We start from the raw sequence: 51773 nt of genomic DNA on the forward strand, positions 1-51773 counted from the left end.
CTTCGTCGGTATCCGGAGAAAACCACGCCCTGTAAGGCACATCACACCGTTCTACTTCTGGAAAAATAAGGATTCAAATGCGTATCTCTTTGATTAGCGCAGCGGTTTGCTGCGCCCTTTTTTCGGCCTGGGGCGCGAGTGCAGCGCCTCTCACCATCGAACAACGGCTGGCGCAACTGGAAGCCCGGCTCAATCATGCGGAGCAAGAGGCGGGAGAAGCCAACCGCCGTGCGCAGCAGGCGGAACAACGCACCAGCGCCGCAGAACAGCGCGCGGCGGCAGCCGAAAAACAGGTACAGACCCTCAGCCAGCGCACCGCTGCGACCGAGCAAAAGCAGCAGGCCACTGATAAACAGCTGGCGAAAACCAGCCTCGCCGACGGCTTTGAGTTCAACGCCTACGCCCGCTCCGGGATGCTGGTCGATAGCCACGGCAAAGGCGCGCGCGGCGGTCCTGGGATCTCTCCGGCCAGTTCGCTCAACGGCGATGCCCACGTTGGCCGTCTCGGCAACGAGAAGGACAACTACGTTGAGCTGAGTTTCGGTAAGAAAATGACCTTTAACGACGGCTCCTGGGCGCACTTTAAAACCATGCTCGCCGACGGTGCGACCAACCCGGATCCGTGGGTGCAGGATAACGACAGCCACCATCTGAACGTACGCCAGTTGTACGTCGAGATGGGCAACTTCGCCGATTTCTCCGGGCCATTTAAAAACGCCTCCATCTGGGCGGGCAAGCGTTTCGACCGCGATAACTTCGATATCCACTTCACCGATAGCGACATTATGTTCCTCGGTGGTACCGGCGGCGGCATCAACGACGTGGCCTGGGGCAGCAATCTGCGCGGTGATTACTCGGTATACGCGCGTAACTTCGGCGACCTTGGCAGCGATAACTACGAAGACAACGATATTCAGAATCTGATGTTCACGGCGAACCACTTCTGGAACAACTGGCAGCTGATGACCACGGCGATGACGGCTCAGGGCAACGATGACCTGAAAGATAACACCTCAACCACCGGCAGCTACGCCTTGCGCAGCGATAATACGGCGAAGAGCGGTTATTACGCGATGCTGGCTTACCACGATAAGCAGCAGTTCTATGGCCTGGCGCCGGGGATATCCGAAAGCGCCTTACAGTACGGCGGCGGTCTCGGTGCCGAAGCACGTCAGCCCGGCAGCGATGGCGATCTCACCGAGAATGCAAAATCCTTGCGCTTTGCGTCATACGGAATTTTGCCGCTGGGGAAAAACTGGGAGCTGGCCCCATCGGTTATCGCCCAGCACAGCGAAGACCGCTACCGCGATGGCGACCGTTACGATTGGGCAACCTTCAACCTGCGGGTGTCTCAGGGGATCACCCGCAACTTCGCCCTGCTGTATGAGGCTTCCTGGCAATATATGGACCTCAATCCAAACGGACGAAGCTATCGCTACGACAACGGCGTGCATCAATACCAGGCGGTGAGCGGTGATTTTTATAAGCTGACTTTCGCCCCAACGTTCAAAGTGGGCGATGTGTTTGATATCAAAGCGCGGCCGGAGATTCGTTTTTTTGTGACGTGGATGAACTGGGATAAAGATCTGGATCGCTACGCGATTAACGACGATTTCGGCAGCAAAGGCTTTACCGCCGGCGGCAACTGGAACTTCGGCGTGCAGACGGAGATTTGGTTCTGATACAGCAACACGGTGCCGTCTCCCTCCCGGGGACGGCGCAAAGCGCCTGCCCGGGCTACGAGATCGCAGATGACTTAGGCAGGTAGCCCGGACAGATGCACAGCATCGCCTCCGGGAAGGCAGCGAAATTACATGCTGTAACCCGGTTTTTTAATCAACTGATCCATCTGCGGAGCGATTTCGCTATCCCAGACCCGCTGCCAGTCGCTCGGGTCAACCTGCTTGAGGGCCACGCTCACCGAGCTGTCTTTGCTGCCCAAATGGCGAACCAATACTTTGGTAATATCGGCAGCCAACGCCGTTTTTTGTTCATCGTTCAGGTCGCGGGGGAAACATTTAATATCTACGTGTGGCATTGCAGGCTCCTTATTGTCAGAATGATAAAGCTATCACAAACCCGGCATTTCGATTTTCTTTTTGTGCCTGAAATAGTGCCGCAATAACCCGCTCCTTTAACAACTCTACGCCGACTCCCGCACCACCAGATGAAAGCCGATATCAATAATCACTTCCCCTTCCCCATTACCTTCAATGCGGTCGGCAAGGAGGGTGGCCGCCTGCTCGCCGATGGCATGACGGTCAACGCTGACCGTGGTGATGGATGGGCGATTGCTGGCGGCGAAATCCAGATCGCCAAAACCGATCACCGCAAGATCCTCCGGTACGCGCAGGCCGCGGCTTTCGGCTTCCATAATCGCTCCCTGCGCCAGGGTGTCAGAGCTGCAGACAATAACGTCAAACACGTCAGAATCCAGCAACTCAGCCAGGCCGCGGCGCCCGAGCGCCAGCGACGCCGGAAGCGGCACTTCGACCTGCGGCGCATCGTCAATCCCATTTTTAGCCAGCCGGGCGCACAGCCCCTGCTTACGCAACGTTGCGCGAGAATCTCCGGCCCATAACAGCCCCGGACGGCGATAGCCTTTTTCCAGCAGATACTCACCAATGGTTTCGCCAACTTTTTCATGAGAAAAGCCCACCAGCATATCCAGCGGCGTCGGGGTCAGATCCCATATTTCCACCACCGGCGTGGCGGCATTAAGAATAGTTTTCTTTAGCGCCGGTGCGTGCTGAATGCCGGTTAACACCACGCCATCCGGGCGCCGCGAAAGTAAAGTTGATACCAGCTCGGCTTCGGTCTCCCGGCTATAGCCAGCCACGCACAGCAGCATATGGTAGCCGCGCGCCGCCAGGGTGTCGCTCAGCGACTGGATGGTATCAACAAACATATTGTTGTTGATTTGCGGTACCACCACGGCGACCAGTTTGCTGCGTCTGGACGCCAGCCCGCCGGCCAACGCGTTGGGAATGTAGCCCGTGGCCTGCACCGCCTGCATCACTTTTTCTACCGTTTTCGGTCGTACCAGCTGCGGCGTATTCAGCGCCCGACTCACCGTCATCGACGACAACCCGGCGCTGCGGGCCACATCATCCAGCGTTGGCGCACGCGTCGGTTTTATGCTTTTCACGGCTAAGCCCCTGTATTGAGTCGTTTCATGTGGGCATTATTGATGATGGCCCACGCAATTGCCAGCATTCCTCCGTACATCCCCAATAGAATCAACGACCTGAAAAATAGAATGTTATCGCTATCATTATGCATTGTGAATTTTCACAAACCTCTTTGGATTGTGATGCTCACAGCATAATTTTACCCTTTATAACCGCTAATTGTGATCGTTTGTACAAATTAAAATCACTAATGTAGCGTAAAAACAAAACCAGGATTAAAAATGTTAGCGCAAACATTTTATAACCCACAAGGAAATGAATATGACCTCTAGCGCGAATTCCGAGTCCGTGACCTACGCCAAAGCTTCCGGCGTAAAAACCGCCGCAGAAACCGGCGATCGCATTGAGCACGTCAAACTGTCGCTGGCCTTTCTGCCGCTGGCGACCCCGGTCAGCGATGCAAAAGTCCTCACTGGTCGACAAAAACCACTCACCGAAGTAGCGATTATCATCGCGGAAATCCGCTCTCGCGACGGTTTTGAAGGGGTTGGCTTTAGTTATTCCAAGCGTGCAGGCGGCCAGGGCATTTACGCCCACGCCAAAGAGATTGCCGATAACCTGCTCGGCGAAGACCCGAATGATATAGACAAGATCTACACCAAACTGCTGTGGGCCGGTGCTTCGGTTGGTCGTAGCGGCATGGCGGTACAGGCTATCTCCCCTATCGATATTGCGCTGTGGGATATGAAAGCCAAGCGCGCCGGGCTGCCGCTGGCAAAACTGCTTGGCTCGCATCGCGATTCCGTGCAGTGCTACAACACCTCCGGCGGCTTCCTGCATACCCCGCTGGATCAGGTGCTGAAAAACGTGGCTATCTCACGTGAAAACGGGATCGGCGGCATCAAACTGAAAGTCGGTCAGCCGAACACGGCTGAAGATATCCGTCGCCTGACGGCAGTGCGCGAAGTGCTGGGCGATGATTTCCCGCTGATGGTGGACGCCAACCAACAGTGGGATCGCGAAACCGCCATTCGTATGGGACGCAAAATGGAGCAGTTTAATCTTATCTGGATTGAAGAGCCGCTGGATGCTTACGATGTCGAAGGTCACGCGCAGCTTGCCGCCGCGCTGGACACACCGATTGCGACCGGAGAGATGCTGACCAGCTTCCGCGAACATGAACAACTGATCCTCGGCAACGCCAGCGACTTCGTGCAGCCGGATGCCCCGCGCGTCGGCGGGATCTCTCCGTTCCTGAAAATTATGGATCTGGCGGCGAAGCACGGTCGCAAGCTGGCCCCGCACTTTGCGATGGAAGTCCATCTGCATCTTGCCGCCGCCTATCCGCTGGAGCCGTGGCTGGAGCACTTCGAGTGGCTGAACCCGCTGTTTAACGAACAGCTGGAGCTGCGCGACGGGCGGATGTGGGTTTCTGAGCGTCACGGTCTGGGCTTTACCCTGAGCGAACAGGCCCGCCGCTGGACCCAGCAAAGCTGCGAGTTTGGTAAACGCCCATAATCGATTTCCCCGAATGGCGGCGTAAACGCCTTGTGCGGGCTACAAGCCCGTAGCCCGGGCAAGGCGCGTCAAGCGCCGCCCCCCGGAGAAAACAACATTTTCCCAGAGGCGATGCTGCGCATCTGTCCGGGCTACCGGGCCACAGACGACTGAAAACCCGTCACCCTGCCGGGGAAAAACTTTTTTTGGCTGTACCCACAATACACAACCCTGCAAAGGAGTTGATTAAAATGCAACAGCAAATAAAACGCAGCAACGTGCGTTACGGTATATTATTATTTTTATTTCTGGCCACCGTATTTAATTATGCCGACCGGGCAACGCTGTCCGTCGTCGCGCCAATTATGAGCAAAGAGTTAGGTTTTGACCCGGAGGCGATGGGTCTGGCTTTTTCGGTATTTGGTATTTCCTACGTCATCATGCAAATCCCCGGCGGCTGGCTGCTGGATAAATATGGCTCGCGGCTGGTTTACGGCTGCGCGCTAATAGGCTGGTCGGTCGTAACCATGTTCCAGGGCACTATCTATATGTTCGCCAGCCCGCTGGTGGTACTGGTTATTCTGCGCCTGATGATGGGTGCCATCGAAGCCCCGGCCTTTCCCGCCAACAGTCGCTTAAGCGTACAGTGGTTCCCCAATAAAGAACGTGGATTCGTGACCTCGGTATATCAGGCCGCGCAGTATATATCACTGGGCATTATTACGCCGCTGATGACTATTATCTTGCATAATTTAAGCTGGCACTATGTCTTTTATTATATTGGCGCTATCGGCGTCGTGCTGGGGATATTCTGGCTGGCAAAAGTAAGAGATCCATCTCACCATCCTAAAATTAACCAGCAGGAGCTCGACTATATTCGTGAAGGCGGCGGCGAGCCGGAATTAGGCAGCAAAAAAACGCAACAAAAACTCACCCTCGCGCAGATTAAAAGCGTTTGCGTTAACCGCATGATGATCGGGGTTTATATCGGTCAGTTCTGCGTCACGTCGATTACCTGGTTTTTCCTCACCTGGTTCCCGACTTATCTCTACCAGGCGAAAGGTATGTCGATCCTGAAAGTCGGGTTCGTCGCCAGTATCCCGGCGATTGCCGGATTTATCGGCGGCCTGCTGGGCGGCGTGTTCTCGGACTGGCTACTGAAGCGCGGCTACAGCCTGACTACCGCGCGCAAGCTGCCGGTGATCTGCGGGATGCTGCTCTCCTGCGTGATTGTCGTCGCCAACTACACCTCTTCAGAAGTGGTGGTGATCGCCGCCATGAGCCTGGCGTTCTTTGCCAAAGGCTTTGGCAACCTTGGCTGGTGCGTACTGAGCGACACCTCGCCGAAAGAGATGCTGGGGATCGCAGGCGGCGTATTCAACATGTGCGGTAACCTGGCGAGCATTATCACTCCGCTGGTGATTGGAGTGATCCTCGCCAACACCCACTCGTTTGATTACGCCATCCTGTACGTCGGCTCCATGGGCGTGCTGGGCCTGTTCTCCTATCTGTTTATCGTCGGGCCACTGGATCGCCTGACCCTGACACCACGCACCGCTTGATTTAAAACTCTGGCGAGGATTCGCCTCCGCTGTTTCGCATCACACTCCTGCGAAACAGCGGTTTTTTAGTAAGTAATCCCCCGCGGATTGACCTCTGATTGCGATACCTCTTCGCCCTGCTCTCCCCAGCGCGCCAGCACCTTCTGGTACTCTCCGCGAGCAATAGCGCCATCCAGCGCAGCCTGAAGCGCAAAGACCAGTCCATTGCCTTTTTTGGTGGTAGTGGCGACGTACGCTTTTTTCGGCCCCAGCCCCACGACTTTAGTTTTGCCGCTTAACGCCGCTTTATAAGCCGCCACCGACTGAGGACCAAAGAACACATCGGCCCGCCCGGACTGAATATAAAGGTTGCCGGAAGCGTCATCGGTCAGATAAATGGGCAGAGCCGGTTTGCGCCCGGCGGCTTCGTTTTCGATATTCCAGCCAAGCAGAATCCGCTCTTGATTGGTCCCGGAACCAACAATCACCTTTTTGCCGGAAAGATCCGCCGGACCGTATACACGGGCGATATCGCTGGTGGATTTCACGGAAAACGCCAGCGAGTCGACGCGGTAGGTGGCGAAATCAAACTTCTCTTTACGCTGCTCGGTCACCGCAATATTGACCAGCGCCACATCATAGCGCCCGGAGGTAATCCCCAGCGGCCAGTCCTCCCAGGCCGTGGGAACCAGCTTCAGCTTTAGCCCAAGACTTCCGGCCAGTAGCCTGGCGATGTCCGGATCGCTACCGATACGCGTGCGATTATCGCTGGCCAGCAGCGCCAGAGGCGGCGAATTGAGCGCTGAAATAGCGACCGTCAACGTTCCAGGTTCAACGAACCGATAGTTTACCGGGATCTTCGCGATTGCCTGTTCATCGCGCGTCACCGGCAGCGGCTGCTCATTGGCGCGCAGGTCGATTGCCGCCTGCGTACCAGCAGACAGGGTGAATAGTGTCAGGGCAAAAAATCCATTTCTCATGCCGGTAGTACCCTCGATAAAAATTGCCGCGTGCGCTGATGCTGCGGATGGTTGAGCACCTCATCGCTGCTGCCCTGCTCGACAATCTTACCGTCGACCATAAACACCACCTGATCCGCCACTTCTTTGGCAAAGCCGATTTCATGGGTCACCACAACAAGAGTGGTACCGGAGCGCGCCAGTTTTTTAATCACATCCAGCACTTCGCCCACCAGCTCCGGGTCAAGCGCGGAGGTCGGTTCATCAAACAAAATGACTCGTGGGTTAAGCGCCAGCGCCCTGGCAATAGCAATGCGCTGCTGCTGACCGCCGGAAAGGTGCCGCGACCAGGCGTCGGCTTTATTACGCAGCCCAACGACATCAAGCAGTTCATAGGCGCGTTCAATGGCCTCTTTGCGGGTTACCTGTTTATGGGCGATGGGCGCTTCAATCAGGTTTTCCAGCACCGTCAGGTGCGGGAACAGATTGAAGTTCTGAAACACATAGCCGACGTTAACCCGCTGACGAAGGATATCTTTCTCTTTCAATTCATACAGCTTATCGCCTTTACGTCGGTAGCCAATATAGTCGCCATCAATCTGGATAAAGCCTTCATCAACGCGCTCGAGATGGTTAATTGCCCGCAGCAGCGTCGATTTTCCCGAACCGGATGGCCCAAGGATCACCGTGACCGTGCCGGGTTCAATTTCCAGCGACACGTCATCAAGCGCTTTATGGCGACCGAAATATTTGCTGACGCCGGTAATGGAAATATGACCATTATGAGAGTTGGGCATGAACGGGCTCCTGTGGTTGTGGGCGACGAACGAGTTCAACGCGACGACTGCTGCGTGCACTATTGACCGCCGAACGGCGTTCGCTGCGCGCCAGGCCGCGTTCGACTAGATACTGAATCAGCGACAGCACGCTGGTGATCACCAGATACCAGGCGGCCCCAACCATCAGCAGCGGGATCACTTCCTGAGTGCGGTTGTAGATCATCTGGATGGTGTAGAACAGCTCCGGCATCGCCAGCACGTAGACCATCGCCGTTCCTTTCGCGAGGCTGATAATTTCGTTAAAACCGGCCGGTAAAATAGTGCGCAACGCCTGTGGCAGAATAATGCGCAGGGTGCGACGGCTGGCCGGAAGCCCCAGCGCCGCCGCAGCTTCATACTGACCGTGATCGACGCCAAGGAAGCCACCGCGGATAATTTCGGCGGTGTAAGCGCTTTGTACCAGCGTGAGCCCAACCACGGCGGTAGAAAACTGCCCCAGTACGTTGATGGTTTCAAAGTTGGCCCAGCTAATGCCGGTGAATGGAATGCCAATCGACAGCGTGTCGTAGAGATAAGAGAAGTTGTAGAGAATAATCAGCACCACGATCAGCGGCAGCGAGCGGAACAGCCAGATATAACCCCAGGCGAGGCTGCTCAGCAGCCATGAACTGGAGAGTCGGGCCAGCGCCAGCAGTCCGCCTAAAATGACGCTCAGCACCGTACCGAGTAAAGTCAGCAGCAGCGTCTGCCCCAACCCTTCGAGGATCACCGGGTCAAAGAACCAGCGGGCAAAGACGCCCCACTCCCAGCGCGGGTTAAAAGCGACGGATTGAATCACTATCGCCAGCGCCAGCAACGCCAGCACCGCGCCAACCGCCCGCAGCGGATAGCGTGCGGGGACAACCTTAATCGTTTCCGGGGGATGCATATTGGCTCCTTAAGCGCTTTGGCTCAGTGCGCTGACCGCCAGCGCTTTCGTGAATCGCAGTCGACCATCGAACGGCGGCAGGCTGTACTCTTCCGGGTCGCGATTGAGGTCGAACTGCGCCTCATAGCCCTGGCTCAGGTACAGCCGTACCGCTTCCGGCTGACGAAAACCGGTGGTCAGGTAGATGTGGCTATAGCCTGCCAGCAGCGCCCGGCGCTCCAGCTCTTGCACAACTTTCCCCGCCAGTCCCTGCTGGCGCAGACCACGATGGGTCCAGATCCGTTTGATCTCTGCGGTACTGGCATCTTTTGGCTTATACGCGCCGGTAGCGATAATTTCTCCGTCGCGTTCCAGCACAATAAATAGTCCCTGCGGTGCCAGATACCATTCTGTCAGCTCGATTTCGGCATCACGGGAGAAATAGTCGCCGTATCGCGCAGCATACTCGCCAAACAGCCCCTCAATTATCGGCTGTAGCTCCGGCGTTTCTGGAGACACATCGCGGAAGATATCGCTCATAACGCCTCCTGTTAGTCGCCAAGTCCGGCCGGGTTAATTTCAGATTGTGGAATGCTCTCCACCCCTTCGCCCCAGCGGTTCAGCACTTTGGCGTATTCGCCGCTCTGAATTGCGCCGTTCAGCGCCGTCTGTACTGGCTCCACCAGGCCGCTGCCTTTTTTCACCGTTACCGCGATATGCGCCGCCTTCGGCCAGCCGCCGTCAACGCTGCCCACCAGTTTGGTTTTGCCGGTCAGCGCTGCTTTCCACGCGCCAATGACGTTCGGACCGAAGAACGCATCGGCTCGCCCGGATTGCAGCGCCAAAGTCTGGGCGGCATCATCTTTGGTATACACCGGAGTAAACGGCTTCAATCCCTTCTTGACGTTTTCCGCATTCCACGCCAGCAGGATCGCCTCCTGATTGGTGCCGGATCCGACGATGATCCGTAGTCCGGCAATATCCTCCGCTTTTTCAATTTTGTTCAGCGGGCTGGTGCTCTTGACGTAGAAACCCAGCGAATCTTTGCGATAGGTGGCAAAGTCGAACTTCTCTTTACGCTCTTTAGTCACGGTTATATTGCTGACCGCAGCGTCATACTTTCCGGAGGCGACGCCAAGCGGCCAGTCTTCCCATGAAGTCGGTATAACGTTCAGCTCCAGCCCGAGGCTATCGGCCACCAGGCGGGCGATATCCACCTCACTGCCGAGCAGGGTTTTGTTATCGTCGGAGAACACGGTCAACGGCGGCGAGTTCAGCGCCGCCACCGCGACGGTCAGTTTGCCCGGCACGGCAAGGTGAAGATCTTTCGGCAACTGCGCAATGGCCTGCGGATTTTTCGCCGTATGAATCGGCGTTTTATTGGCTTCCAGGCTCACACCGGTGCCGTTGATATTCACGTCTTGCGCCCAGGATGAGGCGCTGACGGCCAGGGCAAGCGCCAGTAGTAGCGATTTTCTCTGCGTTTTCTGCATAGCGACTGTTCTCTATTATTGTTTTTGGAATTGATTAGCGGGCTCTGCCAGCCCTAAGCTTTCGCGCAACGTTGTGCCGGGATAGTCGTGGCGAAATAATCCGCGCTGCTGAAGAATCGGTACCACCTGATCCACAAAGCGCGGGAAGGTATCCGGCGTGCCGCCCTGAATAATGAAGCCGTCCGCCGCACGTTGTTCAAACCACTGCTGCAAACCATCGGCCACCTCTTCGGCGGTCCCGGCGAAACGCGGGCGCGGGCTGGCTGCCTCCAGTGCGACCTGACGCAGCGTCAGGCTTCTTTCGCGGGCGTTGCGTTTAATCTCATCGGTCGTGCTGCGAAAGCTGTTCTGTCCGAGATCGCCAATATCCGGGAAGGGTTCATCCAGGGGATACTGAGCAAAATCGTGGTGCTCAAAATAGCGGCCGAGGTAATTCAGCGCATCGTCAATTGATACCAGCACGGCGGTGGCTTGATATTGCTGCTCGACATCTTCAGCGCTATCGCCGACGATCACGCTGACGCCCTGGAAAATATGTAGCGTATTATCATGACGACCATGAGCTGCGAGTTGGCTTTTCACATCACGATAAAAAGCCTGCGCTTCCGCCAGCGATTCCTGATGAGTAAATATTGCATCAGCATGGGTCGCTGCCAGCTTTTTACCGTCATCGGACGCACCCGCCTGAAATATAATCGGACGACCCTGTGGGGTGCGGGAAATATTCAGCGGCCCGGCGACTTTAAAGAAATCGCCGTGATGGTTAAGCGTGTGCAGTTTACTTTTATCAAAGAACTGTCCGCTCTGTTTATTGCGCACGAAAGCGTCCTGCTCCCAGGAGTCCCACAACCCTTTCACCACCTGTAAATATTCGTCGGCGATGCGATAACGTAGCGCGTGGTCCGGGTGCTGCGCGCGGGAGAAGTTTTTCGCCGAGCCTTCCAGCGGCGAGGTCACCACGTTCCAGCCCGCGCGACCGCCGCTCAGGTGGTCGAGACTGGCAAACTGGCGCGCGGTGGTAAAAGGCTCGCTGTAGGAGGTCGACAGAGTACCAACCAGGCCTAAATGCGAAGTCACCGCCGCCAGGGTGGATAATACCGTCAGCGGTTCGAAGCGATTTAAAAAATGTGGGATCGATTTTTCATTAATATATAAACCATCGGCAACAAAAATAAAGTCGAGCTTGCCCTCTTCCGCTTTTAGCGCCGTTTGCTTAACAAAATCGAAATTAATACTGGCGTCCGCTAGCGCAGCCGGATGACGCCAGGCCGACATATTTCCCGATGCGCCATGTAATATGGTGCCAATACGCAGTTGCCGTTGTTCAGACATCGCTAACCCTTCCCTTGTCAAAATCTACAGTTGTTGAAGTGCCTGTTCCGCCAGGCTGGCAAAATAGTGCGCCGCCGGGGCAATTAAACGCTCATCCGGATTAAACGCCGGATGGTGGAGACCAAATTCGCTGGCGCTGCCGATACTGACGAACGCGCCGGGAATATGCTGGAGATAAACGGCAAAATCCTCACCGCCGAGGTGTAAATCCGCATGGTGCGTGCGGTAGCCGGACTTATCGGCCACTTCGCTGGCAAAGGCAGCCCAGCGTTCATCGTTCACCAGAGCAGTCGGACCGGCATACCAGAACACATCGATCTGCGCGCCGAAGGCGCTGGCGAACCCGGCAGCAATTTCGCTAACCCGGGCTTTTACCCGCTGTTGAACTTCGCTGCTGTGGGTGCGTAGCGTTCCTTCCAGCTCGACGCTTTCCGGCAGAACGTTCCAGGTATTGCCACCCTGAATGCGCGTCACGCTAAGCACCACGGAATCAAGGGTATTCACTTCGCGGCTGGCGACGCTTTGCAACAGGGTTACCAGCTGACTGGCCAGCAGAATAGCGTCTTTACCCTCATGAGGCCGCGCGGCGTGCGCACCTTTACCGGTCACCTTAAAGACAAAACGATCGACGTTGGCGTAAAACGCGCCACCGCGAGTGGCGAACTCACCGACCGGCAGGCCCGGCTCATTATGCATACCGAAAATGGCGGAAACCCCCTCCAGCACGCCGGCGCGAATCAGGGTTTTGGCCCCGCCGAAACTCTCCTCCGCAGGCTGGAACAGAATACGTACCCGCCCCGCAAGCTGCGCTTCGCGTTGTTTAAGCAAAAGGGCTGCGCCAAGAATGACGCTGGTGTGAATATCATGTCCGCAGGCGTGCATCACCCCGGCATTTTGCGAGCGAAACGGTACGCTGGTTGTCTCTTCGATGGGCAGCGCGTCGATATCGGCTCGCAGGGCTATCACTTTATCACCGGAGCCGACTTCCGCCACCGCGCCGGTTTTCAGGTCATAAGGCAGTAAGCTAATGCCGCCGCTCTGCAACCAGTCACGAATACGCGCGGTGGTATCAACCTCCTGCAACGACAGTTCCGGGTACTGATGCAACTCGCGCCGCCAGCGAATTAACTGCTCGTCGAAACTCATGGCTGCACCTCCGCGCTCAAATGCGCCTGGGCCAGCAGGCGTAAGGAGTTAAGACGCGCCGCGCCGTCGCTAATGGGCGTATCGATAATAAATTCATCAATGCCCCAGGCTGACCGCAACGCATCCAGCTGCGCTTTGACCTGCTCTGGAGTGCCAAACAGCACCGCCGATTCCCGACGGGCAATATGCGTTGGCCTGCTGCCCGCCTGACGAGCAAACGCCGCCGCCTGCGACTCGCTACCGACGGTCACCCGCTGGCCGTTTTCCAGTTCAACGCCCCACACTTCCACTGTTTTTGCCAGCTCCGCCGCCGTCGCGGCATCTTCAGCCACGATGACCTGAACGGCGACAATCGCTTCACGGCGGCTGAGTTCACGCCAGCGGGTTAGCACGTCGCGCAGCAAATTTTTATCGCCGTTAAGATGCGCAGCGAAGACAAAGTTCCAGTCCAGATGGGCCGCCAACTGCGCGCTTTCAAGGCTCGCGCCGAGAAGAAAACCGTCGGCGCGACGCGGCGGGATCGGCGTGGCGCGCACGCTCTCCTCGCCGTCGGCTTCGGTCAGCGACAGCCAGTTATCAAGCTGCGCCAACTGGTCGGCAAAAGTCCCTTTCTCCTGCGGATTAAGCCCCTGTTGTAAAGCACGCGTAGAAAGCGGCAGGCCGCCGGGTGCTTTGCCGACGCCAAGGTCAACGCGCCCCGGCGCAATGGCGGCGAGCATATTGAAATTTTCCGCTACTTTGTACGGGCTGTAGTGTTGCAGCATGACGCCGCCGGAGCCGACGCGAATTTTACGGGTTTGTCCGAGGATCCAGGCGATCGCCAGCTCCGGCGACGGGCTCGCGAGCTGGTCGGTATTGTGGTGTTCGGCAATCCAGAAACGGTGATAGCCCCAGGCTTCCGCCTGTTGCGCAAGCGTTAATGTACGCGCCAGCGCCTGTGCTGCCGTTTCCCCGGCTGCCAGCGGGCTTTTATCCAGGATACTGATTCGATAAGACATTTCGCAGGCTCATGTGAATTAACATGTCTGCATTATTAGAAGCGAGCGCGGTCCGTGAGAAACAATTTATTTACATTTACTCTGCCGGAAATTAGATATGTGGGGGGTACGGAGTACCATTGGGAAAGGTCAAAAGCTCCCGGAGGCGGTGCTGGCGCACCTGTCCGGGCTACCGGTCCACAGACGGTTGTGAACCCGTAGCCCGACTGAACGCAGTGCGAGCCGGGGGTTTCTGGAGTTTAACGACGATCTTTCCAGACGGTTTGCACGTTGCAGAATTCGTGCAGGCCGAAGTGGGATAGCTCACGACCAAATCCGCTTTTCTTCACCCCGCCGAACGCTACGCGAGCATCGCTGGCGCAGTAGCCGTTGATAAACACTCCGCCGCACTCCAGCTCGCTGGCGAAACGCTGAGCCTGCTCCTCACTGGTGGTATAAACCGTCGCAGAGAGACCAAACTCGCTATCATTTGCCAGCGCCAGCGCATGGTCGGCGTCTCGTGCTTCGGTGATGGTCGCCACCGGGCCAAACAGCTCCTGGCGAAAACCGGTCATCCCGGAGGTGACGTTTCCCAGCACCGTCGGCGCATAGTAGTTGCCCGCGCCTTCGATTTTTTCCGCGCCCAGCAGCAGGGTTGCGCCTTCTTTTAAGGTTGCAAGCACCTGCTCATGCAGCTCATCACGCAGGTCGAAGCGCGCCATTGGCCCGACATAGTTCTGCTCATCGCGCGGATCGCCCATTTTCAGCGCGGCGACGGCGGCGACAAATTTCTGCGTAAAAGCGTCAGCAATCCCCGCTTCAACGATAAAGCGTTTTGCGGCGGCGCAGACCTGCCCGGTATTCTGATAACGACCAATCACCGCGGCCTTTACCGCCTCGTCGAGGTCGGCGTCGTTCAGCACGATAAACGGATCGGAGCCACCCAGCTCCAGCACGCATTTTTTCAACGCCGCGCCGGCCTGCGCGCCTATAGCCTTCCCGGCCCGCACGCTGCCGGTGACAGTCACGGCGGCAATACGCGGATCGTTGATAATCTGCGAAACGCCGTCGTTGGTAGCATTAACCCAACCAAACACACCTGCCGGGACGCCCGCTTGTGCGAAGATCTCACCGATTATCGCCGCGCTGCCCATCACGTTCGGCGCGTGCTTGAGCAGATAGCTGTTACCCGCCAGCAGAATCGGTACCGCACCGCGCAGCACCTGCCACACCGGGAAGTTCCACGGCATAATTGCGAGGATCGCGCCCATCGGGCGGTACTCAATCACCGCTTTATTGTCTTCAACGAGGGTCGCTTCGGTATTCAGCATCGCCGGACCATGCTCGGCATACCAGTCGCAAAGATTGGCTGATTTAGCGACTTCGCCGCGCGCCTGGGCAATCGGCTTGCCCATCTCAAGGCTAATCATTTGCGCCAGCTCTTCAGCGCGGACACGCATCGCGCTGCCGACGTTACGCAGCGCCGCCGCGCGGTTTGCCACGCTAACGTTGCGCCACTGGCGATAACCTTGCTCCGCAAGGGCCATGGCTGAATCAACTTGCTGTTCGGTCGCCCACGGCAGAGACGACACCATTTCACCTGTCGTCGGATTCACGGAAACCGCATGAGTTGCAGATAAATTCATCGTTTTTCTCTCTGTGTTGATTGCGAAATGACCTTATTCTGGCTTACCCTACCATTCATTAAAAATGAATAATATTAAGCAACATTTTCACGAAAAGAGAATAGAATGGATCTGACCCAACTCGAGATGTTCAACGCCGTCGCCATTACCGGCAGCATCACTCAGGCCGCGCAGAAGGTGCATCGCGTGCCGTCTAACCTGACGACCCGTATTCGCCAACTGGAAGCAGATCTTGGCGTCGAGTTATTTATCCGCGAAAACCAACGCCTGCGCCTGTCGCCCGCCGGGCATAGCTTTTTACGCTATAGTCAGCAAATTCTGGCTCTCGTTGATGAGGCTCGCATGGTGGTTGCCGGGGATGAACCCCAGGGGCTGTTTTCGCTCGGGTCGCTGGAAAGTACCGCCGCCGTGCGTATCCCTACTACGCTGGCGCACTTTAATCAGCGCTACCCAAAGATTCATCTTGCCCTCTCCACCGGCCCCTCCGGCACCATGATCGACGGCGTACTTGAAGGCAACCTTAGCGCGGCCTTTGTTGACGGTCCGGTGGTGCATCCGGGGCTTGAAGGGTTACCGGTGTTCCCGGAAGAGATGATGATCGTAGCACCAATGGGCCACCCGCCCATTGCTCGTGCCAGCGAAGTGAACGGAGCCAGCGTCTATGCTTTTCGCGCCAACTGTTCCTATCGACGTCATTTTGAAAGCTGGTTCCATGCCGATCGCGCCACGCCGGGTCGAATTCACGAAATGGAGTCCTATCACGGGATGCTGGCTTGCGTGATTACCGGGGCCGGACTGGCGCTGATCCCGCGCAGCATGCTGGAGAGCATGCCGGGCCATCAACAGGTCTCCGCCTGGCCGCTGGCCGAAGAGTGGCGCTGGCTAACGACCTGTCTGGTATGGCGTCGCGGGGCGAAAACCCGTCAACTTGAAGCGTTTATAGAGCTGCTGAACGAAGATCGACAAGCAGCAGTTTCTCCATAAAGATGCTTAACGGGTCCGGCTGATACGGCGCGAAGGCGCTGCGGGTCTGATAGCCATTACGGGTATATAACGCCACGGCCGCATGCTGATGGATGCCGGTCTCCAGACGCACGGTGTGGCACTCGCGCCGTAAAGCCTCTTCTTCCAGCGCCGCCAGCAGTTTCTCGCCAAGCTGCTGACCGCGATGGGTCGGGTCGATAAATACCCGCTTCATCTCACCAAAGCCCTCCTCCCCCAGCACAATTGCCCCACAGCCAACAGCCTGCTGTTGCGGGTCGCGGATCAGCAGCGCAATCACCGATTCAGGCGGCAGTGCACTAAGATCTATCAGATGGTTGCTTTCGGCCGGATAAAGCGCCTGCTGGTAGACGTCCAGTTGGGCGATCAAGGCGTTCAATTCCGGGTGGTTCAGCGGAGTCGCGGCGATGGTATACATAAATAAGCTCCTTTTTTAAGCGCACTGTAACGCGAGGAGTACGCTGAACCGCCATAGCATTAACTTATAGCTCCGCTCCCCTATTGCGCTAACCCCTTGAGGCGCAGTAATTTTGCGGCACGATGTCTGTTATCAGGAAAAAATGATGAATACCAAAGCGCGTAAGGTGATGATTATCGGAGCTGGGAACGTCGGTGCCTCTGCGGCCTATGCCCTGTTGAACCAGAATATCTGCGAGGAGCTGATCCTCGTTGATCTGAACAAAGCCCGCGCCGAAGCCCACGCCCAGGATCTCAGTGATGCGGCTGCCTATATGCCGGGGATGATGACGATTTCCACGCGGGAAGCCGGCGACTGCGCCGATGTCGATATCGCGGTGATCACCGTTTCTGGTGGCGCGCTCAAACCGGGCCAGACGCGCCTGGACGAACTGACCAACACGGCGAAAATCGTCAAAAGTATCGTCCCGCAGATGATGAACGGCGGCTTCAACGGCATCTTTCTGATTGCCACTAACCCTTGCGACATTATCACCTGGCAGGTGTGGCAACTTTCAGGCCTGCCGCGCAGTCAGGTACTGGGCACCGGCGTCTGGCTGGATACCACCCGCCTGCGGCGGGTGCTGGCCCAGGAGCTGGACATCGGTGCGCAAAGTATCGATGCCTTTATCCTCGGCGAACATGGCGATACCCAGTTTCCGGTATGGTCGCACTCGGCGGTCTACGGTTCAGCCATTGGTGACGTTTATCAAAAACATACCGGCAAAGCGCTGGACCGGGAGCTGATTGCCGAAAAGGTGCGCAAGCTGGGGTTTGAAATTTATTCGGGTAAAGGCTGCACCGAATATGGCGTTGCCGGGACCATCGCTGAGATCTGCCGCAATATTTTCACCGGCAGCCATCGTGCGCTGGCAGTATCGTGCATTCTTGACGGGGAATATGGCGTGAGCGGCGCGGCGGCAGGCGTTCCTGCCGTACTGACGCAAAGCGGCGTGCAGCAGATTATTGAGTTGCAATTAGCCGATGATGAAGCGGAAAAGTTCCGCCACTCTATTGAGGTGATTAAAGCCAATATCGCCCGATTACCGTAATCCGCGCTCCCGGCTAGTCGGCGATGATCAGCCGGGGATGAATATGCACTAACATCTCGCGCGTCTCTTCCGGCAGATGATTATCGGTGATGATATCGGTGAGCGAGTCGAGATGGGTGATGTTAAATAGCGACCAGGCGCCGTATTTCGAGCTGTCCGCCAGCAGAATGCGCCGCCGGGCGTTGGCGATTAAATCCCGCTTCAGCGCCGCTTTTTCTTCCGTTGGTGAAGTGACGCCCTTCTCCAGATCCCAGCCATTGCAGCTGACAAAAGCCAGATCGGGCCAGATATTTTGCAGCAGTCGGCGACCGTGTTCACCAATGCAGGACTGGCTGCTATCGTCAATACGCCCGCCGATAATGGTCACTTCGATTTGCTTGAATTCGGATAAAAACAGAGCGATATGCAGATCGCTGGTGATCACTCGTAGCGGCAGATGAGTTATTTGCCGGGCAAGTTCAATCATCGTCGTCCCGGCATCGAGGACAATGGCGTCCCCGGCCTTGACTAACGCCGCCGCAGCGCTGGCGATGGCGTACTTTTCCTGCTGGCTACGCTGGGATTTTTCCTGCGTCGTCGGCTGGGAAGGAATAAACCGGTTAAGAGTCACGCCGCCATGAGTACGGCTAATCACCCCTTCCTGATCGAGTTTAATCAGATCGCGGCGAATCGTTGCTGGCGACGCGTTGGTCACCGCCACGAGCTGATCCACTGTCACCAGATTATGGCTCTTCAGATAATCCATAATCTGCTCTAACCGGTTATATCCCTTCATATTATTCCTGTGCGATTTGCATGGCGAGCTCAATAGAGGTAGCCATGCTGTCAGACTTAGCTTTACCTGTCCAGGCAATATCAAACGCCGTGCCATGGTCTGCGGATGTGCGAATAAACGGCAGTCCGGCAGTGATATTTACCCCATCATAAAACCCGAGCAGTTTTAGCGGAATGTGTCCCTGATCGTGATACATCGCCACCACCATATCAAACAGTCCGTCGTGGCACTGCATAAATACCGTATCCGGCGGGCACGGGCCGGTCACGTTCAACCCTTGGGCCTTCATCGCTTCAACGGCCGGGCCGACGATACGAATCTCTTCATCACCAAACAAACCATTTTCCCCAGCGTGCGGGTTAACGCCTGCGACGGCAATGCGCGGATTGCTAAAGCCAACCCGACGCAGGAAGCTATCGGCGATACCAATCACCGTTTCGACCCGCGGCTGGTTTAGGGTATCGAGAAACTTGCGCAGCGCGACGTGGGTGGAAATATGGATAACTTTGAGCTTATCGGTATACAGCACCATCGCGTAATCTTTGGTCTGCGTCAGATGGGCCAGCATCTCGGTATGCCCCGGGAAATTGTGTCCTGCCAGGTGCAGCGCTTCTTTGTTCAACGGCGCGGTAGCAATTGCAAAAACCTCACCGGCCATCGCCAGTTCGGTCGCGCGCTTGATACAACGGTAGGCCAAATCGCCCGCCTGCGCCTGCACTTCCCCGACACGTAGCCCTTCCGGGTCGGCCAGCGGTTCGTCGATAACGTTAATGGTGCCAGGGCTAAACTGTGCCTGTCCGGGATTATCAATGATTCGCAGCTCGGCGCGCGGAGTGATCTCCAGCGCCAGAACACGCCGTAGCGTCTGCGCGCAGCCCACCACCACAACGGGTGCGCCGTTCAGTTTTCCCTCCACCAGGGACTTAATAATAATTTCCGGGCCAATGCCTGCCGGGTCTCCCATCGTTACCGCAATGATGTTAGTCACTCATTTTCTCCTCAATAAAGTTCACAACCTCCAGCAGCGTAGTTTCCGTTCCGAATCCGCCTGCCTTGGTCATTACCGGCCGTTGCCAGCTACTACCCAGAAAATTGCCGTACGGCACGCACTGCGCCACGCGACCTGTAATATGAAATCCGCTGGCTCCCAGAGCCTGCGCGACGGCGATAGCCACATCACCGCCGGATAAATAGAGCGCTCCCGGCTGACTTTGCGCGATGGCCAGTTCGCTGACTCGCGCCAGATAAGCGCAAATACGCTCGCCGAGGGCGGTGCGATCGACCCCATGCCGTTGGCACAGGGCTTCAATCCCCTTTCGCGCCTCGCTATCGGGGCGAGTGGTAACCACACAATGATTGCTTTCGCTCAACACCGCGGCAATGCGCCGGGCATCTGCCGTTGCGTCACCGCCAAAGGCCATGGCGACATCAATTTCTACCCGTGTGATGCGAGGATGCTTCTCAAGGCATGCGACTTGCTGTTGAGCGATTTCACTCATCGAGCCAACGACCGCCAGCAGCGGCCTGTGCGGCGCGGTGGCCAGGCTTCGCGCCAGGGCGTCACACAGCCCGGCAGACCCCACCAGCAGCACCCTTTGCGTAGATTCCGCCACCGCCGCGATAATGGCGTCCAGTTGGGCGTTCTCTTCTGCATCCACGATCAGCACGCGCGGTTCATTAACAGTTTGCGCCAGCGCAGCCCCCAGCGTATCGACCGTCACCCGTGAACAGCGCGCATTGCTTTGCTGTGCCACCACGGTGGCGATATCAGCACTGCTAACCGGCGTTTTCGGGTCAGTTGCAAACTCAGTCTCATCAACCGGCAAGCCGTGCACATAGCACTTACCCTGCCGCGTCACCCGACCTGCCGTCGGGAAGGCAGGAGCCAGCACCGCGATCGGGCAATTGAGCGCCGTCATTGCTGCATCCAGTTCAGCGCCAAGATTCCCGCGCAGCGTGGAGTCGATTTTTTTGACTGTCCAGCGCGGCTGGAAACGCGGCAAAACCGCCTGTAGTAAATGTGTAACCCGCCGCGCCGCCTCTGCAGCGGACTGCGCACGGCTATCGCTATTAATGATCAGCGCCTGCGCTTCTCCCTGGTAGCTGCCGCTGAACGCCACTTCCGCCCGCATTCCCGTCTCCGCCAGGCTAACTCCTGCGTCATTGGCACCGGTAAAGTCATCTGCCAGCACCAGCACCTTGTTATCACCGCAGCCCATCGTTTTCCCTTTTCTCGCTGTCCGAAACTGTTTATGATTATATTCAATCACAATTGATTAAGTGTGAGCAAGTTCAAGTTATTAAACCGCCGTATAAATTATAACTTCACCCACAATGTGAGTGACCCGAATAACGGATGATTAAATTTAATCATTCATAAGACAGGAGAAAGGAAGTGGCAACCATTAACAGCACTCTGATTAGCGGCGCGGGCGCGTTTACTGCCCTGGTTCCGTTGCTGGCAGGTAAACAGCGCATTTTGCTGATCACCGACGCCAACGTCGGCAAACTTGACGCTGCACAGCAGATCCGCGCGATTCTGGAAGGCGAAGGACGTCAGGTACAGGTGATTGATGCGGTCCCTGCCGAGCCGAGCCAGCATGATATGGCGCAGATCCAGAACCTCGTTGGCGCAAGTCAGCCAGAATTAGTGGTCGGTATTGGCGGAGGTAGCGTCCTCGACGTGACCAAACTGCTCTCCGTTTTGCTGCATCCTTGCTCGCCGGGGCTGGACGCGCTGCTGGCAGGTGAAAAGCCGCAGCAAAAAGTGATGTCGCTGTTAATTCCTGCCACGGCGGGCACCGGCTCCGAAGCCACGCCGAACGCGATCCTGGCGATCCCGGAACAGAACACCAAGGTGGGGATTATCTCGCCGGTTTTGCTGCCGGACTATGTTGCCCTGCTGCCGGAGCTCACCACCAGCATGCCCGCGCATATCGCCTCTTCGACCGGCATTGACGCACTGTGCCACCTGATTGAGTGCTTTACGTCAACCGTCGCTAACCCGGTCAGCGATAACGCGGCGCTAATTGGCCTGCGCAAGCTGGTACGCAATATCGAGCTTTCGGTGACCGAGCCGCAGAATCTGACCGCGAAGCTGGAAATGCTGTGGGCCTCATATTATGGCGGCGTGGCCATTAACCATGCAGGCACGCATCTGGTCCACGCCCTCTCCTATCCGCTTGGCGGCAAATACCACCTGCCGCACGGCGTGGCTAACGCCATCCTGCTGGCACCTTGTATGAAGGTGGTGCGGCCGCATACGGTCGCGAAGTTTGCGCAAGTCTGGGATCTGATCCCCGATGCCGACCAGACACTCAGCGAGGAAGAGAAATCTCATGCGCTGGTTGAGTGGCTTGCCGCACTAGTAAAACGCCTGCAGCTACCGGATAACCTTGCCGCGCTGGGCGTACCGCAGGAGAGCATCGGCGAGCTGAGCGAAGCGGCGCTTAACGTCAAACGTTTAATGAATAACGCGCCGTGCAGCGTGAGCCAGGATCAGATCCAGGCGGTTTATCGCACCCTATTTCCAGAACAATAACACCAGGGAAGAAATGAGAATGAGCAATGCAATTGCCGGCGTACTGACCGCCATCGTGACCCCTTTTACCGCCGATGGCGCAGTGAATATTCCGGCGCTGAAGCAGCAGGTTCAACGTCAGCTCGCCGCGGGAAATGGTATTTTCTGTGGCGGTACCAACGGCGAGTTCTTTGTGCTCAATGAAGCGGAAAAAGTCGCCGTTGCCAAAGCCTGCGTTGAAGAAGTGGCCGGGCGCGCCCACGTGGTGGCGCATATTGGCGAAGTGTCGACTCGCGAGACTATTCGTTTAGGTAAACAGATTGAAAATCTCGGCGTCGATGCGGTCTCGGTGATCACGCCGTGGTTTGTGCCGCTGAAGCAGGATGAGCTTATCAGTCACTACACCGCCATCGCTGACGCCCTGAGCGTTCCGGTATTTCTCTACAACATTCCGGCGCGTACTGGCAACACCATCGAACCGCAGACCGCGCGCACGCTGGCAAAACACCCGAACATTATCGGCGTCAAAGATAGCGCTGGCAGCTACGAAAGTCTGAAGGGTTTCCTTGATGCGGTGCAGGATATTGCCGATTTCGACGTGCTGAACGGTCCTGACTCGCTGATTCACCAGGGCTTCGTTGACGGCTGTTCCGCCTGTATTTCCGGGCTGGCCAACGTCGCGCCGAAAGAGATCAACGCCATTTGGGCAAACTTTAAAGCGGGCGATGTTGACGGCTCTAGTCTGGCTCAGGAGTGCGTGACCGGACTACGTACCGATCTTTATAAAGTGGCGTTCTCCCCGGCAGCAGTGAAAAAAGCCTTGCAGCTGATGGGCCATGAGGTTGGCGACAGCCGCTATGCGGTCAGCTTTACGCCAGCGCAGTGTGAGCAAATTAAACAGGTTATTGCTAAATATATTTCCTGACGATAACAAAAATAATTCCGGTGCTGTTTTAAACGAAAAGCAGCACCGACAAGATTCAAGACTATATACCCTAAATAATTCGAGTTGCAGGACAAGGCACATGCAGTTTGAAGTATGACGGGTATCGTAGCGTATGGGATATTTTAAATGTTTATATGGATGCTTGACCCTGAAATATGGTTAACGCTGGTTACGCTCACCTTTCTGGAAATTATTCTCGGGGTCGATAATATTATTTTCCTCTCGCTGGTGGTGGCAAAACTTCCGCCGCATCAGCAAAATATTGCCCGTAAGTTGGGATTAAGTGGCGCGATGGTAATGCGCGTGTTATTGCTGGTGTCGATTGCCTGGCTTGCACACATTACGGTTCCGTTGTTTACCATTGCAAATTTTGTGGTGTCGGTGCGCACGATCATTTTATTTGTTGGCGGTTGTTTCCTTATTTACAAATCGCTGCAGGAGATCCGCGGCGAACTGATGCAGGAAGAGGAGTCACACGGCGGCAGCCATCGTCAGCTCTCACTGGCAGGCGCTATCGTGCAGATCATGCTGCTGGATATTGTCTTCAGTCTGGACTCTGCGATTACCGCTGTCGGTTTGTCACAACATATTTTCATCATGATTACCGCCGTGATTATTGCCGTGGGCATAATGATGTTCGCCGCTAAAACTATTGGTGATTTTGTCAATAATACGCCAACAATGAAAATGCTGTCATTAACCTTTTTGTTGCTGGTTGGCGCATTACTGGTTGCCGATAGCCTGGAAGTCCATATTGCGAAGGGATATCTCTATTTTGCTATTTTCTTCTCCCTGACCGTAGAAACATTAAATATCGTTCGCACAAAAAAAATCATTAAGGCTTCGCTGCAGGATGAAGCTTACGACTCATTACAGCTCAATAAATAAAACCCTACTGAATAATAATGGAGTATGAATATGTCTGTAGTAACCGCAATTCGTGACGGGATGATTTGTCAGCATGAACAAGATGCGCGTGTGGAAACCGCGATGCTGCCGTCATCTTGCCCGCAAAACCATGCAGCTAATCTGCTGCCGCTGCCGGACGGCTCGCTGATGTGCGTGTGGTTTGGCGGTACCCAGGAAGGCGTTGCCGATATCTCCGTATGGGGCTCGCGCCTGCTCCCCGAAAGCCGTCAGTGGAGCGATGCGGTGAAACTGTCCACTGACGCCAGCCGCTCCGAGCAGAACCCGGTGCTGTTTCTGGCCCCGGATAACGTGCTGTGGCTGCTGTGGACCGCGCAGATCTCTGGCAACCAGGACACCGCCATCGTGCGCTACCGCCAGTCGACCGACCTGGGCCAGACCTGGGGCGAGATTGCCACCCTGCTCGACAAACCCGGCACCTTTATTCGCCAGCCGATTACGGTGCTGGAGAACGGTAACTGGCTGCTGCCGGTGTTTTATTGCCGCACTCAGCCGGGGGAAAAATGGGTTGGCAACGATGATATCAGCGCCGTCAAAATTTCCTCCGACCAGGGCAAAACCTGGCGCGACGTCGACGTACCGCAAAGCCTCGGCTGCGTGCATATGAATATCACCGCCCTGCCAGGCGGCACGCTTGTCGCACTATTCCGCAGCCGCTGGGCCGACAATATCTACTACAGCCAGTCGGTAGATAATGGCGAAAGCTGGTCAGTACCGGAACCCACTGAACTGCCGAATAACAACTCCTCGATCCAGGTGACTACCCTTGCCAGCGGCGAACTGGCACTGGTGTTTAACCACATGAGCGCAGCCGGTGCCCTGGAACGTCGTGTGTCGCTTTACGATGAAATCGACGATGGCGATAACAGCCGCAAAGAGCCAGAAGTCATCAATGGTCGCACCGCTTTCTGGGGCGCACCGCGCGCGCCGATGACCGTAGCTATCTCTGCCGATGGCGGTAAAAGCTGGCCGTGGCAGCGTAACCTCGATGAAGGTGACGGCTACTGCATGACCAACAACTCGCTGGATAAACGTAACCGCGAGTTCTCCTACCCGAGCATTAAACAAGGCGCGGACGGTTCTCTGCACATTGCCTACACCTGGTTCCGCCAGGCGATTAAATACGTGCACGTTTCCCCGCAATGGGTGAAGGAGTCAGCCCGATGATCGTCGGAAATCTTGACACCCTGCCGCTGGCAGGGCTTCCCCCCGCGCTGTGGCAAATATTGTCGCACCCGGACGCTTCGCTACAGGCGCTAAGCGCCATGGAAGACGGACGCTGGCAACCGGAGGGTTGCGGCTGGTTTTGCAATATCGGCGAGGCGCATACCCAACCTGCCGCACAGCGCCACAGCGAATATCACCATCAATGGGCAGATATTCAGGTGATGCTGTCAGGCTGCGAGGTGATTAACGCGGGAATGCAGGCTGTCGCATGCGATGGCGATGAAGAGCGCAAACCGGATCTGTTTATCGCCCATGATTGCCAGCATCCGGTAACCATCACCCTGCACGCCGGTGATTTTGCGGTCTTCCTGCCCGGTGAACCCCATCAGGCGTTGTGCGCACCAGGCGCTCCGGCAACGGTGCGAAAAGCGGTCTTTAAGGTGCCGCGCGAGATGCTGGAAGGGTAAATAAGGAGATAAATAAAATGACAATGGAAATGATTCTGGCGCTGGGCATCCTGGTGCTGATGATAGTGCTTATCATGTCGGACAAGATGGCCTTTGGCGCACCACCGCTGCTCGCCTGTCTTTTACTGGTGGTGACCGGGCTCTCCAACGTTCAGCAAGCCTTTGCCGGTTTTGTGAACTCAAGTGTGATTATGATCGCCGGGTTTATGGTGGTAATGGCGGCGCTCCAGAAAACGCGCCTCATCGGCAACGTGAAATCCTCAATGGTGAGCCTGGTCAATAAAGGCAGCTACAAGAGCTATGCGCTGCTGCTGGTAATTGTGATGATTGGCGCAAGCCTGGCGGGTACCGGTTCAACCGGCTACTACGTGCTGATTCTGTCGCTGGTTTCAACAATCCCCTACAGTAAAAAGCTGCCGACCTCAAAGCTGATGATGCCGTTGGGTTTTGCGACCAACCATCCATTAATTCCGATTAACGTCGCACTGCTGTTTGGCGTCACCGCCACGGTGCTGCAAACCGCGGGAATCACCGAAGAGGTTTCGATGGTGAAATTCGCGCTGGTGAATCTGGTGATGTCGCTGGCGTTTCTGGCCTGGTGCCTGATCTCGTATCGTTTTTTACCCGATCACCCGATTGCCGATGCGTCTGAGGAAGCGATGTCGGTACGGGAAGAGGAAGCCGTCACCCTACCCGCGTGGAAAGAGTACTGCACCGTGGGGGCATTTGCCATCAGCGTTGTCGGTATGATGCTGATGAATCAGTTGGGTAATATCGCCTATGTGGTTCCGGGTCTTGCCGCCGCTTTTGTGATGATGATTAACGTCGTCGACTTCAAAGAGGTGTGCGATCATATGGGCGCGCCGGTTATTCTGATGATGGCGGGGGTTATCGGCGTCGCCGATGCGCTGGCCGGCACCGGCTTTACGGCGATGGTGGGTGATGCGGTAGCTGGCGTTCTCGGCGCTAACGTTTCGCCGTTCCTGTTTATTTTTATCTTTGCGCTGCTGACCAGTACATGTTCCACATTTACCGGCTCCAACATGGGTTCAGTGTATATCTTCGCGCCCATTGCTATCGCCGCCTGTACCAGCCTCGGCCTCAACCCGACCGCTGCCGCCATCGCGGTAGTCATTTCGGGCTGGAACGGCGGCTATATGCCAATTGACGGTATGCCGGCGATGATACTGGGAATGGGAAAATATAAGCTGCCGGAGTTCTGGATATTCTCCGTGCCGATGTACTTAATTCGTATTCTGGCATTGTGCATCGGCGCTATCGTGATATTTCCGATGTAATTATCAAATAAGAGCAGTTGTCGTATGACCCGCTAGTGGCTCTGGTTTTTCGTTGAGTACGCAGCACACTTTTGCCCGTACCCCCTACGGACACGGGATCGGCATAATTTTTTGCCGATCCCACATTATTTCCATTATCCGTATTCGCTTATACCCTAAATAATTCGAGGTGCAGGACAAGGCACTCGTGCCTTGAACAGCGCTTGCGACGGCCCGTCAGGGCCAGGCACATGGATGTGCCGAGTAATCCGCAGCCAACACATCTGCAGCTTGAAGTATGACGGATATATTTAGCGCAGCGCTATCGTACCGATTAAATAGGTTGTCGCCTGGCCGCCAATCAGCACCCGGTCGCCCTGCCACTGGCAGCGTAGATCGCCACCGCGAGCGGATACTTGCCGCGCCTGCATCTCCGTTTTACCGAGCTTCTCGCCCCAATACGGGATCAACATGCTATGGGTCGAGCCGGTCACCGGGTCTTCCCACAGCGACTCTCCCGGGCAAAAGAAACGGCTGACAAAATCATACTCATCATCTGCTGCGCTAATACAAATCATTTTCCCCAGGCGCTGAAGCTGGTGCATATCCGGCTGTACCGCTTCTACCTGCTGACGATCGCGTAAGATCACCAGGTAATCGCGAGCCACGCGTACTTCCTGCACTTCGCTTAGCCCCAGACCGGCAAGCAGGTCCGCTGGTGGCTGTTCGACGACCGTCGTCGCCCATGCCGGAAAATCCAGCGTCAGCCAGTCGCCGCTGCGCGTCACGCGGAGCTCGCCAACAAAACGGGTACTAAAGACAATCGTTGATGACGGATGGTCGAGGTACTCAAAGATGACGTGCGAAGCCGCCAGCGTCGCGTGACCGCAAAGGTTGATTTCATACTGGGTGGTAAACCAACGCAGCTCATATCCTTCATCAGTACGGACAAAAAACGCGGTTTCCGACTGATTGTGCTGCTGCGCCATTTTCAACAACGTTTCGTCCGGCAACCATTCGGTGAGCGGGCAAACTGCCGCCGCATTGCCGCCAAAGTTATGGTCACTGAACGCATCGACCAGATAAAAGTTAATTTCCTGCATTATTCTGCCCTTTCATTTTTTTTACTTATCGATAACATGACATAAATGCAGTAAATGCACACGTTCTATAGAGAAATTAATCTGTTAGCGCCTTTTACCCGACCAAAACAAAAATGAGACGCACGTCACAAAATGATTGTATTTTCAGCAGCAATCGTTTTAAGATCGTGCCACTTCTTTCCTCTTAGTAACCAGCCCTGAACTTATGATTACAGACACGGTTTCACGCAAGGTCGCGTGGCTTCGCGTAGTCACGCTTGCGATTGCGGCATTTATCTTTAATACCACCGAATTTGCGCCCGTGGGCCTGCTGTCGGATATCGCCGACAGTTTTGGCATGGAAACGGCACAGGTTGGGATCATGCTGACCATCTACGCCTGGGTCGTCGGCCTGATGTCGCTGCCCTTTATGCTGTTGACCAGCAAGATGGAGCGCCGTCGTCTGCTGGTTGGCCTGTTTATTCTGTTTATTGCCAGCCACGTGCTGTCGTTTCTGGCATGGAACTTTAACGTTCTGGTCATCAGCCGTATCGGCATCGCATTCGCCCATGCAGTGTTCTGGTCAATCACCTCGGCGCTGGCTATTCGTATGGCTCCCGCAGGCAAACGCGCTCAGGCTTTGAGCCTGATTGCCACTGGTACCGCGCTGGCGATGGTCTTTGGTATCCCGATTGGGCGCATCGTCGGGCAATACTTTGGCTGGCGTACTACCTTCCTGGTCATTGGTGTGGGCGCGCTGATAACCATGGCTTGCCTGATTAAACTGCTGCCAAAACTGCCGAGCGAGCATTCTGGTTCGTTAAAAAGCCTGCCGGTATTGTTCCGTCGCCCGGCGCTGCTCAGCATTTATTTACTGACGGTGATTGTGGTGACCGCGCACTACACCGCCTACAGCTATATTGAACCGTTTATTCAGACGGTCGCCGGTTTAAGCGGTAACTTTGCCACCGTGCTGCTGCTGACCCTGGGCGGCGCGGGCATTGTCGGCAGTATCCTGTTTGGTAAGCTCGGCAACCGCCATGCATCCGGCTTGATTAACGCCGCAATTGGCCTGCTGCTGGCGTGTCTGCTCCTGCTGTTGCCCGCATCGCATAACGCCAATCACCTGATGCTGCTCAGCGTCTTCTGGGGCGTGGCAATCATGATTATCGGCCTTGGAATGCAGGTGAAAGTGCTGGCGCTGGCACCGGATGCCACCGACGTGGCAATGTCGCTGTTCTCGGGGATCTTTAATATCGGGATCGGCGCGGGCGCGCTGGTCGGCAGCCAGGTCAGTACCCATCTGTCGATGGCGTCGATTGGTTACGTCGGCGCTATCCCAGCCCTCGTGGCGCTGGTGTGGGCGGTGATGATTTTCCGCCGCTGGCCGGTCTCACTGGAAGATCAGCAGCCACATCACTCCTGATAGCGCAGATTAAAAAAAGCCTGCCGATTGGAAGATCGGCAGGCTTTTTTATGTTTCCATTCTGTCCATGCAAAAAACAATCAGGCGTGATAAGTGGAGACAATCTCCAGCACACCATTGATAATAAACTGCACGCCCATACAGACCAACAGGAAGCCCATCAGGCGGGAGATAGCCTCGATGCCGCCCTTACCCACCAGACGCATAATCGCCCCGGAGCTGCGCAGGCAGCCCCACAGGATGAGTCCGACCAGCGCAAACGTCACCGGCGGAGCCACCATCACCACCCAATCAGGAAAGTTAGCGCCGTGCTTTACCGTCGACGCAGAGCTGATAATCATCGCAATGGTCCCCGGACCTGCGGTACTTGGCATCGCCAGCGGGACAAAAGCAATATTGGCCGTCGGTTCGTCTTCCAGCTCTTCTGATTTCAGTTTGGCTTCCATCGAATGATGCGCTTTCTGCTGCGGGAACAGCATGCGGAAACCGATAAAGGCGACGATCAGCCCCCCGGCAATACGCAGCCCAGGAATCGATATACCGAAGGTGTTCATCACCACCTGTCCGGCATACCATGCAACCATCAGAATAGCGAACACGTAGACTGAAGCCATCAGCGATTGACGGTTACGCTCGGCATTGTTCATATTCCCGGCAAGGCCAAGGAATAGCGCCACGGTGGTCAGCGGGTTTGCCAGCGGAAGGATCACGACCAGCCCCAGGCCTATCGCTTTAAAGAGATCCATCATAGAAAATTAAGGTCCTGTAAGTGTTGGATTATCAAAAAATGACGCGCTCTGAGTATATCGTTTGCCGTCAGGTTGTTGCCAGTTTCCAGCAGAACGCATTCGTCATTCAGTAAAATCATAAGACAGCAATGTGAAATAGAGTGACCTGAGTCACAACGATTCGTTTTAGCAAATCGTGGCATCGGCCAATCAATCAGTTTGACTTATATTTGCCTAGGCAATAATATCCCCAGCAACTAAATCATTGCCTGGGCAACCATTGTGAAAAGTACGAGCGACCTGTTTAACGAAATGATCCCTCTTGGCCGCTTGATCCAAATGGTTAACCAGCAGAAAGATCGCCTGCTCAACGACTACCTCTCACCGATGGATATTACGTCCACCCAGTTTCGGGTGCTCTGTTCCATTCGTTGCGAAGTGTGTATTACCCCCGTTGAGCTGAAAACCGTGCTCTCGGTCGACCCAGGCGCAATGACGCGCATGCTCGACCGTCTGGTCTGTAAAGGCTGGATTGAACGGTTACCCAACCCCACTGACAAACGCGGCGTACTGGTGCAGCTAACAGCAGACGGCGCAGCCCTTTGTGAGCATTGTCATCAGGTTGTGGGTCAGAAATTGCACCAGGAACTAACAAAAAATCTGTCGGCGGATGAAGTGGTCACTCTTGAGTATTTGCTCAAAAAAGTTCTGCCGTAATAAGAAGAGGTAAGATGATGTCCAGACGCAATAACGACGCCATCACTATCCATAGTATTTTGTCGTGGATTGAGGATAACCTGGAATCGCCCCTGTCGCTGGAGAAGGTTTCAGAGCGCTCAGGTTACTCCAAGTGGCACCTGCAAAGAATGTTTAAGAAAGAGACTGGTCACTCGCTGGGCCAGTATATTCGCAGCCGTAAGCTGACTGAAATTGCGCAGAAGCTCAAGCAAAGCAACGAGCCGATTCTATATCTGGCCGAGCGTTATGGCTTTGAATCGCAGCAAACGCTGACGCGGACTTTCAAAAACTATTTCGATGTGCCGCCGCACCAGTATCGCATTACCAACGTACCGGGCGAGTCACGCTACCTGCTCCCACTAAATAACTGTTGTTAACCGCCTGCAAAAAGACGTATTGAGGAAATCATGAAATTATTCGCTTCCGCCGCCATCGTGCTATTGGCACTGGTCTCCAGCCAGAGTTTCGCGGAGCAAACCACCACTCCGGTTCGTCACAACAATCGGGATGCGATGATTATTCCTTCCGAACATAATGATTCGCCGTTTGATTTCAATCACATGGCTTCTGGCAGTGATAAATCAGATGAATTAGGCGTGCCGTATTACAACCAGCAAGGCCTGTAAAATCCCTTTTAGCCCCGGCAACGGGGCTTTTTTTTTATCCTCGCGCCATGCCCGGACGCACGATCCGCAGGCCAAATACGTTGATATACAGCCCGGCCATAATTAGCACCGCACCCAGCAGTTGCAGGTGGTTTAGCGTTTCGCCAAGCAGCAGCGCGGCGCTGGCCATCCCGATCACTGGCACCAGCAGCGACAGCGGCGCCACGCGCCAGGTTTCATAGCGTCCGAGTAGCGAACCCCAGACCCCATAGCCAACAATGGTGGCGATAAACGCCAGATACAGCAGCGATAGGATCGTCAGCAGATCGATGTGCAGCAGACTTGCCGCCATCACCTGAGGGCCGTCGAGGAGCCACGATGCCAGCATAAACGGCAGCACCGGGATCAGCGCGCTCCACACCACCAGCGACATAATCGGCGGTCTGCTCTCGTGCGACATGATTTTCTTGTTGAAAATATTGCCGCAGGCCCAGCTCAGCGCCGCCGCCAGCGTCAGCATAAAACCCACCAACGGCACATGCTGGCCGCCAAGACTGGCTTCCACCAGCACCAGCACACCAAAAATCGCCAGTGCGATCCCCGCTACCTGTTTGCCCTGCAACCGTTCACCGAAGACAAATGCCCCGAGAATAATGGTGAAGAAAGCCTGAGCTTGCAGCACCAGCGATGCCAGCCCGGCAGGCATGCCGAGATTAATAGCGCAAAACAGGAAGGCAAACTGACCGAAGCTTATCGTCAGGCCATAGCCCAGCAGCAGGCGCAGCGGAATTTTCGGCCGGGCGACAAACAGCAAGGCAGGGAACGCCACCAATAAAAAACGCAGTCCGGCCAGCATCAGCGGCGGCATGTTATGCAGCCCCATCTTAATCACCACGAAATTCAGCCCCCATACCACGACCACCAGCAATGCCAGCAGCCCGTCTTTACGCGTCATACCCTGCCTCGGTTGTTATTGGAATTTTGTGAACAAAATCAACATACCGAATAATTCACCCGACGCATAGATCATTATTTTCGGTAGGGCATTTGTCTTCTTTTCATCACCGATGGGAACTATACAAGCCTCAGTTAGCGTGCTATTTGTGATCGGGACAACAAAAATAACATCACATCAGGCAAGGAAAAAATGATACCGACACTCAGGCGCTCAACTGCGGCGCTGCTGGCTTCGTCGTTGCTGTTAACTATTGGTCGTGGCGCAACGTTACCTTTTATGACTATCTACCTCACCCGCCAGTACCAACTGGAGGTAGATAAAATCGGCTATGCGCTGTCAACTGCATTGATCGTCGGCGTGTTGTTCAGTATGGGGTTTGGTATCCTGGCCGATAAGTTCGACAAAAAACGTTATATGACCATCGCCGTACTGGCGTTTATTGGCGGCTTTGTGGCGATCCCATTGGTTAATAGCGTGGCGCTGGTGGTGTTCTTCTTCGCGCTGATTAACTGCGCTTATTCCGTGTTCTCGACCGTGTTAAAAGCCTGGTTCGCCGACGTGCTGTCGCCGGAAAAGAAGGCGCAGATTTTTTCGCTCAACTATACCTTTCTCAATATTGGCTGGACCGTCGGGCCACCCATCGGCACCCTGTTAGTGATGCACAGCATCAATCTGCCGTTCTGGCTGGCGGCGGGCTGCGCGGCGCTGCCGCTGGTATTTATTCAGCTGTTCGTCCAGCGCACCAGCGCCGCGATTGCTGAGGATAATGCGGTCCAGTGGTCGCCTTCGGTGCTGCTGCGCGATCGCGCGCTACTGTGGTTTACGCTCTCCGGCCTGCTGGCGTCATTTGTCGGCGGCTCTTTCGCTTCCTGTATTTCCCAGTATGTGCTGGTGGTAGCGGACAGCGATTTTGCTGAAAAAGTGGTTGCCGTGGTACTGCCGGTCAACGCCGCCGTCGTGGTGGCGCTGCAGTACGCGGTCGGCCGTCGCCTCACCGCGCGTAATATTCGCCCGCTGATGACCTTTGGTACGGTCTGTTTTGTGCTCGGACTGGGCGGTTTTGTTATTTCCGATAATAGCCTGCTGCTGTGGGGCCTCTCTGCCGCCGTCTTTACGCTCGGTGAAGTGATCTACGCGCCGGGTGAATATATGCTGATCGATAACATTGCTCCGCCGGGCATGAAGGCCAGCTACTTTTCCGCCCAGTCGCTGGGCTGGCTGGGAGCGGCTTTTAACCCGATGCTGACCGGGACAATTCTGACCCATCTGCCGCACTGGTCGCTGTTTGCAATATTGATGCTCGCTATTATTGCCGCCTGGCTGATGATTTTCCGCGGCATGAACGTGCGCCCGTGGAACGGAAATGCGGTCGCCAGCGCGTAAACCCAGGCACTGCGCGGCTGTCAGGTTGCTGTCGTGTCTCTGTCGGGTTCCGATCGTGGTGCCCGACAACCTTATAGATAACACTCCGTCTCAGGTTTTCACCCGGAGATAGAAATGATGAACAGCAATAATCAGGTTAAACAATTGCGTTTGCAGCGCGCCTGGTCACAAGAGCAGCTTGCCGAACTTACCGGGCTCAGCGTGCGGACCATTCAGCGTATTGAGAACGGCGATCGTCCAGGTCTGGAAACGCTGAGCGCTCTCGCGGCGGTATTTGAAGTGAACGTCGCCGAGATTAGCGGCGATTCATCTGCAGGGCATGAAGAGTCGCTGGATTTACGTATTGAAGAAGCTAAAGAGCGCGTTGAGCGCGAGAGTCGGTTTTATCGATCGCTGACAGTGGCGGTGGTGGTCTGCGCTCTGCTGGCGGTGTTGAACTGGCTCACCGGTTCCGAGAGTTACTGGTCCGCATGGGTGGCGATTATCTGGGGGGCGCTGCTGGCGGTAAAAGGGTTGCGCTTGTTTGTGTTTGGCGAATGGATTAGGAACTGGCGGCAGGCGCGCTTGCAGCGGCTGTTGCGCAAGTAGCCTTTTGAACGACTCTGCGCGCTTTCCCGGGGGCGGCGCTTAGCGCGCCCTGCCCGGGCTACGGGTCCGTGCGATGTGAAAGTTTGTCGCCCGGACAGATGCGCGGCATCGCCTCCGGGAAATTCGCCCATCCTCTGCGTGCTTGCCCGGGGGCTGTGCTTAGCGCGCCTTGCCCGGACTACAGGTCCGTGCGGTTTGGTATTCGGGAATGGCTAGATGGTGACCATTCCGCGCACGCCTTCGGCTTCCATATCGCTGCCGTTACCCTGCTGAATAATGGCCCCACGCGACATCACCAGGTAGCGGTCCGCCAGTCCGGCGGCGAAATCATAGAACTGCTCAACCAACAGGATCGCCATATCGCCGCGATTCGCTAGCTGGCGGATAACCTCGCCGATCTCCTTAATCACCGATGGCTGAATACCTTCCGTCGGCTCATCAAGGATCAACAACTGCGGTCGGCTGGCCAGCGCGCGACCAATGGCTAACTGCTGCTGTTGACCGCCAGAAAGATCCCCTCCGCGCCGCTGCTTCATGGTTTTCAGTACCGGAAACAGCTGATAAATCTCTTCCGGTACCGTCCGCGCGTCGCGAGCGGGAAAGCGCGATAGCCCCATCAGCAAATTCTCTTCTACCGTCAGGCGCGGAAAAATCTCGCGCCCTTGCGGAACGTAAGCGATCCCGGACTGCACTCGCTGATGCGGTTTGCGCTGGGTGATATTTTTCTCCTGCCACAGCACTTCGCCGCTACGCGCCGGAATAAGCCCCATCAGGCACTTCAGCAAGGTGGTTTTTCCCACTCCGTTGCGCCCGAGAAGGCAGGTTATCTCTCCCTGACGAGCGGCAAAATCCACACCGCGCAGAATATGGCTGCCGCCATAGTATTGATGTAGCTGATTAACCTGTAACATCTGCGCTCCTTAGCGTCCGAGATAAACTTCTATCACCTGTTCGTTGGCCTGCACTTCGCGCAGCGACCCTTCCGCCAGTACCTGCCCCTGATGGAGCACCGTCACCCGGTCGGCGATGGTCTCGACAAACCCCATATCATGCTCGACAACCATCAGCGAATGCTGCCCGGCCAGGGTGCGAAACAGCTCAGCGGTATACTCCGTTTCAGCGTCGGTCATCCCGGCTGCGGGTTCGTCCAGCAGCAGCAGGTGCGGCTCCTGCACCAGCAGCATACCGATCTCAAGAAACTGCTTTTGCCCATGGGACAGCAGCCCAGCAGGTCGGGAACGTTCGCCCTCCAGCCGCAGCAGGCGTAAGGTTTCGCTGATTCGATCGGTCTGCTCGCTGTTCAGGCGCGCCCGCAAACTGGCCCACACCGACTTATCGCCCTTCATCGCCAGTTCGAGGTTTTCCGCGACCGTCAGTGCCTCAAACACCGTCGGTTTCTGAAATTTGCGCCCAATACCCTGACGGGCGATGGCGATGGGATCGAGGGTCATTAAATCTACCGACTGATCGTAAAGCGCCCTGCCGCTCTGCGGGCGGGTTTTACCGGTGATCACGTCCATTAACGTGGTTTTCCCGGCACCGTTAGGGCCAATTACGCAGCGCAGTTCACCCACGCCAATTTGCAGCGACAGATTAGTCAGCGCCTGAAAACCATCAAAGTTGACGTTAATCTCTTCCAGTTGCAAAACCGGGTCGGTTTGCTCACGGAATCTGTCCGTCGGCAATTGACGGGTAAAAAGTCCTTCGTCCGGTTGCATCAGCGGTCTCCTTTACGCAGCAGGCCAATCACTCCGCGCGGTAAAAATAGGGTCACGATAATAAAAATCAGCCCAAGAAAGAGCTGCCAGTATTCCGGCATCGCCACGGTAAAGTAGCTTTTCGCGCCGTTGACCAGCCCTGCACCGAGTACCGGACCAATTAAGGTCCCGCGGCCCCCCAGCGCCACCCAAATCGCCGCTTCAATAGAGTTGGTTGGCGACATTTCGCTGGGGTTGATGATCCCAACCTGCGGCACGTATAACGCGCCCGCCAGGCCACACAGCACCGCGGAAAGCGTCCAGACCAATAGCTTAAATCCGCGCGGGTCGTAGCCGCAGAACATCAGGCGGTTTTCGGCGTCGCGCACCGCCGTCAGCACGCGGCCAAATTTGCTTTGCGCCAGCAAATAGCCAATCCACAGGGTGAGCAACAGTAGCAGTACCGTCGCCATAAACAGCGCCGCCCGGGTGCTGATAGCGGTGACGGGGAAACCGAGTAGCGTGGTAAAGCCGGTAAAACCGTTATTACCGCCAAAACCGGTTTCGTTACGGAAAAACAGCAGCATCCCGGCGTAGGTCAGCGCCTGGGTCATGATCGAAAAATAGACCCCTTTGATTTTTGAGCGGAAGGCAAACCAGCCGAAAACCAGCGCCAGTAGTCCGGGCACCAGCACCACCAGCAGCATCGCCCAGGCAAAATGCTGGGTGCCCCACCAGAACCACGGTAGCTCGCTCCATGACAGAAACGACATAAAAGCCGGTAGTCCATCGCCTGCCGCCTGACGCATCAGGTACATGCCCATGGCATAGCCCCCGAGGGCAAAAAAGATCCCATGGCCGAGGGAGAGCATTCCGGCGTAGCCCCAGACTAAATCCAGCGCCACGGCGACAATCGCGTAGCAGAGGATTTTACCGGTGAGCGTCAGCAGCCAGGTGGAAACCGCCAGCGGATGTGTGGCGGGCAATAACGCCAGAAACGGCATACTCAGCAGGCCCAGCAATAACAGAACACCGAGCCACTGCAGCGGACGCGGCGCTTTGCGCGCCAGCGTTAAGGTAATGGGTTGGCTCATCAGTCAATAACCCTCCCTTTGAGAGCGAACAGTCCCTGCGGACGTTTCTGAATAAACAGGATAATCATCACCAGGATCAGGATTTTGCCCAGCACCGCGCCCATCTGCGGTTCGAGGATTTTGTTAAAGATCCCAAGGCCAAACGCCGCCGCCACGCTCCCGGCCAGCTGTCCGACGCCGCCGAGCACCACCACAAGGAACGAATCGATAATATAGCCCTGACCGAGTTCCGGCCCGACGTTGCCGAGCTGCGACAGCGCCACGCCGCCCAGTCCGGCAATGCCGGAGCCAAGACCAAACGCCAGCATATCCACGCGTCCGGTAGGCACCCCGCAGCAGGCCGCCATCGCGCGATTTTGCGTCACCGCACGCACGTTCATCCCCAATCGCGTTTTATTCAACGTCAGCCAGGTGAACAGCAGCACCAGCAGCACGAAAGCCAGTACCGCCAGCCGGTTCCACGGCAGGATAAGGTTTGGTAAAACCTGCACGCCGCCGGAAAGCCACGCCGGGTTAGCCACTTCGACGTTCTGCGCGCCAAATAGCATCCGCACCAGTTGGATCAGCATCAGGCTGATACCCCAGGTGGCAAGCAGCGTCTCCAGCGGGCGTCCGTAAAGATGGCGGATAACGGTACGCTCGAGCACCATGCCAATGCCGCCAGTCACCATAAACGCGACCGGCAGCGCAATCAGCGGATAAAAAGCCAGCCACTGCGGAGCCAGCTGCGCCAGCGCCTGTTGAACCAGCCAGCAGCTGTAAGCGCCAATCATCAGCATCTCCCCGTGAGCCATATTGATGACCCCCAGCAGACCATAGGTGATCGCCAGACCAAGTGCGGCAAGCAGTAAAACAGAGCCCAACGACAGCCCCATAAACGCCTGACCAAGAAGATCGCCCAGCAGCAGGCGATGCTGGATTTTGCTCAGGCTCTCCTGCGCCGCCGCGCGAATCGCCGGGTTGGGTTCATGTTGTGGGTCGGTCAGAGGCGTCAGTAGTGCCTGGGTTTCCGGATCGCCAGAATGACCGAGCAGTTCAATAGCCGCCAGCCGCTGCGCGGACTGCGGGCTGGCAAGCTGCAGGCGAGCAAGCGCAATTTCCAGCTGCGATTTTATCGTGCTGTCGCTTTCCACCGTCAGACGCTGCTGTAAAAGACCCGCCATCTCTGGCGTCGCTTCGCGCTGAAGCGTTTTTACCGCCGCGTCCCTTTCCGTGACGTTGTCACTTACCAGCAAATGGGTAGCCAGCGCCCCTGCCACCAGATTACGCAGGCGGTTGGTCAGGCGTACGGGTTTTGTTGTACCGTCAGGAGTTGAGGCCGCGCCCAACGCAAGCAGGTTTTCGCCCTGCTTGATGAAAGCGTGACCGCTATTATCTGATTGTAATGTTTCACTTTTCAGCGCCCGTAGCAGCGGTAAACGTGGTGCTTGCGGTGCGGCGGCCCACTGTTCAAGCAGTTGGGCCTGCTGGCTACGGTTGGCGGCTACGAAATCGTCGGCGTCCGCTGCCTGCGCTCGCCACGGTATCAATACCATCAGCAGCGCGAAGTAACTCATGAGGCGCAATGCGTTCATGGTCGTTCTCCTTTCTCGGGAAATCCGGGATCCGGGCCCGGACGACAGAATCCATCACCCCGGCGCTGTGCCGGGGTTTAACGCTTAGTTGCTGGCGCTTTTTATCGGGTGATCGGGCTTCTTATCGTTACCGGCGATCCACGGACTCCACGGCTGAGCGCGTACCGGCTCTTCGGTCTGCCAGACCACGTTAAACTGACCGTTGCTTTCAATTTCGCCAATCATCACCGGCTTGTGCAGATGGTGGTTGGTGGCGTCCATGGTCAACGTAAAGCCTGACGGCGCTTTGAAGGTCTGACCGGCCATCGCCTCGCGTACCTTGTCCACGTCGGTGGTGCCCGCTTTGGTCACCGCCTGCGCCCACATATGCAGGCCAACCCAGGTCGCTTCCATCGGGTCGTTGGTCACCACGGTGTCGGCATTCGGCAGCTTGTGCGCTTTGGCGTAAGCACGATAATCGGCAACGAACTGTTGGTTGGTTGGGTTATCCACGGATTCGAAGTAGTTCCACGCCGCGAGGTTGCCCACCAGCGGTTTAGTGTCAATGCCGCGCAGCTCTTCCTCGCCGACGGAGAACGCCACTACCGGCACATCGGTCGCTTTCAGCCCCTGGTTAGCCAGCTCTTTATAGAACGGGACGTTGGAATCGCCATTGATGGTGGAGACCACTGCCGTTTTGCCGCCAGCGGAGAATTTCTTAATGTTGGCGACGATAGTCTGGTAATCGCTATAGCCGAATGGGGTGTAGACCTCTTCGATATCTTTATCCTGAATACCTTTGGCGTGCAGGAAGGCGCGGAGAATTTTGTTGGTGGTGCGCGGATAGACATAGTCGGTGCCAAGCAGGAAGAAGCGTTTCGCCCCACCGCCGTCTTCGCTCAGCAGATATTCCACCGCCGGGATCGCTTGTTGGTTTGGCGCCGCGCCGGTGTAGAAGACGTTTGGCGACATCTCTTCGCCTTCATACTGCACCGGGTAGAACAGCAGGCCGTTCAGCTCTTCGAATACCGGCAGAACCGATTTACGCGATACTGAGGTCCAGCAACCGAACACCGCAGCGACCTTATCCTGCGTCAGCAGCTGACGCGCTTTTTCAGCAAATAACGGCCAGTTTGACGCAGGATCCACCACCACCGGCTCCAGCTTTTTCCCTAGCACGCCGCCTTTGGCATTGATGTCATCGATAGCCATCAGGGCGACATCTTTTAGCGGAGTTTCGGAAATCGCCATCGTCCCGGAGAGCGAATGCATAATCCCGACTTTAATGGTGTCGGCGGCATAAACCTGGAAAGAGATGCCCATGCTGATCACAGAGGCGGAGAGTGCAAAAGCTTTTAATAATGTTCGACGCTGCATGTGTTTCACTCCTGAATAGCGCAAAAACAAAAAATGAATTAACGACTAACAGGAAGTGATAAGGCAAAAACGGTGCCAGGTTGTTCAGTGGCCTTAAAGCGCGGCGGGAGGCGTGGGGAGAGGAAAATAATGGGCAGCGCTGCCTCAAAATAGTGCAGCGCTGCGCTAAGAAGAGAAATTACCAAACCTGTTCGGCGATATTAGTAACCAGACGGACTTTGTCCCACTGCTGAGCCTCAGTCAGGGAATTCCCCTCTTCGGTGGAAGCAAAACCGCACTGTGGACTGAGGCAAATCTGTGCCAGCGGGACGAATTGCGCCGCTTCCTGTAAGCGTGCTTTCACGCCCTCCGGGTTTTCAAGTTCACCGTTTTTGGTGGTGATCAGCCCCAGTACGACCTGCTGATGACCGGGACGAATAAAGCGCAGCGGCGCGAAATCACCGGATCGGTCGTTATCGTATTCAAGGAAAAAGGCATCGATATTGACGCCGCCAAATAGCACTTCCGCCACCGGCTCGTAGCCGCCTTCGGAGATCCACGTCGAGCGGAAGTTACCGCGACACACGTGCAGCCCGATAGTCAGATCCTCCGGCTTTCCTTCCAGGGCCTTATTCAGGACACGAGCGTAGGTGCGCGCCAGTTCGTCCGGGTCTTCACCGCGATCGCGAACCTGTTGACGCTGTTCATCAGAGCACAGATAGGCCCAGACGGTATCATCCAACTGCAAATAGCGGCAGCCCGCATCGTAGAAGGCGCGGATCGCATCGCGCCAGGTGGTTGCCAGGTCATCAAAATAGTCGGCAAGGTCCGGGTAGACGGTGGCGTCGATATCTTTGCGCCCACCGCGGAAATGCAGCACGCTCGGGCTGGGAATGGTCATCTTCGGCTGCGCGTTTCCACTGATGCTTTTCAGGTAACGGAAATCTTCCAGCATCGGATGATCGCCAAAGGCCAGTTTGCCTGTGACGCGAACCCCGTGCGCTTTAGTCTGTACACCGTTGAACTGGATGCCTTTTTCAGAATCGTAGCGCTCAACGCCCTGTAAGCCATCGAAGAAATCAAAGTGCCACCACGCGCGACGGAACTCACCGTCGGTCACCACATGCAGTCCGCACTCGCACTGCTGTTGCACCAGATGGCGAATGGCCTCATTTTCAACCTGACGCAGTTGCTGCGCATCAATGGTGCCAGCGCTGAGCTGCTGACGGGCCTGTTTAATGGCGTCCGGGCGTAAAAAGCTGCCGACGATATCTGCGCGGAACGGGGCCTGATGACGTTGCATGGTGTCTCCTTAGCAGCGGGCAAGGTTAGTTGCCCACCGTGATAGTTCACTATTTGAATTTATAGACTTCTGGATGGCTATATGTCCAGATACTGTCATGCAGACCGTTCAGCCGCAAACGAGAATATTTCATGGCACATGAAATATATTCATTTTGCGAACGGCAATCCTTCATCTTCCCAGCCGGTCAGGCCGCCGAGCATCATTTTGACTGGACGCCCCAGTAATGCCAGCTTCATCGCGGCAACGTCTGCCCCGTTGCAGTGCGGCCCGGCGCAGTACACAACAAACAACGTCTCCTCAGGCCACTGTGCCATTCTCTCTTCATCTATCTGCCGGTGCGGTAAATGCAGCGCGCCGGGAAGATGACGGCGAGCAAATGTTTCCTCGCTGCCGACAACGTGCAAGAGAACAAAGTCGGGACCGCCGTCACGTATCGCGCTATACACATCGGCGCAGTCGGTTTCAAGACTGAGCTTATGACGAAACCAGGCAGCGGCATCTGTAGAACTGGCAGGGGCAATTGCGGTTACAACACTCATGGCATCTTCTCCTTGTCTGTGATACCACTACTTTAATTAACCTCCAGCACGACATCTGCCGCTCACCATGACTGAAAACGTTGAAATCATGACAACCTCATCCGTGACGTTGTCACGCCACCAGGTAGTTGTCCTCGCCTATGACGGGTTATGTACCTTTGAATTTGGCGTCGCGGTAGAAATCTTCGGCCTGTCTCGCCCGGAGATGGGCGAACGTTGGTATCAATTTGCCGTGGCTGCCGTCGATGAAGGCCAACTGCGGGCAACCGGCGGAATCCGTCTGATGACCGATGGCGGCATGGAGTTGTTAAATGAAGCAGATACCATCGTGGTGCCCGGCTGGCGCGGTATCGACGCCCCCGTTCCGCCGGCACTGTGCGAAGCACTGGTCACGGCACATAAACGAGGCTGTCGGATCATTTCTATTTGCTCCGGAGTCTTTGTTCTGGCCGCCGCCGGGTTGCTTAACGGACGCCAGGCAACAACCCACTGGCGCTATACCGAGCAGCTCCGCGCACGATTTCCGCTGGTTGAGGTGATCGACGATGTGCTGTACGTCGGCGCAGAGGGAGTGATGACGTCCGCAGGAAGCGCTGCGGGCATCGATCTGTGTTTACATCTAGTACGGGAGGATTTTGGTGTCGAAGCGGCGAATACCGTCGCGCGGCGTTTAGTGGTTTCCCCTCATCGCGACGGCGGCCAGGCGCAACAGATTGTGCGCCCGGTAGCCAAAGCGCGCGAGAGCCAGCGGCTGGGACAACTATTCGATTTTCTGCATCAGAATCTCGCCGCCAGCCACACCGTTGCCTCGTTGGCAGAAAAAGCCGGTATGGGGCCGCGCACATTTTTGCGTCGTTTTGAAGACGCCACCGGCAAAACCCCTGCCCGCTGGCTGCTTGATGAGCGCCTGAAGCGCGCTACGCAGCATTTGACTCACAGCCGACTGAGCGTTGAGCAGATTGCCGAGCTTTGCGGTTTTTCCAATGCCAGCACCCTGCGCCACCATTTCCGCCAACAGTTTGCGCTTAGCCCGTTGCAGTACAGGAAGAAGTCACTCGCTGACAGGAAAGTGGTGTAACCCTTCCTCAGAAATAGTCACTCCCCGCAATTTGTTAAGCGTTTGTTTAGAATAACCGGGTTATGATGTATCCAACAACCGTAAACCTGTTCAATGAGGACGACTTAGCGCAAAGCAAAACTAATGGAGGTTAATCATGCTGGGAAATATGCATGTATTTATGGCAGTTCTGGGAACCATTGTGTTCTTTGGATTTCTTGCCGCATATCTAAGCCACAAATGGGACGACTGATGAACACCGATAATCCCCACCCGTAAACGCCCCCTGCTGCTGATGCACCAGGAGGCGTTCTGTTTTCTGGGCTTTAAAATCACATAGTTAGATTCTCTGCAAAAACTCAATATTTTACCGTTTAGCGTGCGCTTGAACGTCTATAGCTGCGTGTCTGCTGGCCTGGGTTATCTGTACTCAAAAATTTAACCAGATATGTCATATAGTGAATAATAATCTCTCTATACTATTCAGCGGAGAACTGAGTGAAAAACGCTCAATCTTCCACTTCCTGATGTGATTCCCGGTGACGACTCTACACAGTGGATACCGCTACTATGAACAAACGTATATTCATTACGACCCGCTACCCTGTCAGCGCGCAACACACCCGTCCCCCCATCGAGTTTCTGGATCAAATAGTCGATACCTTAGATGCTTTACCTGATGATGTTTTCACTGAAAATAAGCTTCATGATATCTACGCAGTAATGAAAGGTGCGCTAGGACCCTATACCAGCCTTGCACACCGAAAAGCCGTCATGTGTGAGGTACTTCGCGTACAGGCGGGTTTTGAATCCGACTGGCGCTGGAGTGCAGGTGTTGATAAGAGAAATCATCATTCCCAGACTCACATTGAAAGCGAAGAAGCCGGAGCATTTCAGGTATCATTCGACAGTATTGGTGGTCGACATTCCGCGTTGTTTGACTTTGCCAAACAGCGCGGTATAGACACGGCTGAAACGTTCATTACAAAAATGAAAGAAGACCACGATTTGGCAGTAGAGTATTGCGCGCGGTTGTTGCGCATCAACACCGCCTGGTGTGGCACGATAAAAGACCCCAGCAAGGTTATCTCCCATGTGCGGCGTGATGCAGTAGAAGAATTTCAGACATTTCTCTCGCTCAAAACGCCACCTCAGGCGATGTTCACTAAGAATATCGTGCCGCTCAGCGACAAAGAAAAAATTATCGAAGTAATGAATATTGCCCGGACCCCAGCCCGTTATGAAAAGGTTCAGGAGGTCGCGGCGATCGAGCTCTTTAAATTAGCCCATGAGCACTGGCCGCATGATGGTTGTGCGCTAAACCTCTCCAATCTATTACAAGAAGGAGACATAGCCGTTCCCGATATTATGCAGGCATTAGCTTTGGGCAATTATCTGCACGCTCATCGACAATGGACAACCATTCCTGTTGGTCAACAGCAGCCAGGCGATGTGGGTTCCACCTGCGGACCGACGGCTCATCATGGTTATGATCATATTTATCTGGTTCTGGAGCGTATTGATGACGATAAAATGATTATTGCCGATAATCAAAAACCAGTACCGCATGAGCGCTTCGCCAGCGGAAAAGGCAGAACCCCAACGAAATTCTTTTTGCGCCCTGTCTGACGAAACAAGGCAAAGACTTGCTCTAAGTCTTTGCCTGCCAAAATTATAATGCATCGGCCAAAGCGTTTACCCTGATGAGCAGAAGCGATGGCAATTCCTGGCGAATACTCCCGTTTTATAGAACTGCACTGCAATAATCCCCGTTCAGAATACTCTGCGAGCACCCACCAGTATGTGGCCATTCTCAGCCCTCAGTTATGTCCTATCTGACACCTGGCCCTTATGTTTACAATTTGTTACGCGACATTTCAGTGGTGACATACTTATAAAATAAGATTATCCTTGCTCTGCTGTTTTTTTAACTCATTGAGAATCCTATGAATAAAATAATCCTTACAGCTGTTATTCTTTCTTCAATGCTTCTTGGCGGATGCGCCTCGGTCCCTTTAGCCAGCAATACTGAAAACACAACGGCTAAATCGTTTCCTACCCCGGAAAACGGTAAAGCCGGTCTCTACATATACAGGGACAGCTTTGTCGGCAAAGCGTTAAAAAAAGATGTTTATATTGATGGGCGCTGCATCGGAGAAACCGCCGACAAAGTCTTTTTCTATCAGCAAATATCGACAGGTCAACCGCATGTGCTGGGGACAGAATCCGAGTTTTCCCCAAATAATCTGACGCTCAATGCCGCCCCAGGGAAGAACTATTTTGTTCGCCAGTACATTAAAATGGGCGTATTCGTTGGTGGGGCCGGGCTGGAGCAGGTTCCTGAAAGCGAAGGTATGCGCGTTGTTTCCAAACCGGAAGTTAAGCTAGCCGTACCGGGCAAGTGCAATAACTAATCGGTTGCAATGGTTTACCACGGACATCCAGTCCGCGTCGCGGCTGGATGTTATTTCACATAAGTCGGGATTTCCAAAGTTAGTAGGCGCGACTGCGCTTTAGATCAATGACTCCATGGAAAGGACTATTTTATTCTTTTATTATCTCTTTATCTAACACAAGACCCTTACTTAGAAATAAAGCAATGGCATTAAATTTTTTTCCTCTCTTTGGAGTGGTCTCCAGGCTGGTAACCATTGGCACGGTTTAAGGAGCCAATCTATACTGTTATTGTTCGATGAGTTAACAATGCTGATTTAGTAAATTCAATATACATGTTATCTCCCCCCATTACAGGAGTGTGTATGTTCTATTTTCGGATAAACAGAGTCAGGATTTTAAATTATCATAAAAAACGCATTTCTCTTTTTTGGCGATGGTTATGTACAAGTTAAATTAATCAGTTTTATTACTTCAGACTCGGACATCCCAATACTTGATGCCTGGTATGCAGAAAAAATGGACAGTCAATCCCGCTTTTGCGGCTGGTTTTATAATTGCGAGATTTTTAACAAATATCGTTGCTGCCACGCTAAAAAAACAACCCCGACGATCAGTTAGGGCTGCTCTATATGTCACTCAATAAGCAAGAACACTATCGCTATGGAGAACGCAAACGTGACGGGAACCCCGATCTTAGTGGTAATATACGTGTAGATCATTCGATCTTCGCATTCAAATAAAAATTAAATCTATATTAATTGGTGAGGATTATACTTATGTTTTTGTTAAAAAGACACGCATCAGCATATACAATCACGTTACTCTTTTTTTCTACAGCAGTTCAAGCGCAAGCCCCTGCCTCTGATGGGGTAAAAACCAGTACGGCTTTTATTTATATATTACTTTTTATCGTCATTTTCGGTGCGCTGATTTCTATTTTAGTCATCCGCAATTCTCTTCCTAAAGAGTGGTCTTTGGCCGATGCGCTTTCTGAAGATGTTGATTTACCGGTTATCAATGAAGTTACGGTGACGGCAGGAGGTACGACTACAGTGACAAGATCCCCTCTTTATGACGCTACTGGTAAACCTGTTCTGGCTCCGGTAATGAAAGCCAGTTCGAGCAGACTCATCGCGCTGATGGGTACGATAGTCATTTTGTTTATGTTTATCGGTTTTGGCGTTTTAATATTACTGGACTTTGGCATAAACGGAAAAATATCCGCCCCAGGTTCTGTCAGTGAAATTATTAAATTTTTGGTTGCAGGCATGACGTTATTTGCCCCTTATGTGGTGAACAAATTCGCTTCTCTATTTCAGGGATTAACGACGAATAAATAGACAGCCAGAAACCTGTAGCATAAAAATGAATGAAGGTGAATATTATGTTTACGAAAAGCAAAATTAAGTCACTGCAATTAGCATTAAAATCATTAGAACTTTATAATGGTGATATTGATGGCGTCGTTGGCCCACTGACGCTGGCAGCAACTCAAAAATTTGAAGCGCTTATGGTTGAAAAACCATTCATGGGTAAACCTCTGACCGAAGAACCGATACCCAACATCACAAAGATCGATAACGTTATCGATCAACTCGGTTCAAATATTGATGAAGCGCTGATATTTACTTTAAAAAATGAAGGAGGCTATACTAATCATTCAGCAGTTCAAGGAGAGGCGACGAATAAAGGTATCTTGCTTAGTGAGCTATCAGAGTATCTAGGAAGAAAAGACGTCACGGAGGAAGAACTTAAAAGCATCAGTATTAAAACAATTACTGCTATTTACAAAAAAAATTATTGGGATGTATTAAATTTAGATAAAGTGTTAGATCAAAGCATTGCTACCGCACTATTTGATATGGGTGTGTTATGTGGTGCGGGGACCGCATTAAGGCTTTGCCAGGAAATATTAAATATTAACATAACCAAAATAATGGATAGACAAACTCTGGATGCCCTCAATAAACTTCCTGATGACAAGTTCATTCCTTTATTTGCCAATAAAAACATTGAGTTGTTTAAAAAAATTGTCGCCAATAAACCATCTCAGAATGTCTTCCTTAAAGGGTGGGTAAACAGAGCCAACCGGCTTAATTCACTGGTTGATAACGATAGTATAGACGTAAGCGTACCTTCATTAGTATCCGGCAGCACCATCGGCGAGGGATTATATACGCTGGCAGATAGTGTAAGCATTCCGCACAATGATATTAAGAAAATGATTGACTGGCAAATGCAAAATAATGCTGTATCCAACCCTCGATACTGGGTTGTATTCAAAATAAAAGAACACTCTAAAACCCAAAGAATGCATATCTTTGATCGCATCGATAATACGGTTCAAAGTGTTTATGCAGTACACGGGACAGGCAGCGATCCAAATAACGATGGGCTAGCAACCATTTTTTCAAATACACCGGATTCACACCAAAGTTCGTTAGGACTCTATAAGACACTGAGCACCTATACGATGGCAAAGCATGGTAGAGCATTGAGGCTGGAAGGTCTTGAGGAGAGTAATAATAATGCCTACGCGCGAGGCATTGTCTTTCATGGGGTCCCCTATGCTGATAAAGAATACGTGAACAAAAATGGTCGTTGCGGGCGATCCTACGGTTGCCCCGCCGTCGCATATGACATTGTTCAATCCTTAATTGATAAACTCAAAGGAGGCTCGCTGCTATTGATATCCTGAACAGAAGGTACCATGACAACGTTGCCGCCGGTTACAACCGGCATCTGGCACGGTAAAATTGGTGGAAAGATCAGCAGTACCTTCCCGATATCTATGTACAGGTACTGCCGATCTGAACGCTGCCACTGCGTAGCGGATTGCCATTGCTTCAAAACATCTCAAAGATTGTTATCGTGAGTTCGTATATACCCCTGCTCACGCAGGCGAATCAGGCTCTCCTCGCTGGCGCAAACCATTCCCGTCGTGAGCAGCTCAAAACCAAAGCGGCGATAGAAGTCTATTTTATCCACAACCGAGTAGATAAAGGTTTTACCAAACGGCTGCAGTTCATTGCTGACCGCCTGCATCAGCTGCTGCCCGTATCCCTTTCCCTGGCAGCGTGGGACAACCGCAACATCTGCCAGATAGCTGCACCAGGTCAGGTCGCTAATGGCTCTCGCCACCGCAATCAGCTGCCCATTTTCATAACCAAACCAGCAAAAAGTACTGTGGCGAAAGGCCCGCTCAACTAATGCGACGTCTCTTTGATTAAGACCTGCGGCGGCGATAATAGCCGCGACTGCATGCCAGTCCACCTGCTCCAGATGCTCTTTACCGACCAGTTTCATCATCACTTTGTCTCCCGGTTTATCCGCACTCAGAGTAGAGCATCTATGCCTAACCTCACAAAGATTTCACTCACTTCCTCATCGTTGGTATACTGCAAATTATTTGACCTATGACAAAATATAATTTGGCCCATGACAATGAAAGCTAGCTACTCAACGGAGACATCTCAACCATGAACCCTCTTACAGAAGCGCCTGGCCCGACCTCCCCAACCACTCAACCGCAACATGACATGCACAACCGCTGGCCACGTGCGCAGAGCGTTGAGGATTTCCGCAAGAATCTTCAGGCAGTGCAACGACGCATACACGGGGCATGCCAGCGTAGCCATCGTGACCCGTCAACGGTCAGGCTCCTGCCGGTCAGCAAAACGATGGATGAAGCGCATATTCGCCTTGCGCACCAGGCGGGTTGTTTAATGCTGGGAGAAAACAAAGTTCAGGAAGCCTGGAGTAAATCGCAGGCGATGGCAGATCTCACGGAACTAAAATGGTCGGTTATCGGCCATCTGCAATCGAATAAAGCGAAGCTGGTCGCCAAATTCGCCAGTGAATTTCAGGCACTTGATAATCTGCGTACTGCTGAGGTCCTCGACCGTCGACTGCAAGCTGAGGGGCGTACGCTTGACATTTTTGTGCAGGTCAATACTTCCAACGAAGCCAGCAAATATGGGCTCGCGCCAGACGAGGTTGAGTCCTTTTTATGTCAGCTGAAAAACTATGAAAACCTCAAGGTACTCGGGTTGATGACGCTGGCTGAATTTAGCACCGATGCCGAACGCGTCAGAGCCTGTTTTATTCGCCTGCGATCTCTGCGGGATCGTCTGTGCGAAGTTGCCCCCTGCGGTTATCAGCCACGAGAGCTTTCTATGGGGATGTCCGGTGATTTCGAAATCGCCATTGAGGAAGGTGCAACGGTGGTGCGGGTCGGACAGGCAATATTCGGTGCGCGAGCGCTGCCTGATGAGTATTACTGGCCGCAGGAAAGCTAGCCATCTCGACAGCATTTTATGCTACTCACAAAACTATAACCCTCGAGAATTTGTTAACCACCGACATGAAAAACAGCGTATTTATGCTTATGAAAGGTCAAATTATCACCTAATCACAGCATTAAATAAAATATACTCTTGCCCGTTGGCCAGAAAACGGGCAAAAAAAACCGCCAGGTTATTGGCGGTAAATAAATGCTTGCATGGATAGATTGTTTTTACGTTCAGAGCATTAATCACTCTGCCTACGTCTTTTCATTACGCTATCACACGTTTCTTCAATGAAAGCTAAACGAAGCCGTTGCTCAAAGTTTTTCCACCAGCGTTTTTATTTGCGCGATTAACTGCGCCTTCTCATCTTCCGCCTCAGCCGCGCAAGGCCAGGTCGAGTGGCGGATGATCAACCGCGTGGGCAGCAGTTCGCGTATCCTTAACTGCGGGGAGGCCATCAGTTGGATCAACAGCTCGACCGCCCTTCTTCCCAGTACATTAAAATCCTGAGCGACGGTGGTGAGCGGCGGCTGGAAGTACAGGCTATCCGCCGTATCATCGTAGCCGGTAACGGAAATTGCCTGGCTACCGGTGCGATTAAGCTGCGCCAGAGCGCTCAGCACCCCGAGCGCCATCTGATCGTTTGCCACCACGATCGCGCTGATACTGGGATGCTGATGCAGCAGTTCAAAGGTTTTATTCCAGCCGCTAGCTGCGCTCCAGTCGCCAAACACCGTCACCGCATTGCTGACCCCCAGACGGTGTAGCGCCTCGCGCCAGCTGCTCAAGCGCATCCGTGCCGAGACCGAACTCTCCGGCCCGGCCAGTAATCCGAACTCGCGATGCCCTGAATCCCACAGATGGCGCACGCAGGCTCCGCAGCCGTCGCGGTGATCGAAGCGCACGCAACACACTTCGGTCTCCGGCGAAACGTCAAGGAACAGGCAGGAAATATCCGGGTTCTCCTCTACCAGCCGCTCCGCCAGGCTGCTTTCCAGCGGCAAGCTGATAATCGCTCCGCGAATGTGCTGAGCGCGAAACTCATTCAACCGCGCCTGCAGTGACGAGTAATCGATCTGCGCCGGCATCGCAATCGACACCTCCAGCTGATGTGAAGCGGCATAACTTTTTACCGCCGCGGCGATTTGCGAAGGCGCGTGCAGAGTCAACGAAGCAGTAATGAGCCCAATCGACGGCGCGGATTTTCCCGCCAGCAACTGCGCAGAGCGGTTCGGCACATAGTGCAATGCCTGCATCGCGCGGATCACTTTGTCGCGGGTTCGTTCAGAAACAACCTCCGGATTATTAAGTACTCGAGAGACCGTCTGCTGAGAAACCCCGGCCTCGCGGGCCACATCTTCTAACGTTGCCAAACGGCGCTGCATCGCCCGCTCCTTCTGCCTGAAAACCCAAATGTCGCCCGCTAACATTCTATGTTTAAAAGACGACAAGAATCAGCCATTTTCCTGGCATTTCGTGATCGCCAGTGGGTTTCAATTTCGCCAATATTGCGGCCTAAGTGAAAATATCTGATAACGAAACCATTCTTGTCTAGCGAATGACATTTTCTCACTTATCCGTCAGGTATGTGTATGCAACAACATGACTCTATCTCTACCGCAGGAGCGACGTTTAATGAAGTAATTGCCGGGGAAGACTGGCAAAACCAGACCATTACTCACCTCAACCGCTTAGCGGCCCACCCGACTTTCGCCAGCTGGATCAATGACGATCTGCCGGGTTGTCGCAGTACCGCGCAGTTAACAGAAACGGACCACTGGCACTGGATGAAGCCGGAAGACGGTGTCTGGATCACCCTCGATGGCCAGCATATGGGCATCGGCAATGATGACTCCTGGACGCCAGGCGTACTACAGCAATGGCTGCTGCTTGAGACACAATGGCAATATCAGTTAACTCTTCATTTCCAATAATAATCGGGGGCGAAAGCCCCCAACCTTACAGGCATAATAATATGGA

49 protein-coding genes and 2 pseudogenes are annotated in these 51773 nt (G+C 54.5%); 25 read left to right on the forward strand and 26 right to left on the reverse strand.

Annotation, left to right across the window (positions count from 1 at the left end; genetic code table 11):
- Positions 1-77: 77 nt before the first annotated feature.
- A complete protein-coding gene (locus tag QVF11_RS20115) occupies positions 78-1682 on the forward strand; it encodes a carbohydrate porin (RefSeq protein ID WP_287858871.1) in 1605 nt (534 codons plus the stop codon).
- Between the two features lie 128 nt (positions 1683-1810).
- Here QVF11_RS20115 and pptA read toward each other — a convergent pair whose 3' ends face one another.
- Positions 1811-2038 carry a tautomerase PptA gene (pptA, locus tag QVF11_RS20120; RefSeq protein WP_112214249.1) on the reverse strand — a complete coding sequence of 76 codons (228 nt, stop codon included), beginning with the start codon at positions 2036-2038 and terminating at the stop codon, positions 1811-1813.
- Positions 2039-2143: 105 nt separating this feature from the next.
- Positions 2144-3148, reverse strand: a complete 1005-nt coding sequence (locus QVF11_RS20125; protein ID WP_287858873.1) for a LacI family DNA-binding transcriptional regulator — start codon at positions 3146-3148, stop codon at positions 2144-2146.
- A gap of 304 nt (positions 3149-3452) precedes the next feature.
- Here QVF11_RS20125 and QVF11_RS20130 point away from each other — a divergent pair, with 304 nt between their 5' ends.
- Positions 3453-4649, forward strand: a complete 1197-nt coding sequence (locus tag QVF11_RS20130; RefSeq protein WP_112214251.1) for an L-talarate/galactarate dehydratase — start codon at positions 3453-3455, stop codon at positions 4647-4649.
- Positions 4650-4879: 230 nt separating this feature from the next.
- On the forward strand, positions 4880-6190 hold the full coding sequence (locus tag QVF11_RS20135) for an MFS transporter (protein WP_112214252.1): 1311 nt from the start codon (positions 4880-4882) through the stop codon (positions 6188-6190).
- A 65-nt stretch (positions 6191-6255) separates the two neighbouring features.
- Here QVF11_RS20135 and QVF11_RS20140 read toward each other — a convergent pair whose 3' ends face one another.
- From QVF11_RS20140 to sad, 8 genes and pseudogenes are all read right to left on the reverse strand, one after another.
- Positions 6256-7149 (reverse strand): transporter substrate-binding domain-containing protein, encoded by an 894-nt coding sequence (locus QVF11_RS20140; protein WP_287858875.1) that lies wholly within the window; start codon positions 7147-7149, stop codon positions 6256-6258.
- The gene (locus QVF11_RS20145) at positions 7146-7925 is read right to left on the reverse strand and encodes an amino acid ABC transporter ATP-binding protein (protein ID WP_112214254.1); all 780 of its coding nucleotides are present in this window, start codon (positions 7923-7925) and stop codon (positions 7146-7148) included. Before QVF11_RS20145 ends, QVF11_RS20140 begins: the two co-directional genes overlap by 4 nt.
- Positions 7909-8835, reverse strand: a complete 927-nt coding sequence (locus tag QVF11_RS20150) for an amino acid ABC transporter permease (protein ID WP_287858877.1) — start codon at positions 8833-8835, stop codon at positions 7909-7911. The genes QVF11_RS20145 and QVF11_RS20150 overlap by 17 nt, the downstream gene beginning before the upstream one ends.
- A 9-nt stretch (positions 8836-8844) precedes the next feature.
- Positions 8845-9354: a GNAT family N-acetyltransferase gene (locus QVF11_RS20155; protein ID WP_112214256.1), complete on the reverse strand. Its 510-nt coding sequence runs from the start codon at positions 9352-9354 to the stop codon at positions 8845-8847.
- 11 nt (positions 9355-9365) lie between these two features.
- Positions 9366-11639 (reverse strand): annotated as a pseudogene (locus QVF11_RS20160) (NtaA/DmoA family FMN-dependent monooxygenase).
- Between the two features lie 24 nt (positions 11640-11663).
- Complete coding sequence (locus tag QVF11_RS20165; RefSeq protein ID WP_287858878.1) at positions 11664-12785, reverse strand: M20 peptidase aminoacylase family protein; 1122 nt, start codon at positions 12783-12785, stop codon at positions 11664-11666.
- Positions 12782-13783 carry an LLM class flavin-dependent oxidoreductase gene (locus QVF11_RS20170; protein ID WP_142513861.1) on the reverse strand — a complete coding sequence of 334 codons (1002 nt, stop codon included), beginning with the start codon at positions 13781-13783 and terminating at the stop codon, positions 12782-12784. The genes QVF11_RS20165 and QVF11_RS20170 overlap by 4 nt, the downstream gene beginning before the upstream one ends.
- Positions 13784-14022: 239 nt before the next feature.
- Positions 14023-15408 carry a succinate-semialdehyde dehydrogenase gene (gene sad / locus QVF11_RS20175; RefSeq protein ID WP_287858879.1) on the reverse strand — a complete coding sequence of 462 codons (1386 nt, stop codon included), beginning with the start codon at positions 15406-15408 and terminating at the stop codon, positions 14023-14025.
- A 105-nt stretch (positions 15409-15513) separates the two neighbouring features.
- On the opposite strand from sad, the gene ptrR reads away from it, so the two are divergent.
- Positions 15514-16392 carry a putrescine utilization regulator PtrR gene (gene ptrR / locus QVF11_RS20180; RefSeq protein ID WP_142513863.1) on the forward strand — a complete coding sequence of 293 codons (879 nt, stop codon included), beginning with the start codon at positions 15514-15516 and terminating at the stop codon, positions 16390-16392.
- Here the strand turns inward: ptrR and QVF11_RS20185 are convergent.
- Positions 16346-16828, reverse strand: coding sequence for a GNAT family N-acetyltransferase (locus QVF11_RS20185; protein WP_182238917.1), 483 nt, complete (start codon positions 16826-16828; stop codon positions 16346-16348). The two genes, ptrR and QVF11_RS20185, sit on opposite strands and share 47 nt — an antisense overlap.
- Before the next feature lie 145 nt (positions 16829-16973).
- Here QVF11_RS20185 and QVF11_RS20190 point away from each other — a divergent pair, with 145 nt between their 5' ends.
- A complete protein-coding gene (locus tag QVF11_RS20190) occupies positions 16974-17918 on the forward strand; it encodes an L-lactate dehydrogenase (protein ID WP_112214264.1) in 945 nt (314 codons plus the stop codon).
- 13 nt (positions 17919-17931) lie between these two features.
- Here QVF11_RS20190 and QVF11_RS20195 read toward each other — a convergent pair whose 3' ends face one another.
- The 3 genes from QVF11_RS20195 to dtnK are packed head-to-tail and all read right to left on the reverse strand — an operon-like array spanning position 17932 to position 20912.
- Positions 17932-18693, reverse strand: coding sequence for a DeoR/GlpR family DNA-binding transcription regulator (locus QVF11_RS20195; RefSeq protein ID WP_287858881.1), 762 nt, complete (start codon positions 18691-18693; stop codon positions 17932-17934).
- 1 nt (position 18694) lies between these two features.
- Positions 18695-19681, reverse strand: a complete 987-nt coding sequence (locus QVF11_RS20200; protein ID WP_287858883.1) for a D-threonate 4-phosphate dehydrogenase — start codon at positions 19679-19681, stop codon at positions 18695-18697.
- A complete protein-coding gene (gene dtnK / locus QVF11_RS20205; protein WP_287858885.1) occupies positions 19674-20912 on the reverse strand; it encodes a D-threonate kinase in 1239 nt (412 codons plus the stop codon). Before dtnK ends, QVF11_RS20200 begins: the two co-directional genes overlap by 8 nt.
- A gap of 176 nt (positions 20913-21088) precedes the next feature.
- Here dtnK and QVF11_RS20210 point away from each other — a divergent pair, with 176 nt between their 5' ends.
- From QVF11_RS20210 to QVF11_RS20235, 6 genes are all read left to right on the forward strand, one after another.
- Positions 21089-22234, forward strand: a complete 1146-nt coding sequence (locus tag QVF11_RS20210) for an iron-containing alcohol dehydrogenase (RefSeq protein ID WP_287858886.1) — start codon at positions 21089-21091, stop codon at positions 22232-22234.
- A 19-nt stretch (positions 22235-22253) separates the two neighbouring features.
- Entirely contained in the window at positions 22254-23138 is an 885-nt protein-coding gene (locus QVF11_RS20215) for a dihydrodipicolinate synthase family protein (protein ID WP_287858888.1), read from the forward strand.
- 147 nt (positions 23139-23285) lie between these two features.
- Positions 23286-24047 (forward strand): TerC family protein, encoded by a 762-nt coding sequence (locus QVF11_RS20220; RefSeq protein WP_287858889.1) that lies wholly within the window; start codon positions 23286-23288, stop codon positions 24045-24047.
- 30 nt (positions 24048-24077) lie between these two features.
- Positions 24078-25253 carry a sialidase family protein gene (locus QVF11_RS20225; RefSeq protein ID WP_287858890.1) on the forward strand — a complete coding sequence of 392 codons (1176 nt, stop codon included), beginning with the start codon at positions 24078-24080 and terminating at the stop codon, positions 25251-25253.
- Positions 25250-25720: a NanQ anomerase/TabA/YiaL family protein gene (locus QVF11_RS20230; RefSeq protein WP_287858891.1), complete on the forward strand. Its 471-nt coding sequence runs from the start codon at positions 25250-25252 to the stop codon at positions 25718-25720. The genes QVF11_RS20225 and QVF11_RS20230 overlap by 4 nt, the downstream gene beginning before the upstream one ends.
- 17 nt (positions 25721-25737) lie before the next feature.
- The gene (locus QVF11_RS20235) at positions 25738-27018 is read left to right on the forward strand and encodes an SLC13 family permease (protein ID WP_287858892.1); all 1281 of its coding nucleotides are present in this window, start codon (positions 25738-25740) and stop codon (positions 27016-27018) included.
- A gap of 290 nt (positions 27019-27308) precedes the next feature.
- Here QVF11_RS20235 and QVF11_RS20240 read toward each other — a convergent pair whose 3' ends face one another.
- Positions 27309-28100: a PhzF family phenazine biosynthesis protein gene (locus QVF11_RS20240; RefSeq protein ID WP_287858893.1), complete on the reverse strand. Its 792-nt coding sequence runs from the start codon at positions 28098-28100 to the stop codon at positions 27309-27311.
- 205 nt (positions 28101-28305) lie between these two features.
- Here QVF11_RS20240 and QVF11_RS20245 point away from each other — a divergent pair, with 205 nt between their 5' ends.
- On the forward strand, positions 28306-29505 hold the full coding sequence (locus tag QVF11_RS20245; RefSeq protein WP_112214275.1) for a sugar transporter: 1200 nt from the start codon (positions 28306-28308) through the stop codon (positions 29503-29505).
- 80 nt (positions 29506-29585) lie between these two features.
- Here the strand turns inward: QVF11_RS20245 and QVF11_RS20250 are convergent, their stop codons facing one another.
- Entirely contained in the window at positions 29586-30254 is a 669-nt protein-coding gene (locus QVF11_RS20250; RefSeq protein ID WP_112214276.1) for a MarC family NAAT transporter, read from the reverse strand.
- A gap of 261 nt (positions 30255-30515) precedes the next feature.
- Between QVF11_RS20250 and marR the strand changes: the two genes are divergently transcribed.
- From marR to marB, 3 genes are read left to right on the forward strand one after another with little or no spacing between them, the layout of a single operon-like run.
- The gene (gene marR / locus QVF11_RS20255; RefSeq protein ID WP_110274127.1) at positions 30516-30950 is read left to right on the forward strand and encodes a multiple antibiotic resistance transcriptional regulator MarR; all 435 of its coding nucleotides are present in this window, start codon (positions 30516-30518) and stop codon (positions 30948-30950) included.
- 17 nt (positions 30951-30967) lie between these two features.
- Positions 30968-31348, forward strand: coding sequence for an MDR efflux pump AcrAB transcriptional activator MarA (gene marA, locus QVF11_RS20260; protein ID WP_004102351.1), 381 nt, complete (start codon positions 30968-30970; stop codon positions 31346-31348).
- Between the two features lie 30 nt (positions 31349-31378).
- A complete protein-coding gene (gene marB / locus QVF11_RS20265) occupies positions 31379-31597 on the forward strand; it encodes a multiple antibiotic resistance protein MarB (protein ID WP_112214277.1) in 219 nt (72 codons plus the stop codon).
- Between the two features lie 34 nt (positions 31598-31631).
- On the opposite strand, the gene eamA is transcribed toward marB, so the two are convergent.
- Positions 31632-32531 carry an O-acetylserine/cysteine exporter gene (eamA, locus tag QVF11_RS20270; RefSeq protein WP_287858896.1) on the reverse strand — a complete coding sequence of 300 codons (900 nt, stop codon included), beginning with the start codon at positions 32529-32531 and terminating at the stop codon, positions 31632-31634.
- A gap of 192 nt (positions 32532-32723) precedes the next feature.
- Here eamA and ydeE point away from each other — a divergent pair, with 192 nt between their 5' ends.
- Together ydeE and QVF11_RS20280 are read left to right on the forward strand one after the other, a co-directional pair.
- A complete protein-coding gene (gene ydeE, locus QVF11_RS20275; protein WP_142513871.1) occupies positions 32724-33917 on the forward strand; it encodes an efflux MFS transporter YdeE in 1194 nt (397 codons plus the stop codon).
- A 117-nt stretch (positions 33918-34034) separates the two neighbouring features.
- Positions 34035-34505 (forward strand): helix-turn-helix domain-containing protein, encoded by a 471-nt coding sequence (locus QVF11_RS20280; protein WP_287858912.1) that lies wholly within the window; start codon positions 34035-34037, stop codon positions 34503-34505.
- A gap of 212 nt (positions 34506-34717) precedes the next feature.
- On the opposite strand, the gene urtE is transcribed toward QVF11_RS20280, so the two are convergent.
- The 7 genes from urtE to QVF11_RS20315 all read right to left on the reverse strand — a co-directional run bounded on the left by urtE (position 34718) and on the right by QVF11_RS20315 (position 42050).
- Positions 34718-35416 (reverse strand): urea ABC transporter ATP-binding subunit UrtE, encoded by a 699-nt coding sequence (gene urtE / locus QVF11_RS20285; protein ID WP_112214280.1) that lies wholly within the window; start codon positions 35414-35416, stop codon positions 34718-34720.
- Positions 35417-35425: 9 nt separating this feature from the next.
- Positions 35426-36223, reverse strand: a complete 798-nt coding sequence (gene urtD, locus QVF11_RS20290) for an urea ABC transporter ATP-binding protein UrtD (protein WP_112214281.1) — start codon at positions 36221-36223, stop codon at positions 35426-35428.
- Positions 36223-37296, reverse strand: coding sequence for an urea ABC transporter permease subunit UrtC (urtC, locus tag QVF11_RS20295; protein WP_110274120.1), 1074 nt, complete (start codon positions 37294-37296; stop codon positions 36223-36225). Before urtC ends, urtD begins: the two co-directional genes overlap by 1 nt.
- Positions 37296-38870, reverse strand: a complete 1575-nt coding sequence (urtB, locus tag QVF11_RS20300) for an urea ABC transporter permease subunit UrtB (RefSeq protein WP_287858899.1) — start codon at positions 38868-38870, stop codon at positions 37296-37298. The genes urtC and urtB overlap by 1 nt, the downstream gene beginning before the upstream one ends.
- 84 nt (positions 38871-38954) lie before the next feature.
- Positions 38955-40226, reverse strand: a complete 1272-nt coding sequence (gene urtA, locus QVF11_RS20305) for an urea ABC transporter substrate-binding protein (RefSeq protein WP_110274118.1) — start codon at positions 40224-40226, stop codon at positions 38955-38957.
- A 178-nt stretch (positions 40227-40404) separates the two neighbouring features.
- Positions 40405-41508: a cobalamin-independent methionine synthase II family protein gene (locus tag QVF11_RS20310; RefSeq protein ID WP_112214283.1), complete on the reverse strand. Its 1104-nt coding sequence runs from the start codon at positions 41506-41508 to the stop codon at positions 40405-40407.
- Between the two features lie 149 nt (positions 41509-41657).
- Positions 41658-42050: a rhodanese-like domain-containing protein gene (locus QVF11_RS20315; protein WP_112214284.1), complete on the reverse strand. Its 393-nt coding sequence runs from the start codon at positions 42048-42050 to the stop codon at positions 41658-41660.
- 67 nt (positions 42051-42117) lie between these two features.
- On the opposite strand from QVF11_RS20315, the gene ftrA reads away from it, so the two are divergent.
- The 6 genes from ftrA (at position 42118) to QVF11_RS20345 (ending at position 48202) form a co-directional block, all read left to right on the forward strand.
- Positions 42118-43128, forward strand: coding sequence for a transcriptional regulator FtrA (gene ftrA, locus QVF11_RS20320; RefSeq protein WP_287858902.1), 1011 nt, complete (start codon positions 42118-42120; stop codon positions 43126-43128).
- Between the two features lie 136 nt (positions 43129-43264).
- Entirely contained in the window at positions 43265-43360 is a 96-nt protein-coding gene (gene mgtS, locus QVF11_RS20325) for a protein MgtS (protein ID WP_049089018.1), read from the forward strand.
- 317 nt (positions 43361-43677) lie between these two features.
- Complete coding sequence (locus QVF11_RS20330; RefSeq protein WP_287858903.1) at positions 43678-44736, forward strand: hypothetical protein; 1059 nt, start codon at positions 43678-43680, stop codon at positions 44734-44736.
- 317 nt (positions 44737-45053) lie between these two features.
- A complete protein-coding gene (locus QVF11_RS20335; protein WP_287858904.1) occupies positions 45054-45521 on the forward strand; it encodes a DUF2846 domain-containing protein in 468 nt (155 codons plus the stop codon).
- Positions 45522-46280: 759 nt separating this feature from the next.
- Positions 46281-46844 (forward strand): hypothetical protein, encoded by a 564-nt coding sequence (locus QVF11_RS20340; protein WP_287858906.1) that lies wholly within the window; start codon positions 46281-46283, stop codon positions 46842-46844.
- Between the two features lie 44 nt (positions 46845-46888).
- Entirely contained in the window at positions 46889-48202 is a 1314-nt protein-coding gene (locus QVF11_RS20345; RefSeq protein WP_287858908.1) for a murein L,D-transpeptidase catalytic domain-containing protein, read from the forward strand.
- Positions 48203-48360: 158 nt separating this feature from the next.
- Here the strand turns inward: QVF11_RS20345 and QVF11_RS20350 are convergent, their stop codons facing one another.
- Positions 48361-48813: a GNAT family N-acetyltransferase gene (locus QVF11_RS20350; protein ID WP_112214289.1), complete on the reverse strand. Its 453-nt coding sequence runs from the start codon at positions 48811-48813 to the stop codon at positions 48361-48363.
- A gap of 170 nt (positions 48814-48983) precedes the next feature.
- Between QVF11_RS20350 and QVF11_RS20355 the strand changes: the two genes are divergently transcribed.
- Positions 48984-49802, forward strand: a complete 819-nt coding sequence (locus tag QVF11_RS20355) for a YggS family pyridoxal phosphate-dependent enzyme (protein WP_287858910.1) — start codon at positions 48984-48986, stop codon at positions 49800-49802.
- 305 nt (positions 49803-50107) lie between these two features.
- Here QVF11_RS20355 and QVF11_RS20360 read toward each other — a convergent pair whose 3' ends face one another.
- Positions 50108-51178, reverse strand: a complete 1071-nt coding sequence (locus tag QVF11_RS20360) for a LacI family DNA-binding transcriptional regulator (RefSeq protein ID WP_287858911.1) — start codon at positions 51176-51178, stop codon at positions 50108-50110.
- A gap of 363 nt (positions 51179-51541) precedes the next feature.
- On the opposite strand from QVF11_RS20360, the pseudogene QVF11_RS20365 reads away from it, so the two are divergent.
- Positions 51542-51727, forward strand: a pseudogene (locus tag QVF11_RS20365) (beta-galactosidase small subunit-related protein); the annotation flags it as partial.
- Between the last annotated feature and the right edge of the window lie 46 nt (positions 51728-51773).

Source organism: Klebsiella sp., assembly GCF_027492335.1.
Classification (GTDB): domain Bacteria; phylum Pseudomonadota; class Gammaproteobacteria; order Enterobacterales; family Enterobacteriaceae; genus Klebsiella; species Klebsiella huaxiensis.

Excerpts from the sequence above, each read along its gene's own strand:
- QVF11_RS20315 (WP_112214284.1), bottom strand. The coding sequence starts at position 42,050 with ATGAGTGTTGTAACCGCAATTGCCCCTGCCAGTTCTACAGATGCCGCT.
- QVF11_RS20185 (WP_182238917.1), bottom strand. The coding sequence starts at position 16,828 with ATGTATACCATCGCCGCGACTCCGCTGAACCACCCGGAATTGAACGCC.
- QVF11_RS20360 (WP_287858911.1), bottom strand. The coding sequence starts at position 51,178 with ATGCAGCGCCGTTTGGCAACGTTAGAAGATGTGGCCCGCGAGGCCGGG.
- QVF11_RS20155 (WP_112214256.1), bottom strand. The coding sequence starts at position 9,354 with ATGAGCGATATCTTCCGCGATGTGTCTCCAGAAACGCCGGAGCTACAG.
- QVF11_RS20245 (WP_112214275.1), top strand. The coding sequence starts at position 28,306 with ATGATTACAGACACGGTTTCACGCAAGGTCGCGTGGCTTCGCGTAGTC.
- QVF11_RS20220 (WP_287858889.1), top strand. The coding sequence starts at position 23,286 with ATGTTTATATGGATGCTTGACCCTGAAATATGGTTAACGCTGGTTACG.
- QVF11_RS20140 (WP_287858875.1), bottom strand. The coding sequence starts at position 7,149 with ATGAGAAATGGATTTTTTGCCCTGACACTATTCACCCTGTCTGCTGGT.
- marB (WP_112214277.1), top strand. The coding sequence starts at position 31,379 with ATGAAATTATTCGCTTCCGCCGCCATCGTGCTATTGGCACTGGTCTCC.
- QVF11_RS20335 (WP_287858904.1), top strand. The coding sequence starts at position 45,054 with ATGAATAAAATAATCCTTACAGCTGTTATTCTTTCTTCAATGCTTCTT.
- urtC (WP_110274120.1), bottom strand. The coding sequence starts at position 37,296 with ATGAGCCAACCCATTACCTTAACGCTGGCGCGCAAAGCGCCGCGTCCG.
- QVF11_RS20230 (WP_287858891.1), top strand. The coding sequence starts at position 25,250 with ATGATCGTCGGAAATCTTGACACCCTGCCGCTGGCAGGGCTTCCCCCC.
- QVF11_RS20345 (WP_287858908.1), top strand. The coding sequence starts at position 46,889 with ATGTTTACGAAAAGCAAAATTAAGTCACTGCAATTAGCATTAAAATCA.
- QVF11_RS20235 (WP_287858892.1), top strand. The coding sequence starts at position 25,738 with ATGACAATGGAAATGATTCTGGCGCTGGGCATCCTGGTGCTGATGATA.
- ftrA (WP_287858902.1), top strand. The coding sequence starts at position 42,118 with ATGACTGAAAACGTTGAAATCATGACAACCTCATCCGTGACGTTGTCA.
- QVF11_RS20145 (WP_112214254.1), bottom strand. The coding sequence starts at position 7,925 with ATGCCCAACTCTCATAATGGTCATATTTCCATTACCGGCGTCAGCAAA.
- QVF11_RS20240 (WP_287858893.1), bottom strand. The coding sequence starts at position 28,100 with ATGCAGGAAATTAACTTTTATCTGGTCGATGCGTTCAGTGACCATAAC.
- mgtS (WP_049089018.1), top strand. The coding sequence starts at position 43,265 with ATGCTGGGAAATATGCATGTATTTATGGCAGTTCTGGGAACCATTGTG.
- ydeE (WP_142513871.1), top strand. The coding sequence starts at position 32,724 with ATGATACCGACACTCAGGCGCTCAACTGCGGCGCTGCTGGCTTCGTCG.
- QVF11_RS20215 (WP_287858888.1), top strand. The coding sequence starts at position 22,254 with ATGAGCAATGCAATTGCCGGCGTACTGACCGCCATCGTGACCCCTTTT.
- ptrR (WP_142513863.1), top strand. The coding sequence starts at position 15,514 with ATGGATCTGACCCAACTCGAGATGTTCAACGCCGTCGCCATTACCGGC.
- QVF11_RS20130 (WP_112214251.1), top strand. The coding sequence starts at position 3,453 with ATGACCTCTAGCGCGAATTCCGAGTCCGTGACCTACGCCAAAGCTTCC.
- QVF11_RS20190 (WP_112214264.1), top strand. The coding sequence starts at position 16,974 with ATGAATACCAAAGCGCGTAAGGTGATGATTATCGGAGCTGGGAACGTC.
- urtB (WP_287858899.1), bottom strand. The coding sequence starts at position 38,870 with ATGAACGCATTGCGCCTCATGAGTTACTTCGCGCTGCTGATGGTATTG.
- QVF11_RS20170 (WP_142513861.1), bottom strand. The coding sequence starts at position 13,783 with ATGTCTTATCGAATCAGTATCCTGGATAAAAGCCCGCTGGCAGCCGGG.
- sad (WP_287858879.1), bottom strand. The coding sequence starts at position 15,408 with ATGAATTTATCTGCAACTCATGCGGTTTCCGTGAATCCGACGACAGGT.
- QVF11_RS20280 (WP_287858912.1), top strand. The coding sequence starts at position 34,035 with ATGAACAGCAATAATCAGGTTAAACAATTGCGTTTGCAGCGCGCCTGG.
- urtD (WP_112214281.1), bottom strand. The coding sequence starts at position 36,223 with ATGCAACCGGACGAAGGACTTTTTACCCGTCAATTGCCGACGGACAGA.
- QVF11_RS20165 (WP_287858878.1), bottom strand. The coding sequence starts at position 12,785 with ATGAGTTTCGACGAGCAGTTAATTCGCTGGCGGCGCGAGTTGCATCAG.
- marA (WP_004102351.1), top strand. The coding sequence starts at position 30,968 with ATGTCCAGACGCAATAACGACGCCATCACTATCCATAGTATTTTGTCG.
- urtE (WP_112214280.1), bottom strand. The coding sequence starts at position 35,416 with ATGTTACAGGTTAATCAGCTACATCAATACTATGGCGGCAGCCATATT.
- QVF11_RS20350 (WP_112214289.1), bottom strand. The coding sequence starts at position 48,813 with ATGATGAAACTGGTCGGTAAAGAGCATCTGGAGCAGGTGGACTGGCAT.
- QVF11_RS20195 (WP_287858881.1), bottom strand. The coding sequence starts at position 18,693 with ATGAAGGGATATAACCGGTTAGAGCAGATTATGGATTATCTGAAGAGC.
- urtA (WP_110274118.1), bottom strand. The coding sequence starts at position 40,226 with ATGCAGCGTCGAACATTATTAAAAGCTTTTGCACTCTCCGCCTCTGTG.
- pptA (WP_112214249.1), bottom strand. The coding sequence starts at position 2,038 with ATGCCACACGTAGATATTAAATGTTTCCCCCGCGACCTGAACGATGAA.
- QVF11_RS20150 (WP_287858877.1), bottom strand. The coding sequence starts at position 8,835 with ATGCATCCCCCGGAAACGATTAAGGTTGTCCCCGCACGCTATCCGCTG.
- QVF11_RS20340 (WP_287858906.1), top strand. The coding sequence starts at position 46,281 with ATGTTTTTGTTAAAAAGACACGCATCAGCATATACAATCACGTTACTC.
- QVF11_RS20330 (WP_287858903.1), top strand. The coding sequence starts at position 43,678 with ATGAACAAACGTATATTCATTACGACCCGCTACCCTGTCAGCGCGCAA.
- dtnK (WP_287858885.1), bottom strand. The coding sequence starts at position 20,912 with ATGGGCTGCGGTGATAACAAGGTGCTGGTGCTGGCAGATGACTTTACC.
- QVF11_RS20250 (WP_112214276.1), bottom strand. The coding sequence starts at position 30,254 with ATGATGGATCTCTTTAAAGCGATAGGCCTGGGGCTGGTCGTGATCCTT.
- QVF11_RS20135 (WP_112214252.1), top strand. The coding sequence starts at position 4,880 with ATGCAACAGCAAATAAAACGCAGCAACGTGCGTTACGGTATATTATTA.
- QVF11_RS20355 (WP_287858910.1), top strand. The coding sequence starts at position 48,984 with ATGAACCCTCTTACAGAAGCGCCTGGCCCGACCTCCCCAACCACTCAA.
- eamA (WP_287858896.1), bottom strand. The coding sequence starts at position 32,531 with ATGACGCGTAAAGACGGGCTGCTGGCATTGCTGGTGGTCGTGGTATGG.
- QVF11_RS20225 (WP_287858890.1), top strand. The coding sequence starts at position 24,078 with ATGTCTGTAGTAACCGCAATTCGTGACGGGATGATTTGTCAGCATGAA.
- QVF11_RS20115 (WP_287858871.1), top strand. The coding sequence starts at position 78 with ATGCGTATCTCTTTGATTAGCGCAGCGGTTTGCTGCGCCCTTTTTTCG.
- QVF11_RS20310 (WP_112214283.1), bottom strand. The coding sequence starts at position 41,508 with ATGCAACGTCATCAGGCCCCGTTCCGCGCAGATATCGTCGGCAGCTTT.